Origin of the sequence: Rhizobium sullae, assembly GCF_900169785.1 — a bacterium.
Lineage (GTDB): Bacteria > Pseudomonadota > Alphaproteobacteria > Rhizobiales > Rhizobiaceae > Rhizobium > Rhizobium sullae.
The window spans coordinates 1-54717 of record NZ_FWER01000035.1 but is presented as its reverse complement, the minus strand read 5'-3'; the positions used below and the strand labels follow the sequence as shown (position 1 = coordinate 54717).

47 protein-coding genes and 4 pseudogenes are annotated in these 54717 nt (G+C 58.5%); 33 read left to right on the top strand and 18 right to left on the bottom strand.

Annotation, left to right across the window (positions count from 1 at the left end; genetic code table 11):
• The first annotated feature begins 1223 nt into the window (after positions 1-1223).
• The 7 genes from BN1800_RS25935 (at position 1224) to BN1800_RS25905 (ending at position 9387) form a co-directional block, all read left to right on the top strand.
• Entirely contained in the window at positions 1224-2420 is a 1197-nt protein-coding gene (locus BN1800_RS25935) for an ROK family protein (RefSeq protein WP_087001747.1), read from the top strand.
• 26 nt (positions 2421-2446) lie between these two features.
• The gene (locus tag BN1800_RS25930) at positions 2447-4009 is read left to right on the top strand and encodes an ABC transporter substrate-binding protein (RefSeq protein ID WP_027511224.1); all 1563 of its coding nucleotides are present in this window, start codon (positions 2447-2449) and stop codon (positions 4007-4009) included.
• A gap of 70 nt (positions 4010-4079) precedes the next feature.
• The gene (locus BN1800_RS25925; protein WP_087001746.1) at positions 4080-5021 is read left to right on the top strand and encodes an ABC transporter permease; all 942 of its coding nucleotides are present in this window, start codon (positions 4080-4082) and stop codon (positions 5019-5021) included.
• A gap of 17 nt (positions 5022-5038) precedes the next feature.
• The gene (locus BN1800_RS25920) at positions 5039-5911 is read left to right on the top strand and encodes an ABC transporter permease (protein WP_244564643.1); all 873 of its coding nucleotides are present in this window, start codon (positions 5039-5041) and stop codon (positions 5909-5911) included.
• A 14-nt stretch (positions 5912-5925) separates the two neighbouring features.
• Positions 5926-6915: an ABC transporter ATP-binding protein gene (locus BN1800_RS25915; protein ID WP_087001744.1), complete on the top strand. Its 990-nt coding sequence runs from the start codon at positions 5926-5928 to the stop codon at positions 6913-6915.
• Positions 6912-7922, top strand: coding sequence for an ABC transporter ATP-binding protein (locus BN1800_RS25910; protein ID WP_087001743.1), 1011 nt, complete (start codon positions 6912-6914; stop codon positions 7920-7922). The genes BN1800_RS25915 and BN1800_RS25910 overlap by 4 nt, the downstream gene beginning before the upstream one ends.
• Positions 7912-9387: a carboxylesterase/lipase family protein gene (locus BN1800_RS25905; protein ID WP_179213893.1), complete on the top strand. Its 1476-nt coding sequence runs from the start codon at positions 7912-7914 to the stop codon at positions 9385-9387. The genes BN1800_RS25910 and BN1800_RS25905 overlap by 11 nt, the downstream gene beginning before the upstream one ends.
• Before the next feature lie 708 nt (positions 9388-10095).
• Here the strand turns inward: BN1800_RS25905 and BN1800_RS25890 are convergent.
• The 5 genes from BN1800_RS25890 to BN1800_RS43495 all read right to left on the bottom strand — a co-directional run bounded on the left by BN1800_RS25890 (position 10096) and on the right by BN1800_RS43495 (position 13500).
• Positions 10096-10470 (bottom strand): c-type cytochrome, encoded by a 375-nt coding sequence (locus BN1800_RS25890; RefSeq protein ID WP_244564639.1) that lies wholly within the window; start codon positions 10468-10470, stop codon positions 10096-10098.
• Between the two features lie 282 nt (positions 10471-10752).
• Positions 10753-11661: a LysR family transcriptional regulator gene (locus BN1800_RS25880; RefSeq protein ID WP_087001738.1), complete on the bottom strand. Its 909-nt coding sequence runs from the start codon at positions 11659-11661 to the stop codon at positions 10753-10755.
• A 31-nt stretch (positions 11662-11692) separates the two neighbouring features.
• Entirely contained in the window at positions 11693-11839 is a 147-nt protein-coding gene (locus BN1800_RS41570; RefSeq protein WP_179213892.1) for a hypothetical protein, read from the bottom strand.
• 483 nt (positions 11840-12322) lie between these two features.
• Entirely contained in the window at positions 12323-13336 is a 1014-nt protein-coding gene (locus BN1800_RS25865; RefSeq protein WP_051336649.1) for a VOC family protein, read from the bottom strand.
• 29 nt (positions 13337-13365) lie between these two features.
• Positions 13366-13500: a hypothetical protein gene (locus BN1800_RS43495; RefSeq protein WP_260308626.1), complete on the bottom strand. Its 135-nt coding sequence runs from the start codon at positions 13498-13500 to the stop codon at positions 13366-13368.
• Here BN1800_RS43495 and BN1800_RS25860 point away from each other — a divergent pair.
• The 6 genes from BN1800_RS25860 (at position 13490) to BN1800_RS25835 (ending at position 19741) form a co-directional block, all read left to right on the top strand.
• Entirely contained in the window at positions 13490-14233 is a 744-nt protein-coding gene (locus BN1800_RS25860) for a GntR family transcriptional regulator (protein ID WP_087001735.1), read from the top strand. The two genes, BN1800_RS43495 and BN1800_RS25860, sit on opposite strands and share 11 nt — an antisense overlap.
• 12 nt (positions 14234-14245) lie before the next feature.
• Positions 14246-15103: a fumarylacetoacetate hydrolase family protein gene (locus BN1800_RS25855; protein ID WP_027511232.1), complete on the top strand. Its 858-nt coding sequence runs from the start codon at positions 14246-14248 to the stop codon at positions 15101-15103.
• A 393-nt stretch (positions 15104-15496) separates the two neighbouring features.
• Positions 15497-16633, top strand: coding sequence for an acyl-CoA dehydrogenase family protein (locus BN1800_RS25850; protein WP_179213891.1), 1137 nt, complete (start codon positions 15497-15499; stop codon positions 16631-16633).
• A gap of 9 nt (positions 16634-16642) precedes the next feature.
• Complete coding sequence (locus BN1800_RS25845; protein WP_087001733.1) at positions 16643-17176, top strand: flavin reductase family protein; 534 nt, start codon at positions 16643-16645, stop codon at positions 17174-17176.
• 177 nt (positions 17177-17353) lie between these two features.
• Positions 17354-18448 (top strand): NAD(P)-dependent alcohol dehydrogenase, encoded by a 1095-nt coding sequence (locus BN1800_RS25840; RefSeq protein WP_087001732.1) that lies wholly within the window; start codon positions 17354-17356, stop codon positions 18446-18448.
• A gap of 345 nt (positions 18449-18793) precedes the next feature.
• Positions 18794-19741, top strand: a complete 948-nt coding sequence (locus tag BN1800_RS25835; RefSeq protein ID WP_087001731.1) for a SphA family protein — start codon at positions 18794-18796, stop codon at positions 19739-19741.
• A gap of 384 nt (positions 19742-20125) precedes the next feature.
• On the opposite strand, the gene BN1800_RS25830 is transcribed toward BN1800_RS25835, so the two are convergent.
• Positions 20126-20779 carry a TetR/AcrR family transcriptional regulator gene (locus tag BN1800_RS25830; RefSeq protein ID WP_027511236.1) on the bottom strand — a complete coding sequence of 218 codons (654 nt, stop codon included), beginning with the start codon at positions 20777-20779 and terminating at the stop codon, positions 20126-20128.
• Positions 20780-21332: 553 nt separating this feature from the next.
• On the opposite strand from BN1800_RS25830, the gene BN1800_RS25820 reads away from it, so the two are divergent.
• The 7 genes from BN1800_RS25820 to BN1800_RS25790 all read left to right on the top strand — a co-directional run bounded on the left by BN1800_RS25820 (position 21333) and on the right by BN1800_RS25790 (position 29583).
• Positions 21333-22682 (top strand): aromatic ring-hydroxylating oxygenase subunit alpha, encoded by a 1350-nt coding sequence (locus BN1800_RS25820; RefSeq protein WP_087001729.1) that lies wholly within the window; start codon positions 21333-21335, stop codon positions 22680-22682.
• A 10-nt stretch (positions 22683-22692) separates the two neighbouring features.
• A complete protein-coding gene (locus BN1800_RS25815) occupies positions 22693-23193 on the top strand; it encodes an aromatic-ring-hydroxylating dioxygenase subunit beta (protein ID WP_087001728.1) in 501 nt (166 codons plus the stop codon).
• 242 nt (positions 23194-23435) lie between these two features.
• Positions 23436-24824 carry an MFS transporter gene (locus BN1800_RS25810; protein WP_143534088.1) on the top strand — a complete coding sequence of 463 codons (1389 nt, stop codon included), beginning with the start codon at positions 23436-23438 and terminating at the stop codon, positions 24822-24824.
• A gap of 80 nt (positions 24825-24904) precedes the next feature.
• Positions 24905-25783, top strand: a complete 879-nt coding sequence (locus BN1800_RS25805; RefSeq protein WP_179213890.1) for an alpha/beta hydrolase — start codon at positions 24905-24907, stop codon at positions 25781-25783.
• 144 nt (positions 25784-25927) lie between these two features.
• The gene (locus BN1800_RS25800; RefSeq protein WP_087001725.1) at positions 25928-26380 is read left to right on the top strand and encodes a (2Fe-2S)-binding protein; all 453 of its coding nucleotides are present in this window, start codon (positions 25928-25930) and stop codon (positions 26378-26380) included.
• A 2-nt stretch (positions 26381-26382) separates the two neighbouring features.
• Positions 26383-28659, top strand: a complete 2277-nt coding sequence (locus BN1800_RS25795) for a xanthine dehydrogenase family protein molybdopterin-binding subunit (protein WP_087001724.1) — start codon at positions 26383-26385, stop codon at positions 28657-28659.
• Positions 28660-28917: 258 nt separating this feature from the next.
• Entirely contained in the window at positions 28918-29583 is a 666-nt protein-coding gene (locus BN1800_RS25790; RefSeq protein WP_087001723.1) for a TetR/AcrR family transcriptional regulator, read from the top strand.
• 246 nt (positions 29584-29829) lie between these two features.
• Here the strand turns inward: BN1800_RS25790 and BN1800_RS25785 are convergent, their stop codons facing one another.
• Positions 29830-30447 carry a TetR/AcrR family transcriptional regulator gene (locus BN1800_RS25785; protein WP_087001722.1) on the bottom strand — a complete coding sequence of 206 codons (618 nt, stop codon included), beginning with the start codon at positions 30445-30447 and terminating at the stop codon, positions 29830-29832.
• 102 nt (positions 30448-30549) lie between these two features.
• On the opposite strand from BN1800_RS25785, the gene BN1800_RS25780 reads away from it, so the two are divergent.
• The 6 genes and pseudogenes from BN1800_RS25780 to BN1800_RS44065 form a co-directional block, all read left to right on the top strand.
• On the top strand, positions 30550-31626 hold the full coding sequence (locus BN1800_RS25780) for an efflux RND transporter periplasmic adaptor subunit (protein WP_087001721.1): 1077 nt from the start codon (positions 30550-30552) through the stop codon (positions 31624-31626).
• Positions 31623-32708 carry an efflux RND transporter periplasmic adaptor subunit gene (locus tag BN1800_RS25775; RefSeq protein WP_087001720.1) on the top strand — a complete coding sequence of 362 codons (1086 nt, stop codon included), beginning with the start codon at positions 31623-31625 and terminating at the stop codon, positions 32706-32708. Before BN1800_RS25780 ends, BN1800_RS25775 begins: the two co-directional genes overlap by 4 nt.
• Positions 32705-35776, top strand: a complete 3072-nt coding sequence (locus tag BN1800_RS25770; protein ID WP_087001719.1) for an efflux RND transporter permease subunit — start codon at positions 32705-32707, stop codon at positions 35774-35776. The genes BN1800_RS25775 and BN1800_RS25770 overlap by 4 nt, the downstream gene beginning before the upstream one ends.
• A 115-nt stretch (positions 35777-35891) precedes the next feature.
• Positions 35892-36509: a TetR/AcrR family transcriptional regulator gene (locus BN1800_RS25765; protein ID WP_179213889.1), complete on the top strand. Its 618-nt coding sequence runs from the start codon at positions 35892-35894 to the stop codon at positions 36507-36509.
• Between the two features lie 6 nt (positions 36510-36515).
• Positions 36516-37655 (top strand): alpha/beta hydrolase, encoded by a 1140-nt coding sequence (locus tag BN1800_RS25760; RefSeq protein WP_087001717.1) that lies wholly within the window; start codon positions 36516-36518, stop codon positions 37653-37655.
• 385 nt (positions 37656-38040) lie between these two features.
• Positions 38041-38178, top strand: a pseudogene (locus BN1800_RS44065) (hypothetical protein); the annotation flags it as partial.
• 719 nt (positions 38179-38897) lie between these two features.
• Here the strand turns inward: BN1800_RS44065 and BN1800_RS25750 are convergent.
• Genes BN1800_RS25750 through BN1800_RS25720 form a run of 7 tightly spaced genes read right to left on the bottom strand, consistent with a single transcriptional unit; the run spans position 38898 to position 44863 of the window.
• On the bottom strand, positions 38898-39821 hold the full coding sequence (locus BN1800_RS25750) for a LysR family transcriptional regulator (RefSeq protein WP_087001716.1): 924 nt from the start codon (positions 39819-39821) through the stop codon (positions 38898-38900).
• Between the two features lie 30 nt (positions 39822-39851).
• The gene (locus BN1800_RS25745) at positions 39852-40778 is read right to left on the bottom strand and encodes an ABC transporter substrate-binding protein (RefSeq protein WP_087001715.1); all 927 of its coding nucleotides are present in this window, start codon (positions 40776-40778) and stop codon (positions 39852-39854) included.
• Positions 40779-40818: 40 nt separating this feature from the next.
• Complete coding sequence (locus BN1800_RS25740) at positions 40819-41580, bottom strand: ABC transporter permease (protein ID WP_087001714.1); 762 nt, start codon at positions 41578-41580, stop codon at positions 40819-40821.
• On the bottom strand, positions 41577-42383 hold the full coding sequence (locus BN1800_RS25735) for an ABC transporter permease (RefSeq protein ID WP_087001713.1): 807 nt from the start codon (positions 42381-42383) through the stop codon (positions 41577-41579). Before BN1800_RS25735 ends, BN1800_RS25740 begins: the two co-directional genes overlap by 4 nt.
• Positions 42380-43192, bottom strand: a complete 813-nt coding sequence (locus BN1800_RS25730; RefSeq protein ID WP_027511257.1) for an ABC transporter ATP-binding protein — start codon at positions 43190-43192, stop codon at positions 42380-42382. The genes BN1800_RS25735 and BN1800_RS25730 overlap by 4 nt, the downstream gene beginning before the upstream one ends.
• A gap of 28 nt (positions 43193-43220) precedes the next feature.
• Positions 43221-43847, bottom strand: a complete 627-nt coding sequence (locus tag BN1800_RS25725; RefSeq protein WP_143534086.1) for an alpha/beta hydrolase — start codon at positions 43845-43847, stop codon at positions 43221-43223.
• 2 nt (positions 43848-43849) lie between these two features.
• A complete protein-coding gene (locus tag BN1800_RS25720; protein ID WP_027511259.1) occupies positions 43850-44863 on the bottom strand; it encodes a VOC family protein in 1014 nt (337 codons plus the stop codon).
• Between the two features lie 149 nt (positions 44864-45012).
• On the opposite strand from BN1800_RS25720, the gene BN1800_RS25715 reads away from it, so the two are divergent.
• Together BN1800_RS25715 and BN1800_RS42775 are read left to right on the top strand one after the other, a co-directional pair.
• Entirely contained in the window at positions 45013-45750 is a 738-nt protein-coding gene (locus BN1800_RS25715) for a GntR family transcriptional regulator (protein ID WP_051336660.1), read from the top strand.
• 172 nt (positions 45751-45922) lie between these two features.
• A pseudogene (locus tag BN1800_RS42775) lies at positions 45923-46623 on the top strand (fumarylacetoacetate hydrolase family protein).
• Between the two features lie 204 nt (positions 46624-46827).
• On the opposite strand, the gene BN1800_RS25705 reads toward BN1800_RS42775, so the two are convergent.
• From BN1800_RS25705 to BN1800_RS42765, 4 genes and pseudogenes are all read right to left on the bottom strand, one after another.
• On the bottom strand, positions 46828-47160 hold the full coding sequence (locus BN1800_RS25705; RefSeq protein ID WP_027511260.1) for a hypothetical protein: 333 nt from the start codon (positions 47158-47160) through the stop codon (positions 46828-46830).
• Positions 47161-47171: 11 nt separating this feature from the next.
• On the bottom strand, positions 47172-48029 hold the full coding sequence (locus tag BN1800_RS25700; protein WP_425299067.1) for a dioxygenase family protein: 858 nt from the start codon (positions 48027-48029) through the stop codon (positions 47172-47174).
• Between the two features lie 97 nt (positions 48030-48126).
• A complete protein-coding gene (locus tag BN1800_RS25695) occupies positions 48127-49188 on the bottom strand; it encodes a maleylacetate reductase (RefSeq protein ID WP_087001710.1) in 1062 nt (353 codons plus the stop codon).
• A 46-nt stretch (positions 49189-49234) separates the two neighbouring features.
• Positions 49235-49459 (bottom strand): annotated as a pseudogene (locus tag BN1800_RS42765) (tetrahydrofolate dehydrogenase/cyclohydrolase catalytic domain-containing protein); the annotation flags it as partial.
• A 535-nt stretch (positions 49460-49994) separates the two neighbouring features.
• Between BN1800_RS42765 and BN1800_RS25685 the strand changes: the two are divergent.
• The 5 genes and pseudogenes from BN1800_RS25685 to BN1800_RS42750 all read left to right on the top strand — a co-directional run bounded on the left by BN1800_RS25685 (position 49995) and on the right by BN1800_RS42750 (position 54455).
• Positions 49995-50411: a MarR family winged helix-turn-helix transcriptional regulator gene (locus BN1800_RS25685; RefSeq protein WP_087001708.1), complete on the top strand. Its 417-nt coding sequence runs from the start codon at positions 49995-49997 to the stop codon at positions 50409-50411.
• Between the two features lie 61 nt (positions 50412-50472).
• On the top strand, positions 50473-52176 hold the full coding sequence (locus tag BN1800_RS25680) for an FAD-dependent oxidoreductase (protein WP_280173977.1): 1704 nt from the start codon (positions 50473-50475) through the stop codon (positions 52174-52176).
• A gap of 485 nt (positions 52177-52661) precedes the next feature.
• A complete protein-coding gene (locus BN1800_RS25675) occupies positions 52662-53609 on the top strand; it encodes an SDR family oxidoreductase (protein ID WP_087001706.1) in 948 nt (315 codons plus the stop codon).
• 223 nt (positions 53610-53832) lie between these two features.
• Positions 53833-53974: pseudogene (locus BN1800_RS42755) on the top strand (FAD-dependent oxidoreductase); the annotation flags it as partial.
• Positions 53975-54236: 262 nt separating this feature from the next.
• The gene (locus tag BN1800_RS42750; RefSeq protein ID WP_143534083.1) at positions 54237-54455 is read left to right on the top strand and encodes a DUF1028 domain-containing protein; all 219 of its coding nucleotides are present in this window, start codon (positions 54237-54239) and stop codon (positions 54453-54455) included.
• Positions 54456-54717 lie beyond the last annotated feature (262 nt).

Here is a 54717-nt window from a genome sequence, read left to right as displayed (position 1 = left end):
CGCGTCGTTGTCAGAGATTTCGGTACGACGCCGAGCCGCAGCCGGCCGGTTCCAACCCTAGCGTACCGCTACCGACGCTCCTCCGCCTTCAAACTGCTCATCTGCAATTGCATCGTCGAGGACCTGGATGTCCTCGCGAACAATGCTGCTGAGACTGCCTAGAAGGTCAGCCAGTTCGAAGTCACGATCCTCTGCGGCCTTTGCGGCTCGTGCCTCGGCCTTGGCGACGTAAAATTGGAAAATGTGCCGCTTTCCGTTCAGCTCTTCAAAACTCGACATGACAATGGTCCTCTTCGTCGGTGTTGCGCATAGGCATACTCGCTGTAATGGGAAGAGCAAAGCCCTCCCGCGCCATATTGGATAATGCGCGATTTATGGCGGCTGAATTCCTACGTCTTTTCCATTGGTCGTGAACTCCAGCCATCTGAGGAGCGAATCCATCCAATCCTCTTCGTGGTGGGAGGCGGGACGACCTTGCGCGGTTGGAGCAAGTTCAGGCATGGTGACGTCAGGTTTGTCTTCGACCTGTGCAACCAGGAAGTCCCGATAGGGCGACAGCTTTCCTCCACCGGCCGTCCTTGTCCGGCAGGCGTTATCGTGCCGGTTCGGTCTCGGCGCTGCAGCGGTTTGATCGCACTGCTGTCGCTGATAGCGAAATGCCGGGCAGCGGCGCGGCGTGATTGGCCGCTGGCGAGCGTCGAAACAACGCGCCGACGAAGTTCAACAGAATGAGATTTTCCCATGTGATTCACCTCCAAAGGCAGTGAAACACAGCTATATCCGCAAGAAAAGCCATTCGATTCTCAATTCAAGTGCGGTGCTCTAGGCATCCATGTGGCAGCAAGGTTGGAATGTCCGTGTGTGCAAAGTAGAAGTGGCATTTTGGGCGTCTTCAGCCATTCAGAAATGCGACACCCGAGCGCCGACGACCAGCACAAGCTTTCGATTGCTCATATCGTCCTCCCGCGGTGGCGCAAGGCGTCGAGTAGGTTGGATTCCATTTGCGGTGCTCGTTGTTCAAACAGTTTTATGGCGTCAAGTTGGTCGTCCACAGAGAGGAACTCGCCAAAGCAGTCTCGAGGTTACTTGCCGAAGACATGCCTTGCCATCCCGCCGAAGCGATCAGCCATCGAGATGTGATAACACACTTGACCGCCCATTCATTTTCGGCTAACTGATTTTTACTTTCTGTAAAAATAAAACGTCTCTAGGGAGGAGATGCGTTGAAGCCGAACCGTAGCCGACGCGAGACCCGTGCGGCGACCCTCAACTACATTTGGTGCAATGGTGGCGCCTACAGACCTGATTTGGCTGAGAATCTTGTACTGACTGATGCAAGTATCTCCCGGATTGTAGCCGAGCTGAAGTCAGAGGGCGTGATCGCCGAGACGCGCCATACGGCGCCTTATCAAGGCGGACCGAGCGCGTTTTTTACATTGAGTAAAAATAGGCATGTCGGTGCGATTGAGGTCTCCAACAATTCAATCCACGTGGGCGTGGCAGCGGTGACCGGCGAGCCGATATTCATCGAACGTCTCCCCCTTGTCGACGGGGCGGATCCGCTGGTCGTGGAGGATGCCATGTCAAAGGCGGTAGGTGCATTGACCAGCGGCTGCGCCAGATACGGCACACAACTCGAACAGATTGCCGTCGCCCTCCCCGGATATGGCGTCGGGCGCATCACGAACCCGATCATACCGCTTAACACAGGAAATTTACTCAAAAGCCTAGAGCATGCATTTCCAGACGTGGCCACGGAGATTGCCAACTCAATTGCTGCGCGTGCGATCGCCCATCGTACCCGAATGCGGGTCGGGCATCTCGGAAGTCCCAGCTTTTATGTGTTCGTCGGCCATGGTGTGGCGGCAGCCGTCGTCGATGAGTTTGCTGAAAGCGGAGACGTTACGCCCTGTGAAATCGGCCATATGGTCTTTGATCCGAAGGGTCCTAAATGTCGCTGCGGCAATTTCGGTTGCGTCGAAACCTATCTCTCCACTGCCGCGATCGCGCCGTGCCTGAAGGTTGAAGAGGTCGCTATTTTGGACCTCGGCGACAAGTGGCCCGAGCGCATTCCCATCGCGTCGAAAGCGGAAGCAGAACTTGGCGAGCGGCTGACTCGCTTGGGTCTTACCATCGGCAATGCGCTGAACATCGTCCAGACCCGTCGTGTCCTGGTTGGTGGATGGCCTGTCGGCCTTGGGAACAAGAGCATTGCCGCTATCCGCAAGGGCATAAACGCCTCGCTGTTCGGTGGGGCCGACGATGTCGAATTGCGGCTGGTGGAATCGGAGTTGGGTCGGGAGCCTTCTTCGGCCCTGTCCCTTGCGACTTTTGCATATCTGCGCCGCGGAGGAACATCGTCACAGGTTGCAATAGTGAAAAATGCTGCTGCGGGAAACATTGCCGGCGTGCAGGACTAGACTAACTTCAAACGGGAGGATCCGATATGAAACTACATCTTTTGGTCGCCAGCTTTCTGGCGGCGAGCGTGGCGTTTGCAGGTGCTGCATCCGCTGAGTCCATACTGCGCATCAAGCCGTCGGGCGACGTCAAGGCTCTCGACCCCATGCTCGGCTCGGATTCGATGGCGCGCAACTACGGCTACATGGTCTACGACACCCTGTTCGCCTTGGACGCCGATCTGAAAATCCAGCCGCAAATGGTCGAGAAATGGGCGACGTCCTCAGACGGGAAAATATACACCTTTACGCTGCGCGATGGTCTGAAATTCAGCGACGGCGCTCCTATCACAGCCAAGGACGTGATTTCTTCACTGAAGCGCTGGAGTGTAAACGATAGCCTTGGTCAGCAGATGATGACCAACGGAGCAACCTTCGTCGAGGTCGATAATCGCACATTCACCCTCTCCTTGTCGAAACCCTGGGGTTTGGTGCTTGACGCTCTTGGGAAGGCGGGCGCGCCGGTTCCTTTCATTATGCCGGCTCGCGTCGCCGACGCGACACCGCCGACGACTCCGGTGACCGACTATACCGGTTCGGGACCATTCATGTTTCTTGCAAAAGAGTGGGTTCCCGGTGCCAAGCTAGCTTTTGTACGAAACCCGAACTACACGCCACGCGCCGAACCGGCGAGTGGTCTTGCAGGCGGCAAGACCGCAAAAATGGATCGAGTGGAATGGGTGATCATACCGGACCAGCAGACCGCACTCGACGCCCTTGGCAAAGGTGAGATCGACATCAACGAGGATCTCTCTGCTGACTTGATACCGTTGGCCAAGGAGACGAAGGGCGTGACGGTAGCCAAACAGGACGACATCGGCGTCGCGCAACAAATCCGTCTCAACACCATCAAGCCACCCTTCAACAATGTGAAGATACGCGAGGCATTGCTGTATGCGGTGAACGGGGATGATTTTCTCGCGGCGGTTATCAGCGATCCATCTTTGGGCAAGGCGTGTAAGTCCTTTTACACCTGCTCCTCACCGTACCACACGGAGGCTGGTTTCCCTTCTCCGGATCTCGAGACGGCCAAAAAAATGGTCGCCGAAAGCGGCTATGACGGCACCCCTGCGGTCCTGCTTGATGCGACGGAAAATGCCAACATTCATGCGTTTGTGACAGTGGCTGACCAGTTACTCCAGGAAATCGGCATCAAAACCAAGGTCGAGGCGATGGACTGGGCAACCGTCACAAGCCGTCGTGCAAGCAAGGAGCCGGTTGACGCCGGCGGATGGTCTATCTTCATTTCCGGTCCTGGGGGGCTCGATTTCCTTGAACCGGTCGGCCATCTGGGACTGCGATCGAACTGTGAAAAGGCTTGGTTCGGTTGGCCTTGTGACGCTGATATCGAGGCGATGCGAGCAAGCTTTGCCGACCTGACAAATCTCGATGAGCGCAAAGCGCTTGCCGAGAAGATCCAGCTTCGCGCGCTTCAGACGGTGCCTTACATTCCGATCGCGACGCAGTATCAGATCCGCACCTATCGCAACGATCTGTCGGGTCTCCTCACGCCCCCTGCTCCCGTCTACTGGAATGTCGAGCGGAAGTAGCATTCTTCCTCCTGGGGGGTCGGAGCCGCCCCCCGGGCTTGAACTCTAGCCACTATCCGAGGAGACTCGAATGCTTACCTTCGTATGTCGACGGCTGCTGTCCACAATACCGGTGATGCTGTTCATCGCCTTGTTCGTATTCAGCCTTCTCTATCTCGCACCGGGCGACCCCGCCGCGCTGATTGCGGGCGACCAGGCCTCGCAGACAGAGATCGACGCCATCCGTGTCACCTTGGGATTGGATCAGCCATTTTACATTCGCTTCGTCGGCTGGCTGGGCCATGCGTTGCGCGGCGATCTGGGTATCTCAATCTTTTCCCAGTTGCCGGTCACGACTCTCATCGGTCAACGGTTGGAGCCAACGCTCTCGTTGATGCTGCTCACTGTCATCATATCCGTCTGCGTTGCAGTTCCGATGGGGGTTCTGGCGGCCGCCAATCAGGGTCGCTGGATCGACAGGGTTGTTATGGCTGTCGCCGTTTTCGGTTTCTCCGTGCCCGTTTTCGTCGTCGGCTATCTTCTCAGCTGGGTGTTCGCCATCCGGCTCGACCTTCTGCCGGTTCAAGGCTATACCCCGCTGGCCGAAGGCTTTGCTCCCTTTCTTGCCAATCTTATCCTTCCGGCAATAGCGCTTTCCTGCGTCTATATAGCGTTGATCGCACGCATCACACGAACCTCGATGATCGACGTGTTGTCGCAGGATTACATTCGCACAGCGCGCGCGAAGGGGCTTGGTCAAGGTCCCGTTCTCTTCATCCACGCCCTGAAGAATGCATCGGTTCCGATCGTCACAGTCATCGGTATCGGCGTCGCCCTGCTGATAGGTGGCGCCGTGGTCACCGAGACTGTCTTTGCCATACCGGGAGTCGGGCGCCTTGTCGTCGATGCCATTCTACGGCGCGATTATCCAGTCATCCAGGGTGTCGTCCTGCTGTTTAGCGTCGCCTACGTCCTGATCAATCTTGCAATCGACCTTCTCTACACCGTTCTTGATCCAAGGGTGCGCTACTGATGACGATCAAATCCAATATGATCGCGAGTGGCGATCTTTTCCCGTCGGAACCGAGGCGCGGCAGGGTCGCTACGTTCGTTCGCCGCCATCCCACTATTGTCGCGGGAGGAGGTATACTGTTGCTGATGGTGCTGATTGCTGTTTTTGCGCAGTGGATCGCAACGATCGATCCCGACAAGATCGCTCCCATCAAACGCAACCGTGAACCCACGGCCGAGTTCTGGTTCGGAACCGATATGCTGGGGCGCGACCTCTTTTCGCGTGTCGTGTACGGCGCGCGCGTCTCGCTGCTCGTGGGCTTCGCGGTGGCCGTGTGCGCCACGGTTCTGGGGCTTTTAACCGGACTGGCGGCAGGCGCCTACAGAAAGCTCGACATGGTGATCATGCGCCTGATGGACGGCTTGATGTCCGTTCCTCCCATCCTTTTGGCTATTGCGCTGATGGCGGCGGTCGGCGGTTCGGTTTTCAACGTGATCCTGGCGATTTCGATCGCGGAATTTCCGCGGATGAGCCGGCTGGTGCGGGGGCTTGTGCTTTCGATCCGCGAACAGGCCTATATCGACGGTGCGATCGCATCGGGTTCCTCCATGCCGAAGATCATTGTGAAGCATATCCTGCCGAACACGCTCGGTCCGGTGATGGTCCAGGCGACCTATATCTGTTCGGCTGCGATGATCACCGAAGCCGCGTTGTCCTTCATTGGCGCTGGAACGCCCCCGTCCATCCCCAGCTGGGGTGGCATCATGAATGAGGGCCGAATGCTCTGGCAAATCAAGCCGTACATCATTCTGTTCCCGGCGGTCTTCCTGTCGTTGACCGTGCTGGCTGTCAATCTGCTCGGGGATGGTCTGCGCGATGCACTTGATCCGCGTGCGGCAAGCCGAATCTGAAGGAGGAGCAAAAAATGCCCATTCTCAATGTGAGCGAATTGCGCACCCACTTCCGCGGCGAGCGCGGTCCGGTTCGCGCGGTGGAGAACGTCTCGTTTACGCTGGAGAGCGGTGAGACCCTAGCAATTGTCGGCGAATCCGGCTCAGGAAAATCGGTGACGTCACTGTCCATAATGCGACTTTTGGCAGGCGGCAGGGCGCGTAGCAGCGGGCGGATCGAGTTTTTAGGGCGGGATATTCTTTCGCTTGGCGAGGCCGAGATGCGACAGATCAGGGGCAATGAGATCGGCATGATCTTTCAGGAGCCCATGACGTCCCTCAATCCGGTCCTCACCATCGGTCGGCAGATTGCCGAAACGCTGGTCCTGCACCAGCACCTCTCCCGGGCGCAGGCGCGCGCACGCGCGATCGAGATGTTGCGGCTGGTGGATATACCTGCTGCCGAACAACGGATCGACGAGTATCCGCATCAACTGTCCGGCGGCATGCGCCAACGGGTCATGATCGCGATGGCGCTGGCTTGCGAGCCGAAACTGCTCATCGCCGACGAACCGACGACTGCACTCGACGTGACGATACAGGCCCAGGTCCTCGAACTGATGGCGGATCTGCAGAAGCGCACCGGCACGGCAATTATTCTGATCACGCACGATCTCGGGGTGGTTGCGGATGTCGCCGATCGGGTAATCGTGATGTATGCCGGGCGGACGGTCGAAGAGGCCACCACGAAGGATCTCTTTCGGCGGCCCCTTCATCCCTATACGCGTGGTTTGCTCGCAACAATCGCCAAACTCGGCTCGTCGCTTGACGACAATGCCCCGTCCAGACTGACGGAGATCCCCGGCCAGGTGCCGAGCCTTCACGAATTCATACCCGGTTGCGCCTTCGCGTCACGCTGCCCGCATGCCACGGTTCTCTGTCGTCATACCGCCCCTGGCTTTGAAGCGGTGGAACCGGGCCACAAGGTTGCTTGCCATCACGTTGAACGGAGACTGCAGGCATGACGAATGAAACCCCCGTACTTGAGCTTAGAAACCTGCAGAAGCATTATTTCCTGCGCCCGGACTTTTGGGGCAGGCCGACGGCAACCGTGCATGCCATGGATGACGTGAGCTTGGCGCTCAAGCGCGGAGAGACGCTTTCGATTGTTGGAGAGAGCGGCTGTGGGAAATCCACTCTCGGAAAGACAATTGTTCGTCTCCAAGACCCCACAAGCGGCGAATTCCTGCTGAATGGCGAAAGGGCGGATAGGCTTCAAGGCGCTGCTCTGAAGGCATTCCGCGCCCGGGTGCAGATAATCTTCCAGGATCCTTTTTCGAGCCTCAATCCGCGGATGAGCGTCCGTGAAACTCTCGCGGAGCCACTGGTGAACTTCGGGCTAGCGGTGAGCAGAGCCGACATCGACGCAAAAATAGCATCTCTTCTCGACGTGGTCGGTTTGCCGCGCGATGCCGCAAACCGCTACCCTCACCAGTTCTCTGGTGGCCAGAGGCAGCGTATAGCCATTGCCAGAGCGTTGGCACCGAGTCCGGACGTTATCGTGTGCGACGAGGCTGTTTCCGCGCTGGACGTCTCCGTTAAAGCGCAAATCGTCAACCTGCTTGGCGACATACAGAAGGAAACCGGTCTGGCACTCATCTTTATCAGTCACGATCTGGCGATCGTTGAGCATCTTACGCACCGTGTCGCGGTCATGTATCTCGGTCACGTTGTCGAAGAGGGAGCACGACGGGAAATATTCGGGACGGCGGCTCATCCCTATACGCGTGCGTTGATTTCCGCCGCGCCCAACCCGACCGTGGAAGAAAAGAAGCCTCGCATCTTGTTGAAAGGCGACGTTCCAAGCCCGCTTGCTCCACCGTCTGGTTGTCGCTTTCATACCCGTTGTGCCTTTGCCACTGACCGCTGCCGCGCTGAAGTACCACGGCTACGTCCGGTAGGAGGCGATCACTCCGTCGCCTGCCATTACGACTTCAACCGCGATGGAGTTCTGGTACAGCATGCACACTGATCTTCCACAAGATCCTGATTCGGTTTGCTCCGTCATGACGGAGGCAGGCAGGATAGAAGGACGGCAGACCGGCGAAGCTGTACAGTTCCTGGCCATTCCCTACGCCAAGGCCCCGACGGGCGAAGCCAGATTCCGTTCGCCGGAAAGCCTGGAGCATTGGGCGGGCGTACGACCGGCCGGCAGCTTCGCATCCGTCGCGCCGCAACTGCCAGATCCTGGCGTTTACCCCGGCGATCCAGACGCGATGCCGCCTCGTCCGATGAGCGAAGATTGCCTCTATCTCAATGTCTGGACGCCAGGATCGCCTGGACCTCACCCGGTGCTCGTGTGGCTGCACGGTGGCTCGCAGTTGGTCGGTGGAACATCCCGTCCTGTCTACGACGGGAGCGTGTTTGCCCGTGCCGGCATCATATGTGTGACAGTTGGTTATCGGCTTGGCGCGTTCGGCTTCCTGGAACTCGGAGAGCAGCTTGGCACGGAGTATGTTGACAGCGGCAACTGCGCGCTTCGTGACCAACTTGCCGCTCTGGAGTGGATAAGGGATAATATTGCCGGTTTCGGCGGTGATCCCGCTCAGATCACCCTTGGCGGGGAATCCGCTGGCGGCAAGAATGTGGCGGCCCTGATGGCAGCCCCCGCCGCGCAGGGATTGTTCCATGCCGCCATCGTCATTTCGGGAGGCGCGGATACCGTCTCGTCTCGGGCAGAAGCGGAAGCTGTTACTCAGCGATTTATCGACATTGCGGGCTTTCCCGCTTCGCATCTGCTGGATGCTTCGATGGAGAAAATCCTGACCTGGCAAGCGATGCTCTTGCGTTCGGGGATCCGAAAACTTCCTTTCCGTCCGGTGTACGGCGGCGATTTTCTACCACGGAGCCCACTCGCTGCAATCGAACATGGCCAGGGAGTCTCGGTTCCCTTGCTGATCGGAACGTCTCGCGACGAGTCCCTTCCAGCCGTCCAAGCGATGATTGCAGAAGAATCTTGGCGGCAGGATCAACTCAGCCATCTGAATCCAGAGAGGCTGGCAGCAGTCGAGACGCGGTTCCGAGCCGCCTATCCTGAACTGACATGGAGGGAGAGCCGCCTGCGCCTTTTGTCGGCCGAGGAGTACGGCCTCCCTTCCGTGCGTCTCGCGGATGCCCATGCGTCGGCGGGTAATCCGACATGGATGTATCGGCACGATCGCGGCTTGGCGGCCGGTCCGCTTGCTGGCTTTGCCCCCCATATATCTGACCTCAACTGGGTGTGGGGGCGGTCATCCGACGCCCAACACCGGCGCGGGATGGATGATCTCCATATAACGATCTGCAATTTTGTGAAGGAGAATCGTGCATCGTGGGACCAGTATAGTGTCCCGCACCGTCGCACGGCCCTCTTTGGGAATTCACGTTGCGTGGTAGATGATCCCTCTCGGAACATTCGTAATTTGTTCGAAGATACAGCTGATGCGTATCCCGAATAATAATCCTACTGAAGGGCTGCCGGAAAAGCGCCTACGGGAAGGCCTCGATGTAGAACTCCGCTTTATGGTACAGCAAGTCTCACCTTGATCTGACCCTTGCGAATACACTCCAATCTCTGCATTCCGCCGAGAACGGTTCGCATGCGTGCCGAACAGGGCTCGGTGACAGCGATGCCTATTATTACGACAATGAGGAATTCCATAAGGCCATCTATGCAGCGGGCGTGTGTCACAGCAAACATCCCGATCACTCCGCCGCTTTCGACTGCGCAAGGGCACGCTCGCGCCGACGGCTTCGCCAGCACGCCGCATGTTCACGGTGGTCGCCGACGCCTAGGCAGGTCCTAATGAAGGACGAGATGATCCGACCTGGCCCGTGTGAGCACGCGGCCAAGACACAAGCCTGCACGGTGGACTTTGGGTGAAAACGATGCACAGGAACGCCTCGTCAAGCACACGGCAATGGCCGAGTCCGCGACGGTCTCGCTTCCTCCGCCGAGATCGACGAACGATACGTCCAGAAACAGCTCGGTCATATCTGCTTCAGACTCACGCGATGCCGCGCGACTCTCACTGGCATGGATTCCACGTCTTTGATGTGTCGCGTGCCGCCGGTATGGACCTCGTGACTTCATCAGCCTTTTAAGGCCCACAGAGCGTGTCAGTTTTTCCAGGTCCGGTGGTCCAGCCCGAGAGAACAAGTTCACGTCAATTGAGGGTTTTGAGGTAGGATATGACGTCCTTCCGATCTTGTAGATCCGGGATGCGAGTAACCATCGTAGTGCCGGGAACGAGCTTCTTCGGCTCGCTCAAATACTCTTCAAGGGTTTCCTCTGTCCAAATGATTTCCGATTCAATCAACGCTTTAGAGAAGCGCGCGTTTCCGACAGTTGCGGCCGTGCGCCCAACAACGCCGGCCAGCGTTGGACCGATCTTACGGGTTCCATCAGTTGAGTGACAGGCACTGCAGCGGGCAAAGAGCTTCTCCCCTCGAGCCACATCCCCTTCGGCTTGAGCAACCGCGGGACACAGCACTAACGTAAAGAGCAGCACTATTGACGGGCGTAGCATATTCATCGACATGATCATTCCTCACTCGTTTTGCTTAAGCTTCCAGGCGCCGTGCGACTCCGTATGGTTTCGCTTCGTGCCAGACATTGTTTCCACAGAGATACTGGCTGTGGAAATTAGGCGTAGCGCCGCCATCGCGCCGCGATTTGAAGGGCGCCGTACTCCGTTTCCCAAGAAGAGCTTCTGGCCAGTCTTGCGCCTGCCAAACATATCCTGGAGCTTCCGGTGAAAACCTGATCACCTGTAACGCTCCAAGCCGCCATAGCGGCAGAAGCTGATGCGTGTAAACCGGGCTTACCCCAGTTCGGCCTGGTAAATCTCCTTCAAAATCGAAACGAACGTGCGCGTGAGGCGCGTGTGCTGACCTATGCGGATGGTTCCGATCGGCCGGTGCTCCTGCTTGATCGGAAAGGCGATCCTGACAAGTTTCCCGTTCGCCAGCTTCGGATCGACATGATGCGTTTGAAATGCCGAGAGAAACTGGGAATTCTGCGTGATCGCGCGCCGCAAGGGGATCATGTCGACCTCGATGGCAACGTCGGGGCCTGGCGTCCCGGATTCTTCGAATACTGAGGTGATTAGACGAGTGATCGACACATCCGGCGGCCCCAGAACCCATCTGGAGCCGGCGATATCCTTGATCGACGGCGACGGATTATTCACCAGAGGATGGGAGGAGCTTGCGAAAACGGCCACCTCCTCTTCGGCAAGGACATCCTGCACCAACCCGTCCGCCTCCGGCCCCTTGAGAATGTAGTAGAGCACGATGTCGAGGTTATCCTGCTGCAATCCCGCCAGCATCTCCGCTGCGGAGCCAAACCGAAGCTCGATGCGGAATTCGGGATGCTTTTCCACCAGGCGCACCACGCTTTTGCAGAAGGGAAGCAGCGGGTGAACCATGACCACGCCCACCCTGAGAAGTTGGGCGGACGTATCCTGATGCAATTTGATGGCGGTTTCGGTCTTGCCGACCTGTTTCTTTATGTCGGTGGCATGCGTGAAGACCAATTCTCCGAATGCGGTCAGTTCGACGCCCTTCGGAGTTCTGGTGACAAGCGCGCCTCCAAGCCGCGCTTCCAACTGCTGGAGCGTTCGGGTCAGGGACGACTGCGATACGTTGAGCCCATGGGCGGCGCGGTTGATGCTCCCCAGTTCCACGATGGAATGGAACGTCATCAGGCCGTTCAGAGTTACCCAATGCATGTCGCCGTTTCCCCAGGCCAAACGATCTGGCTCATCCTGCTCTTCTCAGCAGCCATTCCCGTATCGCCTCCTCATCCGCCCGAACCGGCCGGTGCCCCGCCTCCACCATCTCCAGGCTGACATCGGCACCGGCAAGCGCCAGGTGGGCCGCGAGTTTGAGGCTTTCGTCCGGCCGCACCGTTTCGTCCAGGGAGCCCGCAACGATAAGGACAGCCGCGCCATCGATCCTTGCCGAAGGACATCCTCGAAGGGAATAGCTGGCCGAAGCGGGATCGCCGCATCGAAGGGCGCATTTCCACGGTAGAGACAAGCCATCAGGATATTCGCTCCGTTCGACAGGCCAAGAACGAGCGGCGGCTGCACGGCGTGCTTAGAAATAAATCTACGCATGAAATCGTTGAGACGGCTGCTCTGTCACGCACATCCTCTTCGTCGAACAATCCGGGGCCGACCCGCTTGAAGAAGCGGCGCTTGCCATCGTCCCCGACCTGCCCTCTGATGCCCGCAACGGTCATATCCGGAGCGACCGTCCGGGCAAGCGGAACGAGTTCGCTCTCGCCTCCCTCGGTCTTGTGAAGGAGGAGCAGCGGCCGGCCTCCCAAGGCCTGAGCGCAGAAGGTCCGGTATTCGAATCCTTCCAGTTCCAGAAGGGCGGACATGGTTATTCCGGCATCTTGAGGGGGCGGCTTGCTAGAAAATCCTCAAGGTTGCGAAGTTTAGCGGCCGCCCCCTTGCCCTGGATTTCTACGCCCTCGAACTTCGAGGCCTCGTAAAGCCAGCTTTTCGGCGCCGGGAATTCCCATGAATGCCTGTTGCCGCGATGCCAGCGCATCGGCACATCCTCCGCATCGCCCATCTGGATCGGCGGCGTCAGGATTTCCACACGATGATCGTCGGGATCGCGGAAATAGACATAAAGCGCATGTCCCTCTCCATGCCGCGCCGGTCCACGCTCGAGATTGCCCGAAAAGCCCAGCGCGCCGGCCGTATCCAGGGCGCGAAACAGGAAGGTCGAATCCGCGACGACGTAGGCGAAGTGGTGAAGAACCGGCCCCGGCCGCGTCAGAAAGACGATATCGTGCGGATTGTTCTTACGATACATGAATATGCCGAGAGGCTCCTCATCTTCTTCCAGGTCGACGAAATAGTCGGAAATGCGAAAGCCAAGCGCGGTGTAGAACGCGCTTGCCTTTGCCACGTCGGGCGCCAGAAGCTGCACATGATCGTAGCGTAGCGCAGCGGCCCCTTTCTGCAGTTGGAACTGGTCGTGCAGACGTTGCTGGACAGGCATGGTGGCGCAGAATTCGAGCGGCGATCCGACGCTGTCGCTGACATGGAGCGTACGGCCCTGATGCGGCAGGTCGACAAATTCGGGCCGATGTCCGAGATGCGAAAAATTGCCGAAGGCGCGGTCGAGATCAGCATCGCTTTCGACCCGGAAACCCAGGCGGCGACAGCTTGGCTCGCCCTTCGTCTGGACCAACGTCAGGCTGTGATGCGCGCTTTCCTCCACGCCTCGGAGATGAGCGACGCCATCACCCGTCGCCGAAACCACGAGCCCGATGACCTCGGTGTAAAAAGCTAGGCTCACCTCCAGGTCTGCGACTGTCAGCGAGATATGGCTTGCTCTTCGGATGGAAAAAGCAGGGGTCGGATTTGTGATCGGCACACTCATTGACAGGCGCTCCTTTTGCCGCGCTTTGCCTATATCGATTTTTGTTCCATTGCAACAGTTTTACCCATAAACGTATCTTTATCGATATTTTGTTGACAGCGCATGACTTGGATGAATATAGCTTCTTCATAATCTGAAAACGGAGTATCGGCCGTGGCAGGCATTGCAAAATCTCCCGACGAGAAGAGTGCGCCACTTTCGCAAACGACCGTTGTGTTTGAGCAAATTCGCAGCGACATTCTGCATGGCGCACTGGAACCCGGTTCGAAGTTGAAGATCGAACTGCTTCTCGAGCGATACGGCACGGGCGCGACGCCGGTGCGCGAAGCCTTGTCGATTCTTTCGACCACCGGCCTCGTCGAGCGCGTGGAAAATCGCGGCTTCCGGGTCGCGGTCGTCAGCCCCGAGCATTATGCGGAAATATTGTGGACCCGTTGTTTCGTCGAGGAGCGCGCGGTCCGCGAGGCGGTGCTCCACGGCGACGTGGCGTGGGAGGAAAAGATCGTCCTCGCCCAGTTTCACCTGCAACGGGAGGCGGCGCGGTTGGATAAAAAGGATGACGGTTCACTACGTCAGTGGGAAGCCGCCCATTTCGAATTTCATGCGGCGCTGATTTCGGCCTGCCCGTCGAAGCCGCTGCTGCGCTTTTGCGAGCAGCTTTACAACGAGAGCAACCGGTATCGCTATATCGCGCGGTTGGCGCGCGGGCCGAGAACCGGGGCAGTGGAGGAGCACAAGCGGGTTGCCGACGCCGCGCTGGATCGCAATGGTGATCTGGCGGGAAGCCTTCTCGTGGAACACTACCGCCGCACTGGCGAGCTTCTGAAAGCAAAACTGACAGGCTTCGATCCGAAGGCGGGCATGAGGCCGGCGCTTAAAGTCACCGAACAGGGATAGGATGGAAGAAAAATGAGAATCTGCCGTTTTGACGACAACCGTATCGGGGTTGTGGACGGAGACGAAATCGCCGATGTTTCGGCGGTTCTGGAGCAGTTGCCGACGGTTAGGTGGCCCTATCCACGCGGCGATGCGTTGATTGCGAACTTGCCGATCCTCATACCGGAAATGAAGAAGCTGCTGCCGTCCGCCGAGCGCGTGAAAGTGGCCGACGTCAAGCTGCGCAGTCCAGTCGCGCAGCCCGGGAAAATCATCGCGGCGCCGGTCAACTACAAGCTTCATCTTGAAGAGTCCCGAGCCGATCAAGGCATCCATTTCGGCACCCAAGTCAAGACCATACAGGAATGCGGCGTCTTCCTGAAGGCGACAAGCTCGATGATCGGGCCGGCGGATGCCGTGGTCTCCGACCGCACGGATCGCCGTACGGACCATGAGATCGAACTTTGTTTCGTCATCGGCAAGACGGCGCGCCACGTCAGCGAGGCGGATGCGCTGGATTATATCGCCGGCTTCATGATCGGTCTCGACATGACCATTCGCGGGCCGGAAGAGCGGAGCTACCGCAAGTCGCGCGACACATTCTCCGTCTTCGGCCCCTGGCTCGTTACATCGGACGAATTCGGCGACCCCTCTGCTGTGGACTTCGAATTGAAGGTGAGCGGCCAAACGCGCCAGAAGGCGAACACGCGCGATCTCATTTTCGATTGCCGTAAGCTTATCGCTTACGCTTCGGAGGCCTACACCTTGGAGCCGGGCGACATCTTCATGACCGGTACGCCGGAAGGTGTCGCGCCGATCGAGCCCGGCGACATCATGAATTGCCGCATTGACGGCATCGGCGAAATGAACGTCGCGGTGCGCGCCGCCTGATTTTGGAGCAAGTCCAACCGGAGTGAAACGAGGACCGACAAGACTATGGCTTGCAAACAAGTCGTCAGGGCGCCGACCCGATTGAACCAGGTCGGCGCCCTAATCCTAATGTTCAACGCCTGCCTGTCGCTGATTGTTCAACCGCGGCAGGAAAGCGCCCAGTGACGGGCCTGTAGCCACTACCGCCGGCCTCTTCCGCCGCCACCGTCACGCCGGTTGGCGTTCTTCGAATGCGCTCACGCCAGTTCCTGTCCCGCATAACGGTATCGCAAAGGAGCATAAAGCAATCGGCGGGCCGGCTGCTATGGTCGGTTCAGTCGGAGGATTTTCATGAAGAAGACGGCGTCAATAACTTCTATATCGCAACCCAGGACGCGCGATTTAAAGATCGCGATGCAGTCGATCGCGAAGTCCGCAGGCGAGAGGGCCGCGCAGACAGACCAGGACCGGGTGGTTTCGGCCGAGGTCGTTTCCGCTATGCGGGACGCCGGCCTTTTCAGGGCGCTTCAGCCTGCCCATTGGGGTGGCGCCGAAATAGACAACGCGGAATGGCTCGACCTGATCGTCGAACTGGCCCGGGAATGTGGATCATCTGCGTGGGTATACAGCGTCCTGTCCGCTCACGCGACGGCGATCGCCTGTTTCCCCGTCGAAGCGCAGACGGAAATCTGGACCGAAAATCCGTGGGCTGTCGCTTCCTCGGCAGTGGCGCCAACGGCGATCGCCCGGCGGGTCGACGGCGGCTTCGCTATCAGCGGTAAATGGAGTTTTTCCAGCGGCTGCGACTATGCCCAATGGGCTCTCGCCGGCGCGCGCGTCGAGAATGGCGAAGGCGAGGCGCCGGGGATGATTTTCACGTTGATCCCGTTCAAGGACATCCGGATCGAGGACGATTGGCACGTTGTGGGACTCCGCGGCACGGGCAGCAAATCCATTCATGTCGCCGACGTTTTCGTGCCCGAATACCGGACCCTGCCTTTCCGTCAGCTGATGGACGGCAACGCGATTGGAGCGCTGGATTATGAGACGCCGTATTATCGTTCACCGCGGCATGCCTGGGCTCCGTCAGGGCTGGCAGCGGTTGGCGTCGGAATCGCGCTCGGCTTCGTCGGGAAATTCACCGCCTATGCGCGGGACCGCAAGATTCTCAATGGCGCGACCATGGGCGATCTGGACACGATTCAGCTGAAGATTTCGGAATCGGCGGCAGAGGCGGAGGCCGCACTTCGAATCCTCAAGGCAAACACCGCGGAGGCGATGGCCGAGGTCGCCGCGACTGGGACGCTGACCATCGGGACCCGCGCCCGTTGCCGCCGTGACCAGGCCTTTGCGACGCGGCTCTGCATGGTCGCGGTTGACCGGCTCTATACCGCAGCCGGCGCTTACGCCATCTACGAAGGCAACAGCATGCAGCAAGCATTTCGCGACATGCACGCGGTGGCCGGGCAGGTCGTGTTGAATTTCGACGCGGCGGGCAAATCATTCAGCAGGGTTATGATGGGCCGGGTGCCCGACGACATGCTGCTCTAGGAGGAAGCGATGGACCATAGCGCCGGACAACAGGACCTTACAGAATGCAGCCGGGACGATTTCCGGATGGCCATGCGTAAGCTCATCGGAGGCGTCGCGCTTATCTGCACCAACAGCGGCAACCGTCCGTATGGAATGACGGCGACGGCCGTGTGTTCCGTTTCCGCGGACCCGCCTACGCTGCTGGTCTGTCTCAATAGAAAGGGGAGCACCTGTTCCGCGGTGAGCGAGAGCGGCGCATTTTCGGTAAATCTGCTAGGTCCGGAAAATGTCGAACTTGCCAGCACATTCGCGAGCGCACCGGCTGATCTTCAGGATCGCTTTTCGGTGGGCGAATGGACCATGCTGAAAACCGGTGCTCCGATCCTACAGAACAGCTCCGCCAGCTTCGATTGCGAGGTCGTCGAGGAATTGGACAGCGGCTCTCACCGCATCTTTATCGGCCAGGTGCGTGCCGTTTCTCGATCGCAGGACGACAAGGCGCTGGGATATTTTGCCGGTGGCTTCGTCATCCCCGCGCAGCTCTTGCAGGCCCCCGCCTGACTTTTCGGCCCCGCCTAGGACGGGCTTCGCACCGTCTGCAGGCCGCTGAAAGGCGGCAAACAGGGTGGATTTGAATAATGGCCGGCTTTTGGCGCCGGCGAGGCGGCAGTGGGAAGTTTCATGAATGAGGAGGAGCGCCGACCGACTTTGCCGGTTCAGCGCAATGGGAGGTAATTCGTGCAGATAACGGCCGCGATTTCGCGAGAAAATGAATCTGCCCCGCAGCTTGAAACGGTGGAGCTCGGCGAACATTTGGTCGACGAGGTGAAGGTGAAGGTGGTCGCGACGGGCATCTGTCATTCAGATCTGATGTTTCACGGTCCCTTCGGCGCTCGTTTCGCCACCAAGCCAATGGTGCTCGGCCACGAGGGCGCCGGCATTGTCGAAGCCGTCGGCCCCGGCGTGCATGGGCTGAAGGTCGGAGATCACGTCCTTCTCAGTGGGAATTCCTGCGGCCACTGCGCAAGCTGTCACACGGGCCGCACGGTCTATTGCGATCATATGGTCGAGCTCTGCTGGTGCGGCTGCCGCGCCGATGGCTCGTCTCCGATTAGCCAAGGCGGGACACCCGTGTCGGGGGTGTTTTTCGGGCAGTCTTCGTTTGCGACACATGTCGTCGCCTCCGAACGGACGGCTGTCAAGGTGCCGAAGGACGTACCACTGCATCTGTGCGGCCCGCTGGGCTGCGGCATGGCCACCGGCGCAGGTTCGGTGTTGGAGGCGCTTGCCGTTCGGCCCGGCCAATCCATCGCGATTTTCGGCACCGGCGCCGTGGGTCTTTCGGCGGTGATGGCCGCGAAGATCGCCGGAGCGTCGAGGATCGCCGCGGTCGATGTCAACAAGGAACGGCTCGAACTGGCGCGGGAAGTCGGCGCGACCGACATCGTGCTCTCGGACGGCCGCGCCGGTGATGCCCTAAAACGGCTTGAGCCGCACGGCTTCCATTTCAGTTTCATTACAGCCTCGCCACCGGCGGTATTCGATGCGGCGACGGCATGCCTTGCCGTCGAGGGTACGGCCGCCTTCGTAATTTTTCCAAGTGCGCCCTGGGTCCCGAACATGCAGGAATTGATGACGGGCGGGCGCAAGCTCCAGGGCATCATCGGTGGCTTCAGCAATCCTAAGGTCGGAATCCCGCTGCTCATAGACTACTGGCGCAAGGGGCTGTTTCCGTTTGAAAAGCTGCTCACCGAATTCCGCTTCGATCAGATCGCCGACGCTTTCGAGCAATATCGCACTGGTAAGGTCATCAAGCCGATCCTGAACATGTGAGGACAGCGATCGTTCAATGCTTCCAGCGGGGACATGGCGCCTGGAATGGTTCGATCCAGCGTCCCACGTTTCAAGACCATACGCATGAACTTTTATAGCCGGCTAGACGTCTTCCCGAATCCATGAATCGGGAGCCGTTTTCGTCCATGCGGGGAGGCATGCGGACGACACACAAGGGCGAGGAAGTCATCGGGGCAGAGCAAACTATCCGATCAATTTGTGCTGGAGCATCGCAAGAGCGATCCAGCGCGGCTTGAGCCGTAACTTCTCCGTCGCGGAAACTTCGGAGAAGGAAGGCCACCACACAGACGAAATAGAGAATGAACGCCACTTTGGGGGGAATACATGATGAAGTTGAGAGTTCTTGCTAGCATTCTGGCCATTTCTTGTTCTTTCGCGGCGAATACCGTCGCAACGTCTGCCTATGCAGCGGAGAGTGGCGCGCTGCCGTATCAACCGGGTTCGAGCGGCGATTTCATCGGCGTGCTTCCGTATATACCCGGGCTCTTCATGCAAGAGAACCTATCGTATTCGAACAGCTATGCCCTGGTTGGCGACGACGGAAAAAAAATTCCAGGCAGCGATCTGGACCTGAATGTCACCACCAGTACGTCGCGCTTTCTGTTTTCCTGGGGATCTATCGGCGATCTCCATCTTTACAGTCAGATTATTGTCCCCGTTGTGCATGGCGACACGACCGTGAAATTTGGGGGCTTTACTGCGGCAGACGGGAGTAAAACGGGATTCGGCAATATCTTCTTCGGGCCAATCATTGGGAAATACGACTTTGATGAATATAACTCGATAACATTCGGATATGATTACGCCAGTGAGCTGGGAAATTATAGCGCCACGGACGCTTTCAGCCCCGCGGTGGGTTACGCGTCCCACCAACCGACTTTCGGTTTCACCCACGCCGGGAAAGATGGATTCTATTTCGCGGCCCTCGCTCGTGGGGTCTTCAACGAAACAAATGACACCACGCACTACAGGACCGGAAATGCGATCAACGTGGACTTTCGTTCGGGATGGCAGTCCGGCAACTGGAGGGCTGGTGTCGTCGGCGGCTTCTACGACCAGTTCCAGTCGGATAGCGGCGACGGTGCAGTGAATGGCAAGACGCGTTTGTTGTCCATCGGTCCGTCCATCTCCTACGATTTCGGCGGGCCTATCTTGAACTTCAACTTCAGAACAACCCCCATTGCCCGGAATACCACCAAATCGAATTCCTTTTGGGTCAGCCTGGCGGTCCCGCTATGGATGCCGAAACCGCCGAGCGAAGCGGATAGGTAACGTCGCCTTGTACGCACCAAGCGGCGGAAAAGTGTCGGAGTAACCATCAGGTGGCGTGCCAAAAAGCGATTTAAGGCCGGACAGCGGAAGCTGCAACGCACGGTTCGCAATGTTCAGCGGCAGTTCCATGATTGCGGCGACGAAGGATGGTGTTGGAAATCAGACCGTGATGTGAGGAAATAGCAGTGTCGCGCTGGTGGTTTGACCCATCACGCCCTCGCCCGCTGTCGGGCGGGGGGATCAGAATTCCAGCTGAATCTTGGTGTCTTTGTGCCGGGCGATGCTCAGGGCACCGATAAAGCCTCGACATGACGCAGGCCAATGGAGGTCGCATAGGATGTTGTAGTCATCCCCGGCCGTGTCACTGAAAAACTTGAGGCGACTCTACCGGCCAACCAGGCCTCGCATGGAAAATGCAACGAGTTCCTCGATCATTCCTGTCGGATCATCGGTCTTGCAGAGTCCGCCCGACAGACGCCACAGGCGGTTTGCGCCCAGCGCATCGGAGGTCAGTTGCAGAAGTCCGCCCAAGACCATGTAGTAGCGCCAGCACACCTGCTCATATGGCATATCCGGCATGGCGCGCGCGATGGCGTCGATGAAGCGCCTTGCGACTGCGTCGCTTTGTTCGGAAAGCTTGTTGTCCAGAAACGGTCGTTCGACCGAATAGGCCTGAAACATCAGACGGGGAAGATAGGTTACGATGCCCTTCTTACCGATGGAGTTGGTGATCGCCGGCTCGATCATCGCCCGCAGAACCAGCTCCACATCCAAGGGGCCGTCTCCGGTCTGCTCTTCCACCCGATCGAGAAGCTCCATGCGCTTTTCCTGAAGCGGACCCAACAGCATCTCGAAAATCTCGTGGATGAGCTGTTCCTTGGAGCCGAAATGATAGGTGACAGCGCCGAGATTGACGCCTGCCGCACCGGTGATGTCGCGTATGGAAACCGCATCGAGGCCACGTTCCGCAAAAAGACGAATGGAGACGTCCAATATTTCTTGCTTGGCATTGGGTTTCTGGATCTTTCGGCGATTCATAATGCGCTCGGTCCTTTTTGACAAAAAAGGTCTACCTTCGCTGAATCCGGTTGACAAGAAACTATACCAGCATATACACAAATCATACAAACGTATGAATGTCGTTTGTGCACGGCGGAAAACTGCCGGCTCCTTCGGGCGGGAAGGCAGCCGATACAAGTCCAAGCTGAACGTTGGCGCAGCGGGAGTGCGCCTTGGAGGAGAAAATCATAATGCCGAATTTTCATCATGCCGGACCCAGGGCCGTGCCAGCATCAATGGGGTCGCTCGACTGTCGTAGCGGGCATGCCTTCATGATCGTCACCGTGGATCTCGAGCCGTTCACGGCTTCCGCTAAGCCGTCGACGAGCTGAATGTTTGTGCCGGGACGCGCCCGCGTCAACGGTCGGCGATGACGGGCGATTTCCGCTAGAATCTCGAAAAGGCCTCCGCAAAACAGACGGAGTTTCGCGTTGGCCGCTGCCGGCTGTCTGCGCAGCCGACGCGGCTCGAATTGCAGCCGAGCGCCACATCCGGCGCTCACAAGACAAATCATCCCTGGAGGAGTGAAATTATGGACACAAAGGTCTCAACACCGAGAAGCTACGATTCACAATACGATCTTGATGTCGGCGATCTGGTCGAGAAGGAGCGCATTCACCGGCGCGTTTTCGCCGATCAGGATGTGTTCGAGCAGGAAATGGACCAGATCTTCGGCAAGTCCTGGATCTATGTCGGACATGAAAGCCAAGTTCCCAACCCCGGCGACTATTTCTCGACCCAGGTCGGACGTCAGCCGGTGGTCATGACGCGCCACAAGAACGGCGAGATCTATGTCCTCGAAAACCGCTGCCCGCACAAGGGCGCGCTCGTCTGTCCCGACCGAAACGGCACCGCGAAGCACTTCATGTGCATGTATCACGGCTGGCGCTTCGACGGCGACGGCTCGCTCATTTCCGTTCCGGTGCAATCCGGCTACGACGGAACCGAATTCAATGTGAAGGATCCGAAGAACGGGATGCGCCAGTTGCCGCGCGTGCATAATCACCACGGGTTCGTCTTCGCATCGCTTTCCCCGGAAGGTCTGGATTTCAAGACATGGGCCGGCGAAGGGCTGCGTGGTCTCGACAACCTCATCGACCGCTCGCCGAGCGGCGAATTGGAGGTCATCGGCAATTGCTACCGCACCGTCCAGAACAGCAACTGGAAGATCTTCCTCGACAACATGAGCGACGGTATGCACACCTCGTTCGTGCATCACCAGATGGCGCGGGCCGCCCAGCGCACGCTAGAGAAGTTCAAGGGCCGCGCCCGTCCGGGCGGCCTCGACGTGGCGGCGATGCTTGCCGGCGAGCCGGACCAGATGGCGAAGATCGATCTCGTCGCCCATCCGCACGGACATTTCGATATGGCGGCATTCGCGCCCGAACTGACGGGCGAAGACGGGGAACACTACAAGGCCGCCCTGATCGCCCGGCACGGCGCCGACAAGGCGGCCGCGGTGCTGAAGCAGAATTTCCATAATGTGATGATGTTCCCGACGTTGGTGATGCAGCAGTCGCTTCAGCAGATGCGCGTCCTGCGTCCGATTTCCGTCGATAAGACGGCACTGGAGATTTGGGTGTTCCGCTTCAAGGGCGCTCCGGACAGCTTCACGCGTCGCGCGATCACCGGCGGCAACCTCGCCAACTCCCCGTCGAATGTCGTCGCGGCGGACGATTTCGAAGCCTATTTCCGCGTTCATCAGGGTCTCAAGGGGCCACAGTCGGAATGGATCAGTCTGCATCGCGAGGCCAATCGCGACGTCCAGGTCGGAGAGGGCAGCTTCAAGGGCGCCACCGGCAATTCCGAGGTCTGCATGCGCAACATGTACAAGGCATGGCGCGAATATATGACCGCCGAAAAGACCCGTCGCGAAATTTGAGGAAGAATTTATGTTGAATAGACCCAAAGACGTAACCGTTACCCGGGCCGAGGTGGAAGATTTCATCTTCCAGCAGGCCGAGTTCATCGACGCTCGTGACTATGAATCTTGGCTGAGCCTCTTCACCGACGACGGGACTTACTGGATCCCCGCGACGCCGCACGACTCCGACCCCGAGATGCAGCTGTCATTCATGTATGACGACCTGCCGACGATGGTTGCCCGCTGCGAGCGTCTGCTGGCATTCGGAACCGCAGGGCAGCAGCCGATCACGCGCAGCAGCCATGTCGTCGGAAATGTGCGCTTGGGCGAGCCCGATAGCAATGGCGACATTGTCGTACACTCCCGCTTTCATGTCACCCAATTCCGTCGCGATGTGCTGAAGACATATGTAGGTGGCTTCACACATCACCTTGTCACTACGGACGAGGGCTTCAAAATCCGCAGACAGCGCGTGGACCTCATCGATTGCGACGGACTCCACGACACGATCCTTCAAATCTATCTCTAAAAGAAAGCCGCCCGGAGCATGCCGGGCGGCCATACATGCAAGCCGACATGCAGCAGGCAGCGCCTTGAGGGGGATGGCCTCAAGGAACCAACGATGCAGACTCGCGTGAGTTGGATAACGCCCCTTTGGTAATGCAGGCATGGCATTCGTAAACGTCGAGGTCGCTACTACGGGTCCGATATTAAAGAGACGGAAGAGCCGTGGCGGCGTCAGATGCGCAGGTGGAAAAAAGGGAGAGGACTGTGGCAGGAGCAAGCGATGTGGACGGCCCGTTGGACATGGCCAAACCGGGTGGACTGATGATCCTTGTATGGATCCTCTGCGGCCTAGTGTTTTTTTTGGACGGTTACGATCTGACCGTCATTACATTTATTGCCCCCGAACTGGTAAAGGAATTCGGGTTCGATAAATCCGCGCTTGGGCCCGTTTTTGTCTCGAGCCTGGTCGGCTTTGCGCTTGCCGGACCCTTACTCGGTTTGGTCGGCGATCGTTACGGTCGCAAGCTGACGATCGTCGGAAGCTGCCTCGCTTTTGGTCTCGGGACCCTCGCGATGTTGTGGGCGACGACGATATCGCAAATGATCCTCTGTCGCTTCGTGATCGGTGTCGGTCTGGGCGGCGCGATGCCAACGGCGGCTGCAATGGTCGCGGAATTCGCCCCGAAGAAGTCGCGCAACAGGATATTGGCGCTTGCTGCCAGCTGCGTTCCGCTTGGCGCGATGGCTCCCGGCGTGATGACAGCTGTCTTGGTGCCGACCTACGGCTGGCACATTCTGGCCATCATTGGAGGCGTAGGTCCTATCATCCTGGCAGCTGTGCTATTGCTGACGATGCCGGAATCGGTCAAATACTTGGCAAACAACCCGAAAAAACACGGCGAACTGAAGTCGCTGCTCAAGCGGCTCGATGCAAGCCCCGACTGGGTTCCGCGCCTTGAAAATCAGCTAACGGAAAAAAGTGATGGCCGCTCTGTCGGACGTCTGTTCGACGGCGGAAAGGGTCCTATGACCCTGATGCTTTGGCTGGCCTTCTTTGCCACCGGGATGGCGCTTTTCCTGATCATCAGCTGGCTTCCGCTCGTGCTGCAAAGCCTCAACTACAGCATTCAGGAAGCCGGTAAGTTTTCGGCGATATTTGCTGGCGCCGGTATTCTTGGCGGCATCGTAATCGCCCTGCTGGTTTCGCGTGTCGGGGTCTTGCTGCTGCCGATACTGTTTGTCATCGCAATCCCCTTCCTGCTTGCGTTCTCTTGGTATGATCTTCCACAAGCGGGAATTGTCCTGTGCGTCCTGATACCAGGGATGTCCGTGGGTGCGCTGCAGGTCGGTTGTTCGACCATCGCCGGGCTTTTTTATCCGACTAGGGTTCGGGCGGCCGGCATTGGGTGGGGTCTCGGTGCGGGGCGCCTCGGCTCAATCGTCGGCCCGATGATCGGCAGTGCCATACTAACACTTGAACTGCCTGCGAAGGACATGATCGCTTTCGCGGCAATTCCCATGGCCATCGGAACAATCGGTTCCATTTTTCTTGTCGTGTTGTGCAAGCAGCGCTTTGGTAGCCTGCACGTCAATGAATCGTCCGATCCCCCGGCGACGATTGTGCCGACGGCGGAGTTGACTGCCGTCAAATGACCGACAGCACTCGCCATGTTTGCGGGTGCTGCCAGCCCTTTGTATCTAATCGGAAACAGCGCACGGCAAGGAGATTGGGTGTGGATACCGCAACGATAACAACGGAAGACGCAGGAGTGGTCGTCCGCAAAGGAATCCCCTATGCGCGACATGGTAATGTAGAGTTGCGGGGCGACCTATACCTGCCCGCCGGCGACGGACCGTTTCCGGTCGTGGTTGCGGCCCCTGGCGGCGGGTGGCGTCTTTGCGATCCAAGAGCAGCCAAGGTCTGGGGACCGTTTCTTGCCATGAACGGTATCGCATTGTTCGGCTTTAACTATCGTGTCGCAGACAAGACGAAGATGTTTCCGGAGGCAGTCTGTGATGTGGTCAGTGCTATACAGTTTGTCCGCGGCGCTGCTGACGAACTTGGAATCGACCCTGCCCGAATAGCAATGCTCGGTTCGTCCGCAGGTGCCCATGTGGGAGCGTTGGCGACGCTTGGTGGGGATTCTCCGCATTTCCGGAATGCGCAGCCGGCCAATGACTTCTCGAGCGCTGATGCAAGCGTCAAGGCCTTTGCCGGCATTTACGGCGTCTATGATCTGTTTGCGCTGTGGCAGCAGGAAATTGCCGATATCACCGACCCGAAGGAACGGCGCTCCGAGTGCCTGATCGGTGCGCCGCCTTTCGCGAACCGGCAGAGCTACTTCGATGCATCCCCGATAAGTTATGTCCGATATGCGGTGAACACGATCCCGATGTTCATCGCATATGGAACTGCGGATGAAACGGTGAACCCGCAGTTTCAGACAATACCTTTCATCGGGGCGCTCAAGCAGGCCGGCTTCATGGTCCGGGATTTCCCTGTGATCGGCGCCGGCCATTTCTGGTTCGGCGAAGAATCGATCGACGACCCGCGCGGCTACACGGGTTACATCGCTCCGCGGCTTTTGCGTTTCTTCAAGCAGTTCCTTTGAGTGGCGAATTGCAGCACCGGAATGCCGGCCGGGCGGTTGAAACGGCCGCTTGGCGCTCCGGTGGAAGATGGAGCGACGCTGCGAGACGAGGACCATCGATAATCGCGAAGGACAGCATCTGCGTCGTGGTGAGAGGAGAATGCTATGCAAATCACAGTCAATGGAACCAAGCATGATGTGGACGCGGAACCGGATATGCCCCTGCTTTGGGCGCTGCGTGATCTCCTGAACATCAAGGGCCCGAAATTCGGCTGCGGGGTCGGTGCCTGCGGTGCGTGCACCGTCCTGATCGATGGTGAGCCGGTAAGATCGTGCTCTCATCCCGTATCTGCCGTCGAAGGGAGCGTAACCACCATCGAAGGACTGGCGCCGGGCGATAGGCTGCACGCCGTGCAGCATGCATGGATCGATCACAACGTGCCCCAATGCGGCTATTGCCAGTCAGGCCAGATCATGGCCGCCGTCGCCTTGCTGAACACGAACAGCAACCCCAGCGAGGCGGACATTGACGATGCCATGACGAACCTGTGTCGCTGTGGAACCTATCCCAAGATCAAGGCTGCGATCCTCGCCGCGGCCAAGCATGTGAAGGCTTGAACATGGGCCGCGTTGCAAAGATCGCCCGTCGAACCTTCCTCGGGCTTGGCGTCGCCGCCGCGGGCGGGCTGGCCGTCGGCTACTACATGTACAAGCGCCCCTACAGCAATCCGCTTGAAGAAGACCTTCCAGCGGAAGAGGCTGCGTTCACGCCCTATATCAGGATCGGCAAGGAAAGCGGCATCACCATCATCGCGCCGCGCGCCGAGATGGGCCAGGGCATCCATACGACACTGGCGGCGCTAGTGGCCGAGGAACTCGATGTCGGCATGGATCAGATCAAGGTCGAACATGGATTGCCGGGGAAAGCCTATTATAATCAGGCGATGTTCAATCAGGTCGCTGCCTTTCCGTGGTTTGACGACGGGCTGAAGGCGACGGCGACGCGCGAGATGATGCGCGTCATGTCGAAATTCATCGCCATGCAGGCAACCGGCGGCTCAAGCTCAACCATCGACGGCTACGAGAAGATGCGCCGGGCCGGCGCGGCAGCCCGCGAAGTGCTGAAGGCTGCGGCGGCCAAGCGTTGGAATGTCGACGTCTCGAAGCTGGAAACCGAGGCTGGAAAAGTCATTCATCCGGATGGCAGGACACTCGAATATACCGAACTGGCAACCGATGCCGCAAAGCTGGAAATTCCTTCAAGCGTTGAACTGCGATCTTCATTGGATTGGAAAATCCTGGGTAAGCCGCAACGCCGGGTCGATATACGCAAAATGGTGACCGGCGCGCCGATCTTCGGTATCGACGTTCAACTGCCCGATATGATCTACGGCACTGTACGTATGTCGCCGCGCATGGGCGCGAAGACCGTCAAATTCGACGATGCACCTGCCCTGGCCATTAAGGGCGTGAGGAAGGTCGTTCAGATCGACACCGCCGTCGGCTCGGGTTTCGGCATCATCGCCGACAACACCTGGGCGGCGTTTCAGGGGGCAAAGGCTCTGGAGGTCGAGTGGGGTGAGGCTCCCTATCCTGCCGATGACGCCGGGATCGAAACCCTCTACAGGGATGCGCTGGCGCGCGCGCCAGACTGGATCCGAGACGAGGCCGGCGACGTGGATAAGGCATTCGCGGATGCCGAGCCCGCAACCGTTGTCGAAGCGGAATACGAAGTGCCCTTCCTGGCGCATGCCACCATGGAGCCGATGAGCGCAACCGCACAATTCCGGGATGGAAAACTCACCATATGGACGGGCACGCAGATGCCCGGCGTCGACGCACAGGTCGCCGCCAAGTTTCTCGGCATCGAGACGGAGGATGTCACTGTTCATGTTACCCGTCTGGGCGGCAGCTTCGGCCGACGTGCCGGAGACCCCGCGCTTTATGCGGCAGCTCTTGCGCCCGCAGCGGAAGGCCGGCCGGTGAAAGTCACCTGGAGCAGGGAAGAGGACATGCAACACGGCTTTTACCGCCCGCGCGCGCTCGCGAAACTCAGGGCGATCGTGCAGCCGGGCAAATCGCCGGAAACCATCGATGTCAACATTGCCGCACCATCGGTCATGGCAGGGCTTTTCGGGCGTTTCGCACCCGAAACACCTCTTCCCGCCGAGGACGAACAGACGCTGGAGGGAATGGCCGGGCAGCCCAATGTGTGGGCGAACAGTCGTTTTGCCGCACACAATATGAAGACGGCCATCCAGGTCGGGCTCTTGCGCTCGGTCGGCGGATCGTACAACGGCTTCTTCCACGAAGGCTTTATGGACGAACTTGCCGAAAAGGCGGGGCTCGACCCGATCGATATGCGCATTTCCATGATGAGCGCCGCGGAACACAGACCCGCAAGACTGGTCATGGAAAAGCTGCGCGACGTATCCAATTGGGGGCGCGCACTGCCGCCAGGTCATGGAAAGGGTGTCGGTTTCACGCTTTCATATGGGAGCTGGGTCGGCGAGGTCGTTGAAGTTGCTGTGACAGGTGGCGATATCCGCATCGTTAAGGTCTGGTGTGTTGCAGACCCGGGCCATGTCTTGGATCCCGCCATCTATTCCGATCAGATGATGTCAGGCATCATCTTCGGACTTTCGACCGCCATGGGTCAGGCAATCACGTTCGAGGACGGGCGCGTCCAGCAGGAAAATTTCTACGACTTCGACGCCATTCGCATGGCCCAATGCCCGGAAATTGAAGTCCATCTCCTGGAAAACTCTCCTCGGATCGGCGGAGCGGGAGAATGTGGCGTCCCGCCGTCGATTCCGGCACTGGCAAACGCAATTCATGCGGTGACGGGAAAGCGGCTGCGCAAGACGCCGTTCAACCTTGCCGTGAGCTTCGCGTGATGAACGCCTGCTGGCAGGCCGCTAGAGGTCTTCAAGCGGCCATCGGTTCTCCAGGACTGTCGGCGGTGCCCGACGGTCGCCGGTCGGCGGTAAGCTGGCGATGCCTTTTTTAAAAGGTGGTCCGGCTGTTGATTATGGGATGGCCCGCCCTTTCGAGGCATCGAATATGATGTCTCGTCATTGAAGGAGGAGGAACTGATCCGTGATGTTTTCGATTTTGGGCATCGACATAGGAAAGACTGCTACGGAGTTCGAAAAATGTTGATACCGGGTCTTGAAGCCGACCTAGCCCATGTCCCTGGCACACGCTCGGAGCGCAAGCAGACCGCTATCGTCGGCGCCGCGGCCGAAGTCTTTCTCAGCACTGGCTATGCCGGAGCCAGCATGGACGAAATCGTCAGCCGATCTGGCGTATCCAAGCAGACGGTCTACAAGCACTTCTCAAGCAAGGAGGCGCTGTTTGTCGCGGTGATGAGTCAGATGACGGGCGAGGCAGATACTGCCGTTCGCATAGGCCTCCCCAAAGTGGAAGACCGCGCTCAGCTCAAAGCCTATCTCCTCGCCTATGCCGTTCGGCAGCTCACCATCGTCCTCACGCCCGGGCTGATGCAGTTGCGCCGGCTTGTGATTGCGGAGGCGCAGCGGTTCCCGGAGCTAGCCAAGGTGCTTTACGCGCGGGGCTCTGCAAGGGCGCTTGAGGTCATGGCTAGCGCCTTCGAACAATTGGCCGACGAGAACCTGCTGCAGTTCTCCGACGCAACCGTCGCCGCGTCGCAGTTCAACTGGCTAGTGATGGCGGACCCGGTTAACCGGGTGATGATGCTGGGAGACGAGGCGATTCCAACCCAGCAGGAGATTCGGCGGCACGCCGAGGCGGCCATCGCCACATTCCTTGCCGCATTCCTGCATCCAGACCAGCGATGAAGTGGAGCATGCCCAAGCGCCAGTGTCAGCTTTGGCGTTGTTTTCCGGCTGGCTGCTTTCACATCGTGCGGTTCCTGCTCCGTCAGACGAGGGTGCGAAATGACCGACCTTCCCAAAAGCACATTTTACTACCGGAAGCAGGCCAGAGCCATTCGCCGCCATAGCGGCTTAGTTCAATCCCGAATCCGGTTACGTGCGACACGCTTTAGGCCGGTTGCGCGGCATGTTCGGCACCACCCGCCTCCCCTAGCCCGTCAGCCCTTTCAGCACCATTTTCAGGTGCTCACTACGAAAGGTACGTCGATCCATGGTATGGCGATCATCGAATATGAGCCGGATGATTACCATCGCCAGCGCGGGCGCCATAGTGACATCGGCGAACTCGGCGGGTTTTTGAGGGAATTCCTTTGCGGCGGCCCCCTCGTCTAAGATTTCCTGAATCTTCTTCAGGATGGGCGCGATGAACTCCCGATGATGCCGATCGATCAGATCCGGAAACCTTGCCCCTTCAGCGATAACGAATCTTAGCAGTTCCCTGGTCTTCCGGTCATCGACAAGCTGATCATAGAGAAGTTCCAGGAATTGCTGCAGCCTTTCGGCTGACCGTCCCTTCAGGGTCACGGATGTCTCCAACACCTCTTTGAATGGTGTCGAAATATGCTGGATCATTGCTTCAAAGAGCTTCTCCTTGGTCTCGAAGTAAACGTAAACCGTTCCTTTGGTGACGCCAACCCTGTCGGCGACATCCTCTACCCTGGCTGCCGAATAGCCGTTCTTGACGAATTCCTCGAACGCCGCCTCAAGGATTTGCAGCGGTCGCAGTGTCTTCTGTTCAGCGCGTGTCAGTTTCTTTTCTTCGGGCATTTTTACTTCCTCCACGAGTTGGCGTGGTCAATTTCGTCAATCTATTGACTAATGCGTCAGTCAATTATATAGACGCCGCCATGGACAGCAAGAGGTCTTCCAATGAAACGCATTCTTGCCGCGACGGTGCTTTCTAGCGTCGCTGTACTATCATCATGCAGTGAACAACAAGGTCCGCGGGAAACGGCCCCGAGGCGAGTAGCGGTTGTTACGGCAACGGAACAGCCGCTGATCCAAGGCGGGACGATTACCGGCGAGGTCCGCGCGCGGGTGCAGAGCGATCTTTCCTTCAGGGTGAGCGGCAAGATCATCGAGCGCCTTGTGGATGTCGGAGCGGCGGTCAAGGCCGGCCAGATACTCGCCCGCATCGACGCGGAGGAGCAGCGAGCCGATCTCGAAGTCGCTGTGGCGAATTTGGAAGCAGCCGAGGCGCAACAGACCCAGGCGCAACTCGCCTTCGATCGCCAGCAGAATCTGTTTCGGACGCAGGTTACAACTCGCGCCGCGCTTGACCAGGCCCAGGAGGCTCTGCTGACGGCACAGGGGAACGCAAAGTCGGCGCAGGCACAGCTGGAAACCGCTCGGGACGCGCTCTCCTTCACCGAACTCCGCGCTGACGCCGATGGCGTGATTACCGCCCGTAATGCGGAGGTTGGCCAAGTAGCTCAAGCCGCGCAGGTCGTCTTCACACTTGCCCATGACGGCCCCCGCGACGCCGTCTTCGAGGTCGTCGAGACGCTCTTTCTAGGGCGGGAGGTAGAGCCATCGGTGACCGTCAAACTGTTATCGGACCTATCGCGTCAAATCGATGCCAAAGTGCGGGAGGTTTCTCCGACAATTGACCCCTCCACCGGGACGATCAAGGTCAAGCTTAGCTTGAACGGCAACACGTCGATGCCACTCGGAGCTCCTGTTGCCGGATCTTTTCGGTACAAGCCACTCAGCATGATCCAGCTTCCATGGTCTGCGATGGCCTCCAAAGGCGGCATGCCTGCGGTCTGGGTGGTGGACCCCCGATCCTCCAAGACTGCGCTGCGAGCAATCGAGGTCGAAGGGTATCAGACCAACAACTTCACAATCAAAGCGGGCGTGTCGGCCGGCGACATCGTCGTCTCGGACGGCACAAAGTTCCTCAGGCCGAACGAGGTCGTTTCGTATGAGGGGGGAGCTGTAAAATGAGCACTCGCATTAAGTTGGTCGCCCTGCTGCTCGCGGCAACGGTCCTCGCGTCGTGCCAAAAACAGGAGGAAGCGGCACAGGAGGCTCCTCGTCCGGTGCTTTCCGTCGTTGCCAAGCAGACGCCCGTCGCCTCGCTTCGGCTGACGGGAACAGTCGAGCCAAGAATAGAGACCGAGCTTGGCTTTCGGGTGCTCGGAAGAGTTATCGCCCGGAATGTTGGCGTCGGAGATCTTGTGAAGAAAGGCGATATCGTCGCAGCGATTGATCCATTGGCACTAGAGCTTGCGGTTCGTAGCGCGGCATCCGACCTTTCGAATGCGCAGGCTCAACTCCGCAATGCCACCACCACCGAGCAACGTCAACGGGCCCTCGCTCAAGCTCGCTCCGGTACCGAGGCTGCGCTGGAAGAGGCGGAACAGGGGCGACGCAGTGCAGCGGCAAGCGTTGCGAAAGCACAGGCCAATCTCAATAAGGCTGAAGAGCAGTTTGGCTACGCACAGTTGCATGCCGAATTCGATGGCGTGGTCACCGCCACATCAGCGGAAGTCGGTCAGGTCGTATCTGCTGGGCAGGTCGTCGTTACGATCGCCCGACCGGACGAGCGCGACGCCGTCGTCGATGTTCCTCAAGGCGCGGCGGAGCGTTTGAAGGCGGGGGAGCCGTTCGAGATTACCCTGCAACTCGACCCGACCATTCGTACAAGCGGCGTCGTACGGGAGATCGCCCCAGAGGCCGAAACGGCGACACGCACACGCAGGACAAAGATCAGCCTCATTGATCCGCCGACAGCATTCCGATTGGGCTCGGTCATCACAGGCGCTGCAACCATTTCAGACGAACCGCAGATCCTTTTGCCGGCTTCCGCAGTCCTTAAAGCGGAAGGCTCCACGAGCGTATGGATCGTCGATGTAGCTTCAAAGAAGGTCATGCTTCGACCTGTGAAGATAGAATGCGGGATCGTCGACGGCGGCACGATCCGGGTGACGGAAGGCATAGCACCAGGCGATCGCATCATCGTCGCCGGAGTCCACAAATTGAAAGATGGGCAGACCATCAGGATCGACCAGGAGGTCAGTGAGTGAAAAAGTTTAACCTCTCCGACTGGGCGCTCGAGCACCGTTCGCTCGTCTGGTACTTCATGATCGTCTTCATCATCGCGGGCGCATTCTCTTATCTGAACCTCGGCCGCGAAGAAGATCCCAACTTCACCATCAAGACGATGGTGATCAATGCGCAGTGGCCCGGCGCTTCGGCAGAAGAAGTTGCTCGTCAAGTCACTGACAGGATCGAAAAGAAGCTCGAAGAACTCGACAACCTCGATTACGTCCGGAGCCAAACCGTCGCCGGCCAGACGACCATCTTTGTGGAACTGCTCCCCACGACAAAAGCCCGGGACGTCGAGCCGACGTGGGTGCGCGTTCGCAACATGATTGGGGACATCAAGGGTGATTTCCCAAGCGGCGTCGCCGGCCCCTTCTTCAACGACCGCTTCGGCGACGTCTTCGGAAACATCTACGCCTTCACGAGCGACGGTCTGACGCAAAGACAGCTCCGTGACCTGGTCGAAGATGCTCGCGCTAAAGTCCTAACCGTCGAAAACGTTGGCAAGGTCGACGTGATCGGCGCTCAGGACGAGGCCATCTATTTGGAGTTTTCGACGCGTCAGATCGCGGCGCTTGGGATCGACCGCCAATCCGTCATCGAGACACTCCAGGCACAGAACGCGGTAACGCAATCTGGCTTCGTCAATGCCGGGCCGGAACGCATCGCTCTGCGTGTGGGCGGGCAGTTCACGTCCGAGGAGAGCCTGCGGTCAATAAATCTGCGCATCAACGACCGCTTCTTCCCGCTGACCGATGTTGCCACGATCAGGCGCGGTTACGTGGATCCTCCGTCATCGCTGTTCCGGTTCAACGGCCAGCCGGCGATTGGCCTGGCCATCGGGATGAAGGCCGGGGCCAATCTTCTTGAGTTCGGGGAAGCGCTTGATGCCCAGATGCAGCGGATTGTTGCCGACCTGCCTATCGGGGCGGACGTGCACCGCGTGTCAGACCAGCCGGCGGTCGTTGAAGAGGCTGTTTCAGGGTTCACGACCGCGCTGTTCGAGGCAATCGCCATCGTCCTCGTCATCAGCTTCATCAGTCTCGGACTTCGGGCTGGCATGGTGGTCGCGATCTCTATCCCGCTCGTGCTCGCCATCACCTTCGTCTACATGGAATATTCCGGTATCTCGCTGCAGCGTATTTCGCTCGGTGCGCTGATCATCGCCCTTGGCCTTCTCGTCGACGATGCCATGATTGCGGTGGAGATGATGGTTGCGCGGCTCGAGGCCGGTGACGACCTGAGAAAAGCGGCGACCCATGTTTACACCTCGACTGCCTTTCCAATGCTGACAGGTACCCTGGTGACCGTCGCCGGTTTTATTCCCGTGGGTCTGAATAACAGCGCAGCAGGCGAGTTCACCTTCACGCTGTTCGTCGTCATCGCCGTCTCGCTTATTGTATCCTGGATAGTTGCGGTCCTTTTTACGCCTCTTCTGGGCGTGGCGATCCTACCCAAAACCATGAAATCACATCACGAGAAGAAGGGGCGTTTCGCTGCAGCCTTCTCCTGGCTGTTGGGACTGGCCATGCGATGGCGATGGGCCACGATCGTCCTCACCGTTGCCGTGTTTGCGGTCTCCATCGGCGGCCTCGGACTGGTGCAACAGCAGTTCTTCCCAGCATCCGACCGTGTGGAGTTGATCGTCGACTGGAACCTTCCGCAAAACAGCTCGATCGCCGAGACCAACAGACAGATTACCAAGTTCGAACAGGAGATGTTGGCAAAAAACCAGGACATCGAGCACTGGACGAGCTATATCGGCGACGGAGCACCCCGCTTCATCCTGTCCTTCGACGTCCAGACACCTGACGTCACCTTCGGTCAGACGGTCATCGTCACGAAAGGCCTGGACGTCCGTGACAAGTTGCAGGCAGAACTACAGGACTACCTGACGAAAACCTTCCCTGGGACAGATGCCTTCGTGAAGCTGCTGGACATCGGCCCGCCGGTCGGAAAGCCTGTGCAGTATCGTGTCAGCGGCCCGGACATCCAGAAGCTCCGCGAACTCTCCCAGCAGTTCGCATCGATCGTCGGTGGCCATCCGCTCCTTTCCAACATGATCTTCGACTGGAACGAGCCGTCAAGAGTGGTCAAGGTCGATGTCCTCCAGGACAAGGCGCGCCAACTTGGTGTTTCATCCGAGGATATCGCAACAGTGCTGAATAGCATCGTCGAAGGATCCTCTACCACGCAAGTGCGCGACAACATCTATCTGATCGACGTGATCGGGCGGGCGGCAGCATCCGAGCGCGGGTCCATCGAAACGCTGCAGAACCTGCAGCTGCCGGCGTCGAACGGGAAATCCGTGCCGCTGTCGGCTGTCGCCAACTTCCGCTATGAGCTCGAGCAGCCGACCATCTGGCGCCGCGATCGGATCCCGACCATCACCGTAAAGGCGGCTGTCGTCGGCCCGACCCAACCCGCGACGGTCGTTGAGCAGCTGCGGCCGCAGGTCGAAGCGTTCCAGAAGGGGCTTCCGGTCGGCTATAGCGTGGAGATCGGTGGCTCCGTGGAATCGAGCGCGGACGCCCAGGGACCGATCGCCGCGGTTGCCCCCATGATGCTGTTCGTCATGGCGACGATCCTGATGATCCAGCTGCAGAGCTTTAGCCGACTGTTCCTGGTGTTTGCAGTCGCACCGACGGCGCTTATCGGCGTGGTAGCCGCACTGCTCCTCTCCAATGCACCGATGGGCTTCGTTGCCATCCTCGGCGTCCTTGCCCTGATCGGCATCCTGATCCGAAACTCGGTCATCCTGGTCGTCCAGATCGAGACGCTTCGACGAGAGGGCATTCCTGCCTGGCAGGCCGTCATTGAAGCGACCGAGCATCGCATGCGACCGATCATGCTGACCGCTGCAGCAGCAACCCTGGCTCTGATCCCGATTTCCAGAGAGATCTTTTGGGGACCGATGGCCTACGCCATGATGGGGGGCATCGTCGTCGGAACCGCACTCACTCTCCTGTTCCTGCCCGCGCTCTACGTCGTTTGGTTCCGCATCGCCCAGGATGAAGGCGCTCAGGCCGACAGCACTGTAGAGGCATGAGGTCGACCTTCGGGGCCCATCTCATTCGATGGCCACGACGGCGGTCGCAACGCGCGTTCATATCAAAGGTGCTATTGGCGCGTGCAACGCCATGCGAGGCAGGAGCAGAAGCGACATGGTGATTGATGGAATAGGTAGGCCAAAACGCCCGAGAGCCAACGCCGAGATGATCATCGAAGCCTCGGAGCATCACTTTCGGCAGCGCGGCTTTGACAAGACAACCGTCGCGGATATCGCCAAAGGCCTCGGAATGTCGCCGGCGAATGTCTACCGCTTCTTCCATTCAAAGGAAGAGTTGCGGCGGGCCGTCTTCGGCCGCACCCTCGATAGCGGCTACTCCAGAGCACTCTCCATCTCTAAGTTGCCGACCAGCGCTGCCTCTCGGATCAAAAGATTCCTTAAGCTGCAGCACGCGATGAGCATCAATGTCATCGCCTATCATAGGACCGTGCACGAGCTCATCCTTCTGAGCTTCAACCGCGACCGTGATCTCGTCGACGGTCACATCGCACGCGTCAGTGACGTCCTGGCATCCGTCATCGCAGACGGTATCGATAGGGGCGAGTTTGCACCCCAAGATCTCAGCCGATTGCCCACGATCTTCATCATGGCGGCAATAAAAATTTGGCATCCGTTGCTGCTTTCGACCTGCCGGAACGATCGTCCTGATGAGCTTTTGGACATCCTGTGCAATGCCCTGAAACAGCCAATTCCTTTGGCTCCTCTGAAGTGAGCTTTCATGACAGAACCTTCTTCAAAAGAGACTTCGAACGTGACGTCTCAAGTTATGATTGCTGTCGGCATGCTGTTTCTGGCGGGTTGCACCACGAGGCCCTCTCCAGATGTCCTGCATCCGGTTCAGCTGAACCAAGCCATTTCCCAGCCCGTGAAAATTCTGGTTGCAACGAACAGAACCCGGGACGGCGCGCGGGGCGGATTCGGCGGAACGTGGTCCGGGGAACTGGCATACGAGCAGTATGAGTTTTCGGTGCCTCCCGACAGGAAAAACGCCACGATTACTTACCCAACGTCGAATCCAAACGGCGAGCGACAATTTATAGTCATCGGGCGCAAGCAACTGCCGAAGAAAGCGTTTGTGCAAGAGACGATACGCTCGTCGAAATTTGACGGCACCGTCGGGATATTTGTGCATGGTTACAACTACAGCTATCAGGAGGCGCTGTTCAGGACGGCGCAGCTAGCCGCAGACGCAAAAGTGCCGGGCACTCTTGTCCTATTCTCCTGGCCCTCGGCAGCAGCTGTCGCCGGATATATCGCCGATCGGGACGCGTCCTTGTACTCGCGCAGCGATCTCGACTCTTTGGTAAAGTCACTTTCCGAGTCGGAAAGGGTGAAACGTATCATCCTCTTCGGACACAGTATGGGCGGGTTCCTGATCATGGAGGCAGTACGCCAGCTTAAACTGCAGCACCGCGAAGATGTGATCGACAGGCTTGTGGTGATCTTAGGCGCGCCGGACATCGATGTGGATGTATTCCGATCGCAGCTAAAGGATATCGGCAAAATGGCCACGCCAATAACGCTTCTTGTCTCCAAGGATGACCGGGCACTCACAGCCTCGAGCCTTATAGCAGGGGAGCGGCCGCGTGTTGGCCGCTTGAATATCGACGATCCCATCATCAAAGAGGCCGCTGCCAAAGAGAGGCTGCGGGTGATCGACGTCACCTCCATCCATGGATCTGACGGATTGGGGCACGATCGGTACGCGTCGCTTGCCAAATTCGGCGCACAGCTTGCCACGTTTGAAAGCAGCAGGCGGTCGACCGTCGGCGACGTTGGTGCTTTTGTCTTGGATGCGGCCGGCACTGTGGTGGCAAGCCCATTCCACTTGGCTGGACATATCGTGGGCACACCGTGAAGCCGCCCGTGCGCTAAGCCCGTTAGCTGAGGGCCGAGGCCTTCGGTGTTCAAATCCTGGGCCCTTCGTCAAGCACCACGAGCAGTCGCTGGCGCGACCCCAGAGGTGCGGACTGCCGAAACCACGACGTAGCTTCAACCAGTTCCGCGAACGCGCCCAAGGTGGAACGGCTAGACGAACAGATTTTAACGGCGTTTACCAGCTTTGTGTCAGGAACAAATCGAAGGCCCTGAATAAGCCCCTAGATTTGTAGACGCTTTCTTCCCTAAATTTGAGGTAAGGAGGCCTTCATGGGCAAAGGCAATTTCAGCGACGATTTCAAGCGTGATGCGGTGCGTTAGATCACGGAACGGGTTATTCGGTTGCGGAGGTTTCGCAACGGCTCGGCGTGAGCCAGCATTCGCTCTACGAGTGGAAGAAGAAGTTCGCCACGACAAACGCCAAGGCCAGAGTTACGAGGCCGAAGAGATCAAGCCGCCGGCTTGAGCAGTCGCTGGTCGTCGTGCCGGCCTTTGCGGACTGAGTATCTTCGCTGATCAGGATCGCCACCATCATATCGGCTCTTTGCCGCGTAGCTGCGGGCGCCATTACGAGCAGCCGCGTGACGCGCCGGCCGAGATCGGCGTGCAGGCCAACTTCGACGAATTCGATGCCGCGCGAATGGCGCAATGCCCGGAAATCGAGCTTCATCTCCTGGAACATTCGACTCGGATCGGCGGTGCAGGAGAGTGCTGAGTCCCGCCATCGATTCCCGCATTGGCGAACGCGATCCATGCCGCCACGGGAAAGCGGTTGCGCAAGGCGCCGTTCAGTCTCGAAATTAGCTTTGCATGACGGTGCAGGCGCTGGCACGAATCGCCATCTTGAGAGACCTCAAGACGTCAGTGCTGACACGCTGGCAAAGGCGATTGCCGCATCGACCGGCGCGCTGACCTCGACCTCGATCGTCTGCCCATTCGGCTAACGGATGATCTGCTCGAGCAGGACCTTATCCACTCCCTGTGCTCGTATCGTCCGGAAGAACAAGTTACGGGACAATCATCACTCCTTGCCATGACCCGGCATCTGGTGGAAATCTCCCGAACCTGATCCGGTCGAAAACCTCTCGCTCTTAATGCGTGAAAACTGCCTCTTCAAACGAAGACATGGTCGATCATTGCTGCGGGGGGATCGTGTCTGACCAGACGAGCCAACTCGGATTGAAGTGTTTTGCTTGCTGCCACTCGGGCCCGCGGAATCCACCTAGCCGGAGCGACCGAATCCTACTTCACGCTGGTACACATCCTTAAGTATGGAAACGAACGTGCGCGTCAGCCGCGTGTGAGGGCCGATCCGGATGGTGCCGATCGACCGCCGCTCCTGCTTCAGTGGAAACCGGATTCTGACGAGCTTCCCGTTTGCGAGTTCGGGGCTAACGTGATGCGTCTGAAACGCGGACAGAAAGCGGGAGTTCTGTGTAATAGCCCGCCGTAACGGGATCATGTCGACCTCTATTGCTATATCCGGCCCAGGGATACCGGATTCTTCAAATACTGCTGCAATCAAGCGAGTGATGGAAACATCAGTCGGGCCAAGAGTCCATCTTGCGGAGGCTAGATCCTCCACGGACGGTGCTGGATTCTCGGCAAGGGGATGCAATGGGCTCGCAAAGATCGCGACTTCCTCATCCGCGAGCACATCCTGAACCAGCCCTTCCGCCTCTGTGCCCGTCAACGTGTAGTAGAGCACGATATCAAGAGCGTCCTGCTGTAAAGCCTGCAGCATCTCGGTCGCCGATCCGAACCGTAGTTCTACGCGGAATTCCGGATGCTTCTCGACCAAGCTCACGATGCTGTCGCAGAAAGCCATAAGGGGATGGACCATGACAACACCCACTCTCAGGAGTTGGGCGGACGCATCTTGATGGGTCTTGATGAATGTCTCTGCTCGTCCAACCTGTCGCTTGATGTCATTCGCGTGCGCGAACACCAGTTCGCCGAAGGCCGTGAGTTCAATCCCCTTTGGACTTCTCGTCACCAGTGTACCGCCGAGCCTCGCTTCGAGATGCTGCAGTGTCCTGGTCAGGGAGGATTGCGAGACATTGAGAGCATGGGCAGCACGGTTGATGCTGCCCAGCTCTACAATCGAATGGAAGGTCATGAGGCCGTTAAGAGTCACCCAATGCATGTGCCTTGCCTAGCTCCCAACAGCACTTTCTTATTTCACTATTAATGATGCAGCATCCACATCGCCATCGATGAACTTATTCTTTTTCATGATGTCGTTCCAGGCCTTGACCTGGGCCTCGGTAACGTCGATCGAATAGTTGGAGAACGGGACGTTCTTCATCCCTTCCGGCGGCAGTTTTAGGTACTTTGCAGCAATTTCGCGGGATTTTTCCGAATTGCTTTTGATGAAGTTGTTCGCTTCGTTAAGCGCTTCCTTGAAGTCCGCTACGGCCTTCGGGTTCTTAGCGATCCAGTCCTCTGTCGTCGTGTAGACGTTGGAAAGGAGACCGTCTGGGAAGTCGCCGACGTACCAGCGATAAGCCTTGCCAACACCCGCTTCTTCAATACGTGAGATGAAGGGCTGACCGATAGTCGACGCATCGATCTGGCCGTTGCGCATCACGTCTCCGACCTGCGGGAAACCGACTTCAACGTAGGTCACCTTCTCCGGGTCGACCTTATTGTCTGCCAGCCACTGGCGGAAGAGCACGTTAAAGTAACTTCCGAGTGCGCCAGATGCGACACGCTTCCCAACGAAATCGGCAGGAGAATTAATGTTCACGCCGTTGCGCACGACGATGGCGCCGTTCGGATTGGCGTTGGTGACAAACGTGCCCCCAGAGATGATCTTTATCGGGAAGCCGCCCGCCCTGGACTGAATGAGGATGGGAGCGGCAACGGCGCCTACCTGAAGGCTGTCCGCGAGGAGCGCAGGCGGCATGGACTGGCTGTTCGGCATCTGAGTGATCGTCACGTCCAGGCCGCGCTTCTCGAAAAAGCCTAGGTCCTTTGCGATGAAGGCGCCGAGGCAATCGATGACCGGTGTAAAGCCGACGTTGATCTTCACCGGGGATTGCGAGAATGCCGGTGTCGCCAAGCCTAGGGCAAATGCAACTGCGAGAACTGTCTTCCTCATCTTTCTTTCCTCCTCAAAGATGTTTGCAATGCCAGGCTGATCAGGTTTTCCGCCACTTCAGGAGATGTTTCTCTAACTGGGCGACGAGCATGGCGGACAGGTAGCCGAGCAGACCGAGTAGCATTACACCTGCGAACAGGTCCGGCGCCTTGAACAGTCGTGCCGACGATAGGATGAACTGGCCGAGACCTTCGCGGCCAGAGAGCATTTCGCCGACGACCGACAGGATCAGTGCGTAGGTGAGGCTGATGCGTGCGCCCGCAATGATGTCAGGAAGGGCATTCGGCAGCGCGATCTTCCAGATGAAGCCCGCACGGCTGAGCTTCAGGATTCGCGCCACCTCGGTCAGACGGGGCTCGATGGAAGAGAACCCATGAATCGTTGCGAGCAGCGTCGGCCACAGCGCAGCGAAGCCAATCACCGTGAGAACCATGGTCTCTGTAAGACCCAGGATCGGAATCATGACCGGAATGACAGCGGATGCGGGCATCGGCCGGAGATATTCCAGCATGGGCTCGAGGTAGGACCGCGCAGCCCTCGAGATGCCTATGATCGAGCCGAGCACGACCCCGAGGAGTGATGCTAGCACCCAGCCGTAGATCATCCGCTCGACCGTGCTCATCATTCGGTCCAGCAGCAGGCCGTTTGAGAAGCCGTTGATGAGCGAATTCATGGCCCGCTGGGGGCTGGGCAGATAGATCGGGGAGATCAGGCCGAGGTTGGCCTGGATCTGCCATATCGCCACCACGAGCGCCGCGAAGACGAAGCCGCCGATGCGCCAGATGAGTCGGTTATCGGTCATTTCGCTGCTCCGATCGAGGCGGCAGGACTGAAGAAGCGGTGCTGTGCGTTCACGAGGATCGCATTCAGCGACCAGCCAATGAAGCCGATCCAAACAAGATATGCGAGCGTCAACTGGGGACGGAGTGACTGGCTCGCCGACATCATCTCGAAGCCCATACCCAACGGATTGGCGGTGACTTCGCAGGTGACGGCGACAACGAGCGCCAAGCCTGCTGCCAGGCGGAAGGCGACGAATATGCGCGGCAGCGCCGCCGGGAGAATGATCTTGAACGTCCGGTCAATCAGACCGAGCTGGAGGACTTTCGCGACCTCCATGAGACGCGGCTCGACGCCCATGACCGCGGTGCGCGTCAGGATGAAGATCGTCCAGGTGCAACTGAACGCCACGCAGGCGCTCTCCAGCCTGTAGCCGAAGCCGAAGATGAGGATCATCACCGGGATCAGCGCGGACGACGGGATTGGCCGAAGCGCTTCCGTGGTGACATCCAGCACGCAGTCCAGTCGCCAGAAGAGGCCCCGGAACACTCCCATGACGAGACCTATGACGCCAGCGATGGCAAGACCCAGCATGGCTGCCGAGAGTGTCTGGCCGGTCGCCTGCAGGATCTCTCCGCTCGCAAGGCCGCGCACTAGAGCAACGGCGACTCCGCCCGGAGCAGCAAGACTGTCACTCTGGAAGCCGCCCACCCGGAACGCTAGCTCCCACGCCGCCACGAGGATCACTGGAATAACCAGTCCACGAGGGAAGGTGAAGCGAGGCGCGGCGGCCTCATCTTCTATTGTCACGGTGAGCTGGCTCATGCCTCGGCCTCCTGGATGAAGTCGAACAGCTTTCGGCGCAGACGCAGGAATTCGGCGTCCTCGCGCGAGGTGAGCTGGTTGCGCGGCCGTGCAAGGGAGACACCAGTTTCGATCCCGACGCGGCCGGGGTTCGGCCGCAGGCCGATGACGCGGTCGCCGAGATAGACGGCCTCTTCGAGATCGTGCGTGACGAAGAAGACCGTCGTACCGGTGCTTGCAACGAGTTCAAGGATTTCGTCCTGCAGTGCCTGCCTCGTCATCGCGTCGAGCGCGCCGAAAGGCTCATCCATAAGCATGACGGCCGGAGACTGCGCAAGGCAACGTGCGATCTGAAGCCTCTGCTGCATGCCACCTGACAGTTCGGACGGGTACTTCGCCCCCTGCTCCCCGAGGCCCACCTTCGCGAGCAAGTCCTCTATGATGGTCTTCCGTCGCTCCCTGGGGGTGCCGTTCGCTTCAAGTGCGAGCTCGACATTTCCGTACGCGGTGCGCCAAGGAAGCAGCGCCTTACCATAGTCCTGGAAAACGACGGCGACATCCTGGCGCGGTTCCAGGACCGCCTTGCCGTCGATCTTGACCGATCCGCTGGTGGGCTGAATAAGGCCTGCCACAGCGCGGAGCAAGGTCGTCTTGCCGCATCCAGAACCACCGACGATGCAGAGGAACTCGCCCTTTGCGATTTCGAGATTGATTCCTGTGAGGATCGGGCGGCGTCCGAGGCTGATGTGCACGTCGGACAGGGATATCAGCGTCTTCGCACCATCGGGCTTATTCCGGCTACCGGGTAAATCGAGCATTTGCGCTTGCATTGCACCTCCCACTAGCCGACAAAGTCGACTAAATCATCTTTAGCCATCCCTGGATGGCGGCTTCGTCTCCCGTCACGAGCCTGTGGCCAGCGGCGGCGATCATCGTAAGATCGACACGAGCCCCGGCCGCCCTGAGAGCGTCAGTGAGCCTGAGGATTTCGTCGGGCTTCACCGTTTCGTCTGACATTCCCCCGACCACCAGCACCTTCGTGCCGCCGATCGAAGCGGGCGTCGCGTTCCTGAATGGAATCGCAGGACGCAGCAGCACGGCCGCGCTCAGAGGCGGATCGCCTCGATACAGTGCCGCCGTGATGATGTTCGCGCCATTCGACAGTCCAAGAGCGACTGGAGGCCGCACACGATGGGTCGAAATGAACTGGCGCAGAAACTCGTTCAGGTCATCCGCTCTCGTCGCGAGGTCGGCTTCGTCGAACCGGCCGGCTCCAAGCCGCTTGAAAAAACGAAGCTTGCTATCCTCAACGACTTGACCTCTGAGACCGACGACCGCTGTCCCAGGTGCCACGGTGTTCGCAAGCGGCACGAGTTCACCCTCGTCGCCGCCGGTCTTGTGGAAGACCACGATCGGACGACTGTCCCTCTCCAGCGTCCCGAAGGTATGATATTCGAATCCCTGCAACGTCAGGCGCTCGGTCATGATCACTCCGCGACCTTGAGCGGACGGTTCGCGAGAAAGTCCTCGAGGCTACGGAGCTTCGCCGCCGTGCCCTTGCCCTCGATTTCGACGCCCTCGAACTTGGACGCCTCGTACAACCAGCTCTTCGGCGCAGGATATTCCCAGGAATGCCGGTTGCCGCGATGCCACCGCATGGGGACATCTTCCGCGTCCCCCATCTGGATCGGCGGAGACATGATCTCCACCCGGTGACCATCGGGATCCCGGAAATAGACATAGAGCGCATGGCCCTCGCCATGCCTTGCCGGTCCACGCTCAAGGTTCGACGCATAGCCCAGCGAGCCACCGGTATCCAGTGCGCGGAAGAGGAACGTCGAGTCCGCAACGATGTAGGCGAAGTGGTGGAGAACCGGACCCGGCCGGGTCAGAAATACGATGTCGTGGGGATTGTTCTTCCGGTACATGAAGATGCCGAGCGGTTTTTCGTCATGCTCGCCGTCGACGAAGTAGTCGGAAATCCGGAAGCCGAGGTCCGTATAGAACTCGCTCGCCTTGGCGACGTCGGGCGCAAGCAGTTGAACGTGATCGTAGCGGAGTGCCGCCCCTCCCTTCTGGACATGGAACTGGTCATGCAGCCGATGCTGTGCGGGCATGGTCGCGCAGAACTCAAGCGGCACGCCCATGCTGTCCGGCACGTGCAGGGTCCGGCCCTGATGGGGAACATCGACGAAAGCGGGATTGCGGCCTGATCCTGAGAAGTGGTCGAACGCCCGATCGAGTTCGGCCTCGCTATCGACTCGAAATCCGAGCCTGAGACATGACGGCTGGTCCTTCTTCTGGACCAGGGTCAGGCTATGGTGAGCACTTTCCTCGACACCACGAAGGTAGGCGACATCATCGCCTTGGGCCGAAACGACGAGCCCGATCACCTCAGTATAGAAGGCAATGCTAGCCTTCAGGTCCGAAACAGCCAGCGATATGTGGCTCGCTCGTCGAATTGAGAATGCAGGCGACCTGTTGGTAGTCGGTACGGTCATTGACAAGGACCCTCTCATTAGCAGCTTATCTATATCGATATTCTTGCCTTCTGCAAGAGATATCGATAAAAGTGATTTTGTCGATGTTTTCTTGACAGCGCCGAAAATCTGGTTGAAATGACGCGAGCAATTATCGGGAAGGAATATCCGTGGCAGGGACTTCGAAAACACCGAAGGAGAAAAACTCCTCGGTCTCTCAGACGACGACCGTCCTTGAGCAGATCCGCAGCGACATCCTTCACGGCGCGCTGGAACCCGGTTTGAAGCTGAAAATAGAACTGCTGACTGAGAAATATGCGACGGGCGCCAGTCCGTTGCGCGAAGCGCTCTCGATCCTCTCGACCACAGGTCTCGTTGAGCGCATGGAGAACCGCGGTTTTCGTGTCGGCGTTGTCAGCGCCGAGCACTATGCCGAGATCCTTTGGACCCGCTGCTTCGTCGAGGAACGCGCGATCCGCGAAGCTGTCCTGCATGGAGGCGTGGAATGGGAGGAGAAAGTTGTATTGGCGCAGTACCATCTCCAGCGCGAGTCCGACCGGCTCGACGCGGACGATGACGACGCATTGAAGCAGTGGGAGCGCGCTCACGAGGAGTTTCATTCAGTCCTCATCTCTGCATGCCCTTCGAAGTCACTGCTCCGCTTCTGCGAGCAGCTCTACAACGAGAGCAACCGGTACCGCTACATCGCCCGCCTTGGCCGCGGCTCGCGCTCGGGCGCGGTGGAGGAGCACAAGCGGATCGCGGACGCCGCGCTCAAGCGTGACGGCGATCTCGCCGGAAGCCTTCTCGTAGAACACTATCGGCACACGGGCGACCTTTTGAAGGCGAACCTCGAAGGATTCGATCCTCATGCAGGAATGAGACCAGCACTCAAGATCACCGAATAGAGATAGGGATGGAAAATGCGCATTTGCCGTTTTGACGACAATCGGGTTGGCGTTGTGGAGGGTGATGAGATCGTCGACGTCTCCGCGATCGTAGACCGGCTCCCCGCCTGTGAAATGGCCCTACCCTCGTGGCGACGCATTCATCGCTAACCTCCCGGATCTGGTTCCGGAGATGCGCAATCTCGCCGCCGACGGCCGCCGCGTTAAGCTGGCGGACGTGAAGCTCCTCAGCCCAGTCGCGCAGCCCGTCAAGATCGTGGCCGCGCCCGTCAACTACAAGCTTCACCTTGAGGAGTCGCGTGCCGACCAGGGCATCCACTTCGGTTCGCACGTCAAGACGATCGAGGAATGCGGCGTCTTCCTCAAGGCAACCAGCTCCATGATCGGCGCCGCGGAAGCCGTCGTATCCGACCGTTCCGACCGCCGCACCGATCACGAGATCGAACTGTGCTTCGTCATCGGAACGAGGGGCCGGCATGTTCGCGAGGAGGACGCCCTCGACTACGTGGCAGGATTCATGATCGGCCTGGACATGACGATCCGCGGTCCCGAGGAGCGTAGCTATCGCAAGTCGCGTGACACGTTCACGGTCTTCGGTCCTTGGCTCGTGACCGCTGACGAATTCGGCGATCCCTCCGATGTCGACTTCGAACTCAAGATTGGGGGTGAGCGCGCCAGAAGGCCAACACCCGCGATCTGATCTTCGACTGCAGGAAGCTGATCGCTTACGCATCCGAAGCGTATACGCTCGAGCCTGGCGACGTGTTCATGACGGGCACGCCAGAGGGCGTTGCACCCGTAGAACCGCGTGACATCCTCAATTGCCGGATCGACGGCATCGGTGAAATGAACGTCGCCGTGCGGGCGGCCTGATATGCTCGCTTTGAAGGATGCTCGGGAAATCGCGTCCGCAGCTGCGACGCACGGTCTACGACAGGCGCGATTTACGCCTGACATAAACCGCCCCTTGCGCTTGAAAGAGCGATAGACAGGCCCGCGCGCCGATGCCTCGCAAAAGATCCAGAACATCGTACGGCTGATAAAGCCTGCAGTGCCGCCGCCTCGGCTCTATTCACATTATTTTAATGCTATGTAGGTCGTTGGATCAAGAAGAACCATCCGAACGGCGACATGCGTTCCTGCAGCTTCGCCGACCAATCGCTGAATCTCCTCTGCGAGGTCTTCGAGTCTTTTGCGAGTGCGCTCTGGTTTAGGCAGAATAGCAAGCTCAACATTCACGCTCGGGAGACCGGCCATAGCATACACCGGCATGATTGCGAATTGGCAAGCGGTCATTTCCACCTGCAACCTCGCGCAGAGCACGTTACCCAACGCCGCCAGAGTTGCTTGGATATCGAGACGGACTTGCTCAGGCAGGCTATGATCCAGGTAAATCTTCACATTCGGCATCGGAATGTCTCCTATATGGGGTTGAGGACGAAATTGAACGGTGAACGCCATTCGGTTTCTCCGTCCACGACACGTTCATATGGCGCTATCAAGGTCTCTTTGACGCCAAACACCGCATCAGATGAAAGGTAGACGTCGTCTCCAACGAAGGTATGGGTTACGACCTTCTGGAAGCCTGTCGCAATGACGATATAATGCATATGCGCCGGCCTGTAGGGATGCCGGCCGAGATGGTTCAACATCTGGCCGACCGGGCCGTCGTCTGGAATAGGATACGATACGGGCTTGATCCCGATGAAACTGTAACGGCCATCGGCGCCGGTCACAAAAATACCGCGGTTGTTCCACTGGGGCTGAAGCGCAGGTTGCTGCACATCGTAATAACCATCAGCGTTATCCGACCAGACATCGATACTTGCACCTTGGACCGGATGACCATCCAGATCGGCAACTATTCCCTCGAAAAGACAGCTTTCGCCCTTGCCGTCTAGCGTAATGCAATCCCCCATCTTGCGATGAGGCGCTCCAGCCACATGGAACGGCCCAAGCACGGTATTTTCCGTGGCGCCTGGCTGCCTGCGGTTGTTGATGGCATCCACCAGCATAGAGACCCCAAGAGTGTCAGATAGGAGAATGAACTCCTGCCGTTCTTCTGAACAAATCCTACCGGTTTCGGTGAGAAACCGGATCGCAGCTTCCCATTCCTGCTGCGAAATACGGGCCTCTTTAATGAAAGCGTGAAGATGTTTCACAAGCGAGCTCATAATCTCTCTCAGACGAGGGTCGATGTCAGCGGCCATCCGCTCGTTCACTCCCTCGACCGAGGCGCCTTCCGTGAAATAACCTATCAATGCTGTTCCTCCCGTCATTGAAAGACTTCGTCTGATTCCGGCCTCGAGTTGCGTTGTCTGCACAGCGGCTGAGCCCAACTCTACGCATGATGCCATCGCCCAAGGGGCTCCTTCGCTACGAACTGGGCCTTTCTCCTTTCCATGCCTTCTGAAGCAAGTCCCGGATTGCAGCGGGCTCCAGCGGGCGCGGATTCCAGTAGGGATTGCTCATGGCCATTTCCGCTGCTGTATCAAGATCTTGAGCGGTCACTCCTAAATCGCGGAGCCTCATCGGCGCGCCAATACCAAGCGCGAAATCATAAAGACCCGTACCAGCACGTCGCGCTCCGAGTATTTCCGCCACGGGTGCGAGCAGGTCCGGAACCGCTGCTTCTGTGTAGGCTATCGTGTGCGGGAGAAGAATGGCGTGAGTTTCCGCATGCGGCAGATCAAAGCTTCCCCCCAGCGTGTGACAGAGCTTATGATGCAGAGCCATTCCGACCGTGCCCAGAATGGCACCACAAAGCCAAGAACCGTAGAGCGCGTGTGCGCGGGCAGCGGTATCCTGCGGATTCGCGACTATTGCCGGAAGGGCTTTGTGGAGAGCCCCTATCCCCTCCAATGCCATAATCGAGGCTATTGGATTACGATCCTGAGCATAGAGACCCTCCACTGCATGCGCCATGGCATTGAGGCCGCTCGTGACACTCATTGCAATGGGCAGGTTGTAGGTTAGTTCGGGATCGTAGATGACTGTTTCAGGAAGTATTGAAGGGGCTCGAACCGTCGTTTTGATGCCATTTTCGGTCTGCCCGAGGATCGGTGTAACCTCCGAGCCTGCATAGGTCGTCGCGACGACGAGCTGTGGCGCATCGTTCCTATAGGCAATGGCCTTGCCCAGGCCGATCGTCGATCCTCCACCGAACGAGACGATGCAATCCGCCTCAAGCTTGTCGTAGACCGAAATGGCCTCCATCGTCACTTCGACGGGAGTATGCATCGTTGCCCGCGTGAACACTCCGGCTGCAAGGGCTCCAAGCTTTTGAGCGAGCGCCTCAGCATCATTGCGCTGAAAAGGGGTCGACAGGATGAGCGCGCGGCTCGCGCCAAGCTGACGTATCTCATTAGCCAACTTGGAAATCGTTCCGCAACCGAAGATAACGCGCGCCGTATTACCGATGTATAGAAACTCACGCATGGCTCTCTCTCATGAGGACGGTCTGGCTGAGCTCATTTTGGTCTTCAAGCTCTTCCTGCGTCGTCTCTTCACCTAGGTTATGCTGGATCGAATTGAACCCGCACTGGTTGGCCATCTTGCTCGTGTGGTCCACATAGGCGTGGCTCGCCGGAGCGTCGCCGACGATGGCAACCACGAGCCCCGGCTGGACGCCCGTTTCCCTCTCAAGAGATCCGTTCGTCTCGGTTACTGCTGCAATCACGGATGCTGCCGCCTCTTTGTCATCGATCACTTCGGGCGGGATGAGCGGGGCGGTGAGACCTGTTCGGGCGCGATAATGCGGCGCCACCGTGTCATTGAAGAAATGGTCGACCAGATCATTGTTCTTTTCATCGACCATATTCTGCAGCGATTTGCCGCCGTTCGCCTTTACCATTGTATGCTTATCCTCCTCAGAATGTTAACATCCGTCCCGCACCATCCCTGGCGCAGGAGTTAAATCCCGACCGCCGTGCGCAAGACAGGCAGCGGCTCAGGTGCGCTCATGAAACTCAGAAAGCAGGCGGCAACTGACGGACGAACCACAGGCCGCGCCGGCCCCTATCGGCGACAGCCCTTTCCAAGCGCATTCTCCTCCTGCGGCAACGAACTTGCCGATCTACTTTAGTTCGGATACCTGACCATACAACTGAGCCGTCAACACTGTCAATCACATTGACTCAGGGGCTGGAATTGCGCTGGAGACGTTTTATCTTCGCGGCGCATCATCGAGGATACCGAGCATGATTTTACGAAACGCATGGCGGCGGAACAACATCGGGCGTCGGATGAATGAGGCTGTCAGACTGTTCGAGGGCCGTATCATCGACAACTTGAGATCAAACGGTCACAGCGAACTTACCGCGGCTCATATAAATCTGACCCGTAATCTCGATGAGGACGGAACCCGCCTGACCGAATTGGCCCGGCGCGCCTCGCTAACGAAGCAGTCGATGAGCGAGCTGGTGGACCAGGTAGAGCAAACCGGGCTGATCGAAAAGCGTCGCGATCCGTCGGACGGCCGAGCTAAGCTTGTGTGCTTCACCGAAAAGGGACTGGAATGGCTCGAGGCTTTCCAGGAGAGCCTGGAAGTCGCTGAGAAAGAAATGCGCGACGAGCTTGGCTCGGCGATGGTGGATCTGATGATCGAGGTTCTCGGCAAATATGTTGAGAATCAGACAGTGGACACGAAGAGCCGCCAATAGATTGACATTAGTCCGGTTACCTTACTATATTTCTGCGATTGCGGAAAATGGGAGGTACGCCGTGACCGAGGAAGCTTATGATGTCGCTATTGCAGGCGGCGGCCCATTCGGCCTGATGCTCGCAAATGAGCTCGGGCGCCGAGGGATTTCGGCTGTCATATTCGATGAGAAGCCTTCGACTGCGGTCAATCCACAGGCAAACGCGACTCAGGCCAGAACGATGGAGCATTATCGGCGGCTAGGCTTTGCAGAGGAAATACGTGCTCTGGGCCTGCCAGGCGACTTTCCCACCGATATCGCTTATTTCACCCGATATTGCCGGCATGAACTTGCCCGTTTCCGGTTGCCCTCGGCAAAGGAAGCTCGCGAAAAGGTGACTACTCTGTCGGGGTCCTGGAGTGCGGCCGAGCTGCCACACCGCGTCTCGCAAAAGTTCGTCGAGCAGGTTCTCCGCCGCCATGCCGAAGCGTTGGACGCCATATCGGTGAACTACGGCTGGCGTATTTCCGGATTCGACGACAATGGAGAGGGCGTTGTTGTCAAGGCGACGCGGACCGAAGATGGGGCCACACGTTCCGTCCGCTGCAACTACCTGATCGGGGGAGATGGGGCAAAAAGTTTCGTACGCAAAACCCTCGGCATCCGTTACGAAGGGGATGGCGGCGCCGTAAGAGACTTCTTTGGCGGCCGCATGTTTGCGCTCTATCTGCGATGCCCGCAGTTTTATGACGTTGTGCCGTTTCCTCCGGCTTGGATGAATGTCACCTTCAACTGCGATAGACGCGCCTTCATGGCGGCTGTGGACGGCAAGGGCGAGTTTGCGTTCCACACGCAACTACGGGACGGAGAAAAGGACGAGGACATTTCCGACGAGCAGGCACTCGCCATGTTCCAGTCGGCCGTCGGCTACCCCGTTCAGGCCGAAATCCTCTCACGCGGAACGTGGATGGCTGGTTATGCCCTTGTGGCTGAGCGCTATCAGGTCGGGCGCGTCCTACTCGGAGGCGACGCTGTTCACCTTTTCACACCTGCAGGTGGTCTGGGCTACAACACGGCCATCGATGATGCCGTCAATCTTGGTTGGAAACTCGCCGCGGTGATCAAGGGAAAAGCGCCGCCCTCGCTGCTTGCGACCTACGAGATCGAGAGACGTCCCGTGGCTGTTCGCAATACCGGCTTCGCCAAGCAATTCGCCGAGTCAATCGGGAGCTATACCCCGAAGACCGCACTGGAAGACGACTCTGAGACGGGAACGGCGCTGCGCAAGGAAGCGGGCGGATACCTTGAAGCGCACGGGCGCGCGGAATTCAACATACCTGGCATTACTTTCGGCGCGCGCTACGATCACTCGCCAGTAATCTGCTCCGAGCCGCTCGCTCCGAATGCGGACCTTCCGAATGTCTACAATCCCACTGCGGCCCCAGGTGGACGCGCTCCACATCTTTGGTTGGATAACCGAGTCTCGCTGTACGATCGTTTTGGCTTTGAGTGGACGCTACTGCGACTTCAACCGTTTTCAAATCGTGGCGGGAAATTCATCGAAGCAGCTGCAAATGCGGGTATGGATCTGACGGTCCTCGATGTCGATTCGAACGATATTCTCGGTCTTTACCATCAACCCCTCATTCTCATCCGCCCTGATCAAGTCGTTGCTTGGCGCGGAAATGATGACATTGATGCGGCACACATAATTGATATTGTGACAGGGCGTCTGGATGCCAGAGAAGATGGTAAAGCCAACCAACAAGCCGAGGTAACCTTGTGAAGGGGCTGCTCCTTTGCCGATCAGGGGGCACAGGAGAGCATGAGTTCCAGTATAGTCAGGCGCACCCGTTTGCCACGTCGCCGTCTCTTCGCGCTTCCGCCTGCAAGGCGGCGATCCCCAGCGGTTTTGCAGCAAAGTCGGCAGCGTTGATACTCAACCTGCGTGCCTAGCCCGGCTTATTCATGAGGGTGCGGGTAACGGTCGGGTTCTGGAGCCGAGCGGCCCTGGCGGCGTGAACAGGACGGGCGCTGCCGCGGCGCCTGTTGCATCGCGGACGATCGTGAGGTTTGCGAGGTTGGTGGACGGAGCTCCGGGGTTCGGCGGCACGGCCGCGCCTACTATGTCGGAGCGGGCCTAAGCGCGCTTGCGATGGTCCTGAAGAGGGCGGCGTCGGGATAGGCGGATGCGAAGGCGATGCGGATCCGCCACATCACCATTTACTCATGCCAGCAAAAGTTCAGGTTCATTTGTGAAAGGAAGGTTGAATGACCGATGCAAGAAAAAGAGACTGCTGGACAGCAGCCAACATCCCCTCTCAGCGCGGGCGCGTGATCGTTATCACCGGCACCGCTGGGCTAGGCTATGAATGTGCCTTAGCACTGGCGCGTGCTGGTGCGGAGATCATCTTTGCCGGGCGCGATAGAGTCAGGGGCGAGACTTCCATCGGGCTTATCCGCGAAAAAATCCCAGGGGCGATCCTTCACTTTGAACAGCTTGACCTTGCGGAACTCAGTTCTGTTGAGGCTTGCGGGGAACAGCTGCGGGCGCGATGTGAACGGATAGATGTCCTCATCAACAACGCTGCAGTGATAATGTCGCCGCGCCGCCAAGTGACGAAGGATGGTTTCGAGCTGCAATTCGGAACGAATTATCTCGGGCATTTTGCGCTGACAGCAAATCTGATGCCGCTTTTGCGCAAAGGGGATGATTCGCGCGTTGTTAACGTCTGTGCGCTCGCGGCTAACCGCGGGAAGATCAACTTTGACGACTTGCAGTCCGAACGGGAATACAAGCCAATGGCTGCATATGGGCAGTCGAAACTGGCGAACCTCATCTTTTCGATCGAGCTTCATCGCCGCAGCATGGCAGAACAATGGGGTATCCAGAGCATTGCCGCCCATCCGGGCTTGGCGCGCTCGGACCTGTCGGCGCGGGGAATCAACAGATCAGAAGAAAACAAGGTGCCCCTCCTGTTTCGCTTGCTGGGGTCACTTGTCCTCCATTCAGGCGAACAAGGCGCTTTGCCGCTGCTTTTTGCGGCGACGGCACCGGAGGCGAAGAGCGGAATGTACTACGGTCCAGGTGGTCTTGGAGAAACAAAGGGTTTTCCTGCATCTGCTAAGGTTCCGCGTAGCGCACGAACAGAGAGCATTGCGACGCGGCTCTGGGACGTGTCGGAGCAGCTAACCCATACCCGCTATGATGCGTTATAGCTCCGAAGCGGAAGCGGGGGACTTTCTACCATGGAATTATCGCTTTTTAGATGTAGCGGTCAGCCGGAACTGCAATAAAGAGGCGCTTTTTTCTGCTTCGTTGCAGGACTGGGTTCGCCCCCTTTTCTACTTCAAAGCAAACGCTTACACCACTCCCGCCGACCCTTCAGTCCTGCTCCGGTGAATAAGCCGGGCTAGCCATTCATTGTATTTGCCATGAGTCGATGAGGTGGCCCGTCCGAAGCACCAGCGTGGCGTCTCCTCTGAAAACGGAGTCTACTTCCTCGGCCTTCCCTGGCTTTCCGGCCGAGGCTCTAGCTTCATCCGGGGACTGGCATGATGCCAAGGTTGTGGCCGGCCATATCCTCATCAAGGAGAATATCCGGCCTACGCTCCACGGGGGCTGCTCGCCGCCGATTACCCCTGCCCCTGAACCGTCATCCTGCATTGCTTGCCTTATCCGATGGAGAAGAGAAACGAGAAGATGGAGCAGAAGCTAGGCAACGATCTTAGTCAGGCCGTCGTTGCGCGCGGCAGGATGATTTTCCTTCGCGGAAGTGCCCTCAGGACTTCGGCGCCGCAAAAGAACATCGGCAGCCACATACCGTCGAGGAACCCGGCGGCAAAGTGGAGCACGTCACCAAACTCGTTGTCTACCTGACCGACGTGCGCACCCGGGAGGCGGTCGACCGTGCAATGATCGCCGCCTTCGAGACTGTCGCCGGCCCGCTGGGGGACCGAATGATCGCAGCGATGACGGCACCGGTACGCAACGGTGGTGAAGTCGGCCCGATTCATTCGGCAGGCCTCCTCATTATGGACAGCCAGAGCTGGCCCTATCCCTAACTGCGATTGGCCAGACGACGATTAACCCCGTAGCCGCTGTCGCGCACGCGCCTGGGAAATCTCAACCGCAGGCAAGCGACTATGCCACCCGTGCGTTCAATCCGTCTACGGCACCTTCCTACGGCCTTCTCATCGACGTCTGAACGATGATATTCCTGCTCCGGTCAGACGCCCTTTCTATGGCCCGCCTTGATGAGATACGAACCAACGGCACCGCCATTCGTCGCAAGGAACGCAACATTCAATCATGGAAGAATCGTGG

Bases quoted from the DNA above. Each gene is read 5' to 3' on its own strand.
- BN1800_RS25930 (WP_027511224.1), top strand. From the start codon at position 2,447: ATGAAACTACATCTTTTGGTCGCCAGCTTTCTGGCGGCGAGCGTGGCG.
- BN1800_RS25925 (WP_087001746.1), top strand. From the start codon at position 4,080: ATGCTTACCTTCGTATGTCGACGGCTGCTGTCCACAATACCGGTGATG.
- BN1800_RS25920 (WP_244564643.1), top strand. From the start codon at position 5,039: ATGATCGCGAGTGGCGATCTTTTCCCGTCGGAACCGAGGCGCGGCAGG.
- BN1800_RS25915 (WP_087001744.1), top strand. From the start codon at position 5,926: ATGCCCATTCTCAATGTGAGCGAATTGCGCACCCACTTCCGCGGCGAG.
- BN1800_RS25910 (WP_087001743.1), top strand. From the start codon at position 6,912: ATGACGAATGAAACCCCCGTACTTGAGCTTAGAAACCTGCAGAAGCAT.
- BN1800_RS25905 (WP_179213893.1), top strand. From the start codon at position 7,912: ATGCACACTGATCTTCCACAAGATCCTGATTCGGTTTGCTCCGTCATG.
- BN1800_RS25890 (WP_244564639.1), bottom strand. From the start codon at position 10,470: ATGTCGATGAATATGCTACGCCCGTCAATAGTGCTGCTCTTTACGTTA.
- BN1800_RS25880 (WP_087001738.1), bottom strand. From the start codon at position 11,661: ATGCATTGGGTAACTCTGAACGGCCTGATGACGTTCCATTCCATCGTG.
- BN1800_RS25865 (WP_051336649.1), bottom strand. From the start codon at position 13,336: ATGAGTGTGCCGATCACAAATCCGACCCCTGCTTTTTCCATCCGAAGA.
- BN1800_RS43495 (WP_260308626.1), bottom strand. From the start codon at position 13,500: ATGCCTGCCACGGCCGATACTCCGTTTTCAGATTATGAAGAAGCTATA.
- BN1800_RS25855 (WP_027511232.1), top strand. From the start codon at position 14,246: ATGAGAATCTGCCGTTTTGACGACAACCGTATCGGGGTTGTGGACGGA.
- BN1800_RS25850 (WP_179213891.1), top strand. From the start codon at position 15,497: ATGCAGTCGATCGCGAAGTCCGCAGGCGAGAGGGCCGCGCAGACAGAC.
- BN1800_RS25845 (WP_087001733.1), top strand. From the start codon at position 16,643: ATGGACCATAGCGCCGGACAACAGGACCTTACAGAATGCAGCCGGGAC.
- BN1800_RS25835 (WP_087001731.1), top strand. From the start codon at position 18,794: ATGATGAAGTTGAGAGTTCTTGCTAGCATTCTGGCCATTTCTTGTTCT.
- BN1800_RS25830 (WP_027511236.1), bottom strand. From the start codon at position 20,779: ATGAATCGCCGAAAGATCCAGAAACCCAATGCCAAGCAAGAAATATTG.
- BN1800_RS25820 (WP_087001729.1), top strand. From the start codon at position 21,333: ATGGACACAAAGGTCTCAACACCGAGAAGCTACGATTCACAATACGAT.
- BN1800_RS25815 (WP_087001728.1), top strand. From the start codon at position 22,693: ATGTTGAATAGACCCAAAGACGTAACCGTTACCCGGGCCGAGGTGGAA.
- BN1800_RS25800 (WP_087001725.1), top strand. From the start codon at position 25,928: ATGCAAATCACAGTCAATGGAACCAAGCATGATGTGGACGCGGAACCG.
- BN1800_RS25795 (WP_087001724.1), top strand. From the start codon at position 26,383: ATGGGCCGCGTTGCAAAGATCGCCCGTCGAACCTTCCTCGGGCTTGGC.
- BN1800_RS25790 (WP_087001723.1), top strand. From the start codon at position 28,918: ATGTTGATACCGGGTCTTGAAGCCGACCTAGCCCATGTCCCTGGCACA.
- BN1800_RS25785 (WP_087001722.1), bottom strand. From the start codon at position 30,447: ATGCCCGAAGAAAAGAAACTGACACGCGCTGAACAGAAGACACTGCGA.
- BN1800_RS25780 (WP_087001721.1), top strand. From the start codon at position 30,550: ATGAAACGCATTCTTGCCGCGACGGTGCTTTCTAGCGTCGCTGTACTA.
- BN1800_RS25775 (WP_087001720.1), top strand. From the start codon at position 31,623: ATGAGCACTCGCATTAAGTTGGTCGCCCTGCTGCTCGCGGCAACGGTC.
- BN1800_RS25765 (WP_179213889.1), top strand. From the start codon at position 35,892: ATGGTGATTGATGGAATAGGTAGGCCAAAACGCCCGAGAGCCAACGCC.
- BN1800_RS25760 (WP_087001717.1), top strand. From the start codon at position 36,516: ATGACAGAACCTTCTTCAAAAGAGACTTCGAACGTGACGTCTCAAGTT.
- BN1800_RS25750 (WP_087001716.1), bottom strand. From the start codon at position 39,821: ATGCATTGGGTGACTCTTAACGGCCTCATGACCTTCCATTCGATTGTA.
- BN1800_RS25745 (WP_087001715.1), bottom strand. From the start codon at position 40,778: ATGAGGAAGACAGTTCTCGCAGTTGCATTTGCCCTAGGCTTGGCGACA.
- BN1800_RS25740 (WP_087001714.1), bottom strand. From the start codon at position 41,580: ATGACCGATAACCGACTCATCTGGCGCATCGGCGGCTTCGTCTTCGCG.
- BN1800_RS25735 (WP_087001713.1), bottom strand. From the start codon at position 42,383: ATGAGCCAGCTCACCGTGACAATAGAAGATGAGGCCGCCGCGCCTCGC.
- BN1800_RS25730 (WP_027511257.1), bottom strand. From the start codon at position 43,192: ATGCAAGCGCAAATGCTCGATTTACCCGGTAGCCGGAATAAGCCCGAT.
- BN1800_RS25725 (WP_143534086.1), bottom strand. From the start codon at position 43,847: ATGACCGAGCGCCTGACGTTGCAGGGATTCGAATATCATACCTTCGGG.
- BN1800_RS25720 (WP_027511259.1), bottom strand. From the start codon at position 44,863: ATGACCGTACCGACTACCAACAGGTCGCCTGCATTCTCAATTCGACGA.
- BN1800_RS25705 (WP_027511260.1), bottom strand. From the start codon at position 47,160: ATGCCGAATGTGAAGATTTACCTGGATCATAGCCTGCCTGAGCAAGTC.
- BN1800_RS25700 (WP_425299067.1), bottom strand. From the start codon at position 48,029: ATGACGGGAGGAACAGCATTGATAGGTTATTTCACGGAAGGCGCCTCG.
- BN1800_RS25695 (WP_087001710.1), bottom strand. From the start codon at position 49,188: ATGCGTGAGTTTCTATACATCGGTAATACGGCGCGCGTTATCTTCGGT.
- BN1800_RS25685 (WP_087001708.1), top strand. From the start codon at position 49,995: ATGAATGAGGCTGTCAGACTGTTCGAGGGCCGTATCATCGACAACTTG.
- BN1800_RS25675 (WP_087001706.1), top strand. From the start codon at position 52,662: ATGACCGATGCAAGAAAAAGAGACTGCTGGACAGCAGCCAACATCCCC.